The sequence below is a fragment of the Methylophaga thalassica genome (assembly GCF_030159795.1).
GTDB classification, from domain to species: domain Bacteria; phylum Pseudomonadota; class Gammaproteobacteria; order Nitrosococcales; family Methylophagaceae; genus Methylophaga; species Methylophaga thalassica.
In genome coordinates this window covers 402457-460127 of record NZ_BSND01000003.1, presented here as the reverse complement: position 1 = coordinate 460127, position 57671 = coordinate 402457, and the positions used below count along the sequence as shown (strand labels likewise).

At 43.2% G+C, this 57671-nt stretch carries 54 protein-coding genes and 1 pseudogene (1 of these 55 running past the window's edge); 8 read left to right on the top strand and 47 right to left on the bottom strand.

Features of this window, described 5'->3' with window-relative positions:
- Positions 1 to 189: 189 nt before the first annotated feature.
- From rlmD to lepA, 12 genes are all read right to left on the bottom strand, one after another.
- Complete coding sequence (gene rlmD, locus QQL60_RS02365; RefSeq protein ID WP_284722280.1) at positions 190 to 1524, bottom strand: 23S rRNA (uracil(1939)-C(5))-methyltransferase RlmD; 1335 nt, start codon at positions 1522 to 1524, stop codon at positions 190 to 192.
- An 85-nt stretch (positions 1525 to 1609) separates the two neighbouring features.
- The gene (locus tag QQL60_RS02360; RefSeq protein ID WP_007145679.1) at positions 1610 to 2218 is read right to left on the bottom strand and encodes a YdbL family probable chaperone protein; all 609 of its coding nucleotides are present in this window, start codon (positions 2216 to 2218) and stop codon (positions 1610 to 1612) included.
- A gap of 10 nt (positions 2219 to 2228) precedes the next feature.
- Positions 2229 to 4295 carry a translocation/assembly module TamB domain-containing protein gene (locus QQL60_RS02355; protein ID WP_284722279.1) on the bottom strand — a complete coding sequence of 689 codons (2067 nt, stop codon included), beginning with the start codon at positions 4293 to 4295 and terminating at the stop codon, positions 2229 to 2231.
- Positions 4296 to 4297: 2 nt separating this feature from the next.
- Positions 4298 to 5182, bottom strand: a complete 885-nt coding sequence (gene cysM, locus QQL60_RS02350; protein WP_284722278.1) for a cysteine synthase CysM — start codon at positions 5180 to 5182, stop codon at positions 4298 to 4300.
- The gene (gene acpS, locus QQL60_RS02345) at positions 5182 to 5565 is read right to left on the bottom strand and encodes a holo-ACP synthase (protein WP_273182161.1); all 384 of its coding nucleotides are present in this window, start codon (positions 5563 to 5565) and stop codon (positions 5182 to 5184) included. Before acpS ends, cysM begins: the two co-directional genes overlap by 1 nt.
- Positions 5562 to 6293, bottom strand: coding sequence for a pyridoxine 5'-phosphate synthase (gene pdxJ / locus QQL60_RS02340; protein ID WP_284722277.1), 732 nt, complete (start codon positions 6291 to 6293; stop codon positions 5562 to 5564). The genes acpS and pdxJ overlap by 4 nt, the downstream gene beginning before the upstream one ends.
- Positions 6294 to 6305: 12 nt before the next feature.
- Positions 6306 to 7019, bottom strand: coding sequence for a DNA repair protein RecO (gene recO, locus QQL60_RS02335; RefSeq protein ID WP_284722276.1), 714 nt, complete (start codon positions 7017 to 7019; stop codon positions 6306 to 6308).
- A 9-nt stretch (positions 7020 to 7028) separates the two neighbouring features.
- Positions 7029 to 7934, bottom strand: coding sequence for a GTPase Era (gene era / locus QQL60_RS02330; protein WP_284722275.1), 906 nt, complete (start codon positions 7932 to 7934; stop codon positions 7029 to 7031).
- Complete coding sequence (gene rnc, locus QQL60_RS02325) at positions 7931 to 8614, bottom strand: ribonuclease III (RefSeq protein ID WP_007145687.1); 684 nt, start codon at positions 8612 to 8614, stop codon at positions 7931 to 7933. The genes era and rnc overlap by 4 nt, the downstream gene beginning before the upstream one ends.
- Positions 8614 to 8991 (bottom strand): DUF4845 domain-containing protein, encoded by a 378-nt coding sequence (locus tag QQL60_RS02320; RefSeq protein ID WP_284722274.1) that lies wholly within the window; start codon positions 8989 to 8991, stop codon positions 8614 to 8616. The genes rnc and QQL60_RS02320 overlap by 1 nt, the downstream gene beginning before the upstream one ends.
- Before the next feature lie 10 nt (positions 8992 to 9001).
- Entirely contained in the window at positions 9002 to 9778 is a 777-nt protein-coding gene (gene lepB / locus QQL60_RS02315; RefSeq protein WP_007145689.1) for a signal peptidase I, read from the bottom strand.
- 20 nt (positions 9779 to 9798) lie between these two features.
- The gene (gene lepA / locus QQL60_RS02310; protein WP_007145690.1) at positions 9799 to 11595 is read right to left on the bottom strand and encodes a translation elongation factor 4; all 1797 of its coding nucleotides are present in this window, start codon (positions 11593 to 11595) and stop codon (positions 9799 to 9801) included.
- 292 nt (positions 11596 to 11887) lie between these two features.
- Between lepA and QQL60_RS02305 the strand changes: the two genes are divergently transcribed.
- Positions 11888 to 13216: an MATE family efflux transporter gene (locus QQL60_RS02305; RefSeq protein ID WP_284722273.1), complete on the top strand. Its 1329-nt coding sequence runs from the start codon at positions 11888 to 11890 to the stop codon at positions 13214 to 13216.
- Positions 13217 to 13503: 287 nt separating this feature from the next.
- On the opposite strand, the gene QQL60_RS02300 is transcribed toward QQL60_RS02305, so the two are convergent.
- The 8 genes from QQL60_RS02300 to rpoE form a co-directional block, all read right to left on the bottom strand.
- Positions 13504 to 15483, bottom strand: a complete 1980-nt coding sequence (locus QQL60_RS02300; protein WP_284722272.1) for a TonB-dependent receptor domain-containing protein — start codon at positions 15481 to 15483, stop codon at positions 13504 to 13506.
- Positions 15484 to 15584: 101 nt separating this feature from the next.
- The gene (locus QQL60_RS02295) at positions 15585 to 16925 is read right to left on the bottom strand and encodes a HAMP domain-containing sensor histidine kinase (protein ID WP_284722271.1); all 1341 of its coding nucleotides are present in this window, start codon (positions 16923 to 16925) and stop codon (positions 15585 to 15587) included.
- A complete protein-coding gene (locus QQL60_RS02290) occupies positions 16922 to 17623 on the bottom strand; it encodes a response regulator transcription factor (protein ID WP_007145695.1) in 702 nt (233 codons plus the stop codon). Before QQL60_RS02290 ends, QQL60_RS02295 begins: the two co-directional genes overlap by 4 nt.
- A 139-nt stretch (positions 17624 to 17762) precedes the next feature.
- Positions 17763 to 19181, bottom strand: coding sequence for a DegQ family serine endoprotease (locus QQL60_RS02285; protein WP_284722270.1), 1419 nt, complete (start codon positions 19179 to 19181; stop codon positions 17763 to 17765).
- Positions 19178 to 19603 (bottom strand): SoxR reducing system RseC family protein, encoded by a 426-nt coding sequence (locus tag QQL60_RS02280; RefSeq protein WP_007145697.1) that lies wholly within the window; start codon positions 19601 to 19603, stop codon positions 19178 to 19180. The genes QQL60_RS02285 and QQL60_RS02280 overlap by 4 nt, the downstream gene beginning before the upstream one ends.
- Positions 19600 to 20586 carry a MucB/RseB C-terminal domain-containing protein gene (locus tag QQL60_RS02275; protein WP_007145698.1) on the bottom strand — a complete coding sequence of 329 codons (987 nt, stop codon included), beginning with the start codon at positions 20584 to 20586 and terminating at the stop codon, positions 19600 to 19602. The genes QQL60_RS02280 and QQL60_RS02275 overlap by 4 nt, the downstream gene beginning before the upstream one ends.
- A gap of 6 nt (positions 20587 to 20592) precedes the next feature.
- Positions 20593 to 21153 (bottom strand): sigma-E factor negative regulatory protein, encoded by a 561-nt coding sequence (locus QQL60_RS02270; protein WP_273182181.1) that lies wholly within the window; start codon positions 21151 to 21153, stop codon positions 20593 to 20595.
- A complete protein-coding gene (rpoE, locus tag QQL60_RS02265) occupies positions 21150 to 21728 on the bottom strand; it encodes an RNA polymerase sigma factor RpoE (RefSeq protein ID WP_007145701.1) in 579 nt (192 codons plus the stop codon). The genes QQL60_RS02270 and rpoE overlap by 4 nt, the downstream gene beginning before the upstream one ends.
- 127 nt (positions 21729 to 21855) lie before the next feature.
- Here rpoE and nadB point away from each other — a divergent pair, with 127 nt between their 5' ends.
- Positions 21856 to 23475 (top strand): L-aspartate oxidase, encoded by a 1620-nt coding sequence (gene nadB / locus QQL60_RS02260; RefSeq protein ID WP_007145702.1) that lies wholly within the window; start codon positions 21856 to 21858, stop codon positions 23473 to 23475.
- Here the strand turns inward: nadB and QQL60_RS02255 are convergent.
- Entirely contained in the window at positions 23435 to 23863 is a 429-nt protein-coding gene (locus QQL60_RS02255) for a protein YgfX (RefSeq protein WP_284451724.1), read from the bottom strand. The genes nadB and QQL60_RS02255 overlap by 41 nt on opposite strands.
- Before the next feature lie 87 nt (positions 23864 to 23950).
- On the opposite strand from QQL60_RS02255, the gene ygfZ reads away from it, so the two are divergent.
- Complete coding sequence (gene ygfZ / locus QQL60_RS02250) at positions 23951 to 24892, top strand: CAF17-like 4Fe-4S cluster assembly/insertion protein YgfZ (RefSeq protein ID WP_284722269.1); 942 nt, start codon at positions 23951 to 23953, stop codon at positions 24890 to 24892.
- A gap of 2 nt (positions 24893 to 24894) precedes the next feature.
- Here the strand turns inward: ygfZ and QQL60_RS02245 are convergent, their stop codons facing one another.
- The 5 genes from QQL60_RS02245 to suhB form a co-directional block, all read right to left on the bottom strand.
- The gene (locus QQL60_RS02245; RefSeq protein ID WP_284722268.1) at positions 24895 to 26247 is read right to left on the bottom strand and encodes a sigma-54-dependent transcriptional regulator; all 1353 of its coding nucleotides are present in this window, start codon (positions 26245 to 26247) and stop codon (positions 24895 to 24897) included.
- The gene (locus QQL60_RS02240; protein ID WP_007145706.1) at positions 26244 to 27848 is read right to left on the bottom strand and encodes a sensor histidine kinase; all 1605 of its coding nucleotides are present in this window, start codon (positions 27846 to 27848) and stop codon (positions 26244 to 26246) included. Before QQL60_RS02240 ends, QQL60_RS02245 begins: the two co-directional genes overlap by 4 nt.
- Positions 27845 to 28063, bottom strand: coding sequence for a PP0621 family protein (locus tag QQL60_RS02235; RefSeq protein ID WP_007145707.1), 219 nt, complete (start codon positions 28061 to 28063; stop codon positions 27845 to 27847). Before QQL60_RS02235 ends, QQL60_RS02240 begins: the two co-directional genes overlap by 4 nt.
- 63 nt (positions 28064 to 28126) lie before the next feature.
- Positions 28127 to 29956 (bottom strand): translational GTPase TypA, encoded by a 1830-nt coding sequence (gene typA / locus QQL60_RS02230; RefSeq protein WP_007145708.1) that lies wholly within the window; start codon positions 29954 to 29956, stop codon positions 28127 to 28129.
- 48 nt (positions 29957 to 30004) lie between these two features.
- Complete coding sequence (suhB, locus tag QQL60_RS02225; RefSeq protein ID WP_284722267.1) at positions 30005 to 30805, bottom strand: inositol-1-monophosphatase; 801 nt, start codon at positions 30803 to 30805, stop codon at positions 30005 to 30007.
- 232 nt (positions 30806 to 31037) lie between these two features.
- On the opposite strand from suhB, the gene QQL60_RS02220 reads away from it, so the two are divergent.
- Positions 31038 to 31337, top strand: coding sequence for an Lpp/OprI family alanine-zipper lipoprotein (locus QQL60_RS02220; RefSeq protein ID WP_007145710.1), 300 nt, complete (start codon positions 31038 to 31040; stop codon positions 31335 to 31337).
- Positions 31338 to 31411: 74 nt separating this feature from the next.
- Here QQL60_RS02220 and QQL60_RS02215 read toward each other — a convergent pair whose 3' ends face one another.
- The gene (locus tag QQL60_RS02215; protein WP_284722266.1) at positions 31412 to 32575 is read right to left on the bottom strand and encodes a L,D-transpeptidase family protein; all 1164 of its coding nucleotides are present in this window, start codon (positions 32573 to 32575) and stop codon (positions 31412 to 31414) included.
- A 145-nt stretch (positions 32576 to 32720) separates the two neighbouring features.
- On the opposite strand from QQL60_RS02215, the gene QQL60_RS02210 reads away from it, so the two are divergent.
- On the top strand, positions 32721 to 33506 hold the full coding sequence (locus QQL60_RS02210; protein WP_007145712.1) for an outer membrane protein assembly factor BamD: 786 nt from the start codon (positions 32721 to 32723) through the stop codon (positions 33504 to 33506).
- Between the two features lie 65 nt (positions 33507 to 33571).
- On the opposite strand, the gene QQL60_RS02205 is transcribed toward QQL60_RS02210, so the two are convergent.
- From QQL60_RS02205 to sucC, 4 genes and pseudogenes are all read right to left on the bottom strand, one after another.
- Complete coding sequence (locus QQL60_RS02205) at positions 33572 to 33910, bottom strand: P-II family nitrogen regulator (RefSeq protein ID WP_284451728.1); 339 nt, start codon at positions 33908 to 33910, stop codon at positions 33572 to 33574.
- A gap of 9 nt (positions 33911 to 33919) precedes the next feature.
- Complete coding sequence (locus QQL60_RS02200; protein ID WP_284722265.1) at positions 33920 to 35560, bottom strand: NAD+ synthase; 1641 nt, start codon at positions 35558 to 35560, stop codon at positions 33920 to 33922.
- Positions 35561 to 36436, bottom strand: coding sequence for a succinate--CoA ligase subunit alpha (gene sucD, locus QQL60_RS02195; protein ID WP_273182203.1), 876 nt, complete (start codon positions 36434 to 36436; stop codon positions 35561 to 35563).
- Positions 36433 to 37611, bottom strand: a pseudogene (gene sucC, locus QQL60_RS02190) (ADP-forming succinate--CoA ligase subunit beta); the annotation flags it as partial. The gene sucD and the pseudogene sucC, both read right to left, overlap by 4 nt.
- 185 nt (positions 37612 to 37796) lie before the next feature.
- Here sucC and pip point away from each other — a divergent pair.
- From pip to QQL60_RS02175, 3 genes are read left to right on the top strand one after another with little or no spacing between them, the layout of a single operon-like run.
- Complete coding sequence (gene pip / locus QQL60_RS02185) at positions 37797 to 38762, top strand: prolyl aminopeptidase (RefSeq protein ID WP_284722264.1); 966 nt, start codon at positions 37797 to 37799, stop codon at positions 38760 to 38762.
- Positions 38759 to 39196, top strand: a complete 438-nt coding sequence (dtd, locus tag QQL60_RS02180) for a D-aminoacyl-tRNA deacylase (RefSeq protein ID WP_007145718.1) — start codon at positions 38759 to 38761, stop codon at positions 39194 to 39196. Before pip ends, dtd begins: the two co-directional genes overlap by 4 nt.
- A 22-nt stretch (positions 39197 to 39218) precedes the next feature.
- Entirely contained in the window at positions 39219 to 39848 is a 630-nt protein-coding gene (locus QQL60_RS02175; RefSeq protein ID WP_007145719.1) for a hypothetical protein, read from the top strand.
- On the opposite strand, the gene QQL60_RS02170 is transcribed toward QQL60_RS02175, so the two are convergent.
- From QQL60_RS02170 to hisC, 16 genes are all read right to left on the bottom strand, one after another.
- Positions 39841 to 43098 (bottom strand): EAL domain-containing protein, encoded by a 3258-nt coding sequence (locus QQL60_RS02170; protein ID WP_284722263.1) that lies wholly within the window; start codon positions 43096 to 43098, stop codon positions 39841 to 39843. The genes QQL60_RS02175 and QQL60_RS02170 overlap by 8 nt on opposite strands.
- Positions 43099 to 43143: 45 nt before the next feature.
- Positions 43144 to 43353, bottom strand: a complete 210-nt coding sequence (gene ccoS / locus QQL60_RS02165) for a cbb3-type cytochrome oxidase assembly protein CcoS (RefSeq protein ID WP_007145721.1) — start codon at positions 43351 to 43353, stop codon at positions 43144 to 43146.
- 85 nt (positions 43354 to 43438) lie between these two features.
- Entirely contained in the window at positions 43439 to 45874 is a 2436-nt protein-coding gene (locus QQL60_RS02160; protein ID WP_284722262.1) for a heavy metal translocating P-type ATPase, read from the bottom strand.
- Positions 45875 to 45912: 38 nt separating this feature from the next.
- Positions 45913 to 46416 (bottom strand): FixH family protein, encoded by a 504-nt coding sequence (locus QQL60_RS02155; protein ID WP_284722261.1) that lies wholly within the window; start codon positions 46414 to 46416, stop codon positions 45913 to 45915.
- A 15-nt stretch (positions 46417 to 46431) separates the two neighbouring features.
- Positions 46432 to 47856: a cytochrome c oxidase accessory protein CcoG gene (gene ccoG, locus QQL60_RS02150; RefSeq protein WP_284722260.1), complete on the bottom strand. Its 1425-nt coding sequence runs from the start codon at positions 47854 to 47856 to the stop codon at positions 46432 to 46434.
- Positions 47857 to 48175: 319 nt separating this feature from the next.
- On the bottom strand, positions 48176 to 49102 hold the full coding sequence (gene ccoP, locus QQL60_RS02145; RefSeq protein ID WP_284722259.1) for a cytochrome-c oxidase, cbb3-type subunit III: 927 nt from the start codon (positions 49100 to 49102) through the stop codon (positions 48176 to 48178).
- A 2-nt stretch (positions 49103 to 49104) separates the two neighbouring features.
- A complete protein-coding gene (locus QQL60_RS02140; RefSeq protein ID WP_007145726.1) occupies positions 49105 to 49263 on the bottom strand; it encodes a cbb3-type cytochrome c oxidase subunit 3 in 159 nt (52 codons plus the stop codon).
- A gap of 34 nt (positions 49264 to 49297) precedes the next feature.
- On the bottom strand, positions 49298 to 49978 hold the full coding sequence (gene ccoO / locus QQL60_RS02135; protein ID WP_007145727.1) for a cytochrome-c oxidase, cbb3-type subunit II: 681 nt from the start codon (positions 49976 to 49978) through the stop codon (positions 49298 to 49300).
- A 10-nt stretch (positions 49979 to 49988) separates the two neighbouring features.
- Positions 49989 to 51410: a cytochrome-c oxidase, cbb3-type subunit I gene (gene ccoN, locus QQL60_RS02130; RefSeq protein WP_284722258.1), complete on the bottom strand. Its 1422-nt coding sequence runs from the start codon at positions 51408 to 51410 to the stop codon at positions 49989 to 49991.
- 391 nt (positions 51411 to 51801) lie between these two features.
- Positions 51802 to 52188 carry an MTH938/NDUFAF3 family protein gene (locus tag QQL60_RS02125; protein WP_007145729.1) on the bottom strand — a complete coding sequence of 129 codons (387 nt, stop codon included), beginning with the start codon at positions 52186 to 52188 and terminating at the stop codon, positions 51802 to 51804.
- Between the two features lie 5 nt (positions 52189 to 52193).
- The gene (locus tag QQL60_RS02120; RefSeq protein WP_007145730.1) at positions 52194 to 52490 is read right to left on the bottom strand and encodes an integration host factor subunit beta; all 297 of its coding nucleotides are present in this window, start codon (positions 52488 to 52490) and stop codon (positions 52194 to 52196) included.
- A gap of 122 nt (positions 52491 to 52612) precedes the next feature.
- Complete coding sequence (gene rpsA / locus QQL60_RS02115; RefSeq protein WP_007145731.1) at positions 52613 to 54286, bottom strand: 30S ribosomal protein S1; 1674 nt, start codon at positions 54284 to 54286, stop codon at positions 52613 to 52615.
- A gap of 110 nt (positions 54287 to 54396) precedes the next feature.
- Entirely contained in the window at positions 54397 to 55062 is a 666-nt protein-coding gene (gene cmk, locus QQL60_RS02110; protein WP_007145732.1) for a (d)CMP kinase, read from the bottom strand.
- The gene (aroA, locus tag QQL60_RS02105; RefSeq protein WP_284722257.1) at positions 55055 to 56374 is read right to left on the bottom strand and encodes a 3-phosphoshikimate 1-carboxyvinyltransferase; all 1320 of its coding nucleotides are present in this window, start codon (positions 56372 to 56374) and stop codon (positions 55055 to 55057) included. Before aroA ends, cmk begins: the two co-directional genes overlap by 8 nt.
- A 17-nt stretch (positions 56375 to 56391) precedes the next feature.
- Positions 56392 to 57279 (bottom strand): prephenate dehydrogenase, encoded by an 888-nt coding sequence (locus QQL60_RS02100; RefSeq protein ID WP_284451740.1) that lies wholly within the window; start codon positions 57277 to 57279, stop codon positions 56392 to 56394.
- Positions 57279 to 57671, bottom strand: the 3' portion of a protein-coding gene (hisC, locus tag QQL60_RS02095) for a histidinol-phosphate transaminase (protein WP_284722256.1). It continues 702 nt past the right edge of the window; the window shows 393 of its 1095 coding nt (coding positions 703-1095); the start codon falls outside the window, past its right edge; the stop codon is at positions 57279 to 57281. The genes QQL60_RS02100 and hisC overlap by 1 nt, the downstream gene beginning before the upstream one ends.

The window sequence follows — 57671 nt, the reverse complement described above, 5'->3', positions numbered from 1 at the left end:
TGATTCGTCATTAGCTGAACAATTGTACTTTGGTACTAAAACGTAAAATTAATCAGCCATCTACAGACTTTTTTATCAAATACCACCCTTAATATTTGATAAAAACATGGGAATAACTCCCAGTGCGATGCATTGTATTACCTTAGTTTTGATCAGGACAATTGTACCTTGGTACTAGTTATAAAATTTTTAACGTTTTTTTGTAAAAACGGCTATCGACTCAACGTGTGTTGTGTGAGGAAACATATCCATAATGCCTGCTGATTCCATAATATAGCCATGCTGATTCACCAGCTCACCCGCATCACGTGCCAATGTCGCCGGATTACAAGACACATACACCAGGCGCTCAGCACCTAATGCAGCGAGTTGATGTAAAACTTCAAACGCCCCACTTCTGGGCGGATCGAGCAGAATTTTATTAAAGCCTTTTTCCGCCCAATGATAATCTTTGAGCTCGGTTTGTGTCAGATCGGCCAGTTCAAACTCAGCATTCTTTAAGCCATTTAGCTGTGCATTATTTTTAGCGTGCTGTACCAGAGCCGCATCACCTTCGACACCAACCACTTCATTAACACGTCTAGCCAACGGTAAAGTGAAATTACCTAAGCCACAAAATAGGTCAAGAATGCGATCATCAGCTTGTACGTCCAGTAAGTTCATGGCTCGCTGGATCATTTTTTCATTAATACCGGCATTCACCTGAGTAAAATCGCTCGGATCAAACTGTAAGTTCAACCCTGCTTCCGGCGCATAACTGAGCTGAGCTGACTCAGGCCATAATAAGGACACGGTATCCGGACCACCCGGTTGCTGATAAATCCATAAATTATTGCTTTGACCAAAGCTAATCAGTGCATTTTTATCCGTCTCAGATAATGCATCAAGATTGCGAAAAACTAACGCCACATGCTCATCATCCATCGCCACTTCAATCTGAGCGATACGATTATAGGCTTCAAGCCCAGCAATTAATGACGCTAAATCCGTTAAACGATGACCCACTCGAGGATCTAAGACCTCACATTGCTCTAGCATGGCAATATAAGGTGAAGACTTTTCTCTGAAACCGACCAGAACCTGTTCTTTTTTCGCGACATACTTCACGCCTAAACGTGCTTTACGACGATATCCCCATAATGGACCTGTTAAAGGTTCTAACCACTGTTCAGGGCTTAAGTTACCAAAGTGAGTGAAGTGTTCAGCCAATGTGGCTTGTTTATGAGCCAACTGTGCTTCAGGTGACATATGCATCAAACTGCAGCCACCACAAATACTAAAATGCTGACATTTTGCTGCTACGCGATCATCAGCGCCAGACAGCACCTCTACCGTACGTGCCTCATCATATTTTTTAAGAACCCGGCTATATTGAAAGTTCACTTTTTCTCCGGCTAAGGCGCCATCCACAAAAACGGTTTTACCTTCAATTCGAGCGATGCCTCTACCATCGTGTGATAACGACTCAATCTCTGCTGTAACGGGTTCTTGCGGTATTCTTTGTCTGCGGCTACGTCTTGCCATCTTTTATCTCTTATCTCTGAAAAATAAAAAGTCCAGTGACGCTTTCACGCCACTGGACGTCATTATTATAATCAATCTGCTGTATTTATTTTTGTTTCCAGCTACCACCCTGCTGATACCACCAGCCTTTTGCTGCATTACTAATCCAGCGCTGTGCGAAGGTTTGTTGGATATCATCCTGCCATTCCGGATGACCGTTTGCTCTGGCGATTTCAGCATAGAGCGCTTTACGATCATTATTTTCGGCGGCAATCAGACTATTTAACTGGTTACGGTCTTTTAACGGTACAGACTTGGCATCACGTAGAGTAATAAAACCATCATCAGTTAACCCTATCGCACCACTATTATAGAAAGGCTTCAAACTTTCATGGCGTGTTTTCATATTCGACTGTAATGCATTGATAGCAGGTGAATTGATATTAATATCCGCACCTGCCGCTTCAGCCTGCGGTACCATCCAGTTCAACACAGACATAGCCAGTGGCAGCCTGGAGTCTGATGTTGACGATTGTTTATCCTGCTTGTCAGGTTCAGCCGTATCTGCAGGTTGTGTTTCTGGGCCCCACACATCTTCAATAATTCTGTCTGCTGCTTTTTCAGCCGCTGCCGCTGGGAAATAGATATTAATGGTGACACATGAAACCAACATTAATCCCGACACCGTGCCCGTTAACCACTTCATTAAATGCATAAACCTCTCCTTACTCAATAATGGGTCCAGAACTATTTTGTACCGCTTTGATACGTTCTAATAAATCAGCCCAGTCCACTCTACGCGTATAGCCAATCACATCAATCCATGGTGGTAACCCGCCCCCACCTTTGACAATATAGTACCCCTGATCAGCATCTTCGATGCCAGCCATTTCACAAACATCATTCCGTAAATGACATGACAGTCCTAAACGTTTATAAGAAAAGTCATCAAAAAAACGTAAAAAACTTCTCGAAATCATCCCTGTCGCGCCACCACCGACCTGCGTTAAATTATCCACGGCACGCTGACTGATAATGCGTTTTCCCGGATTATCTTTAGAGGTCGCCAACTTGGCATCAAACTGCACAGGTTGCCAGTTAGACAAACGCAAGTTATAGATTTCTCCAGTAACACGTCCGGTAATCTTGCCGACATCAAAGGTCTTGGTTAACAAGGCTAAATCCAAATCGTTCATATCAATATTGGCATACAGTTGTGGTAATACACCTAAAGGATCGGTTAAACGTAAATCACGAATAACTGTTGTGCCATCAAAGACTTTGACCTGTAACGCACCATCAATGGTGAGTTTATGTGATTGATAACGCACATGAGGAATCACGCCAGATAACTTACCGTGCATTGTTGGCCAACCCAGCGCCTCGGTTAAACTTTCCATGGATATCGGTAACAATAAACCATCAAATGACCATGTTATCTGCTTATCTTCTTGCTGCTGCAAACTCAATTGGTTAATTTGCAGTTCACCATCCAAAACAGGAATGCTGGTTTCCTCGACTAATTTAAAGCCATTTTTAACGGTTTGTGCATGCAACTGACCCGCACCAATATCAATGGCATAAAGCTTGGCTTGCTGCCAGGATAAATGACCATCCAAAGGGGTTTGTTTATTGGTCCAGACCAGCTCGCCATTTAAATTCTCAGCATTGTAGCGTTGCTGGCTATCCGTAACATTTACCTTATCCAGTGTAGCTGTGAGCTGATACTGCTTATCAGACCAACTGAGCGATGATGAGACCTGACCTGATACCTGTAAATTGGCAGCCGCGGTACCCACCATAAAAGGTTTTACCCATGTTGGATAAAATGACGATAGCGTGCTTATGGTGACATCCGCTTCCACTTTCGTCGGCACGTTATCCGTGACCTCAGCGAGAGCCTCTAAGCTGAACTCTTCTGACTGACTTAACTTAATATCCGCCAAAGTCCAGTGATTTGTCTGGGTTTCAAATTTGCCTTGTACACTCAGTGTGATAGGAGAAACCGATAAATCAACAAACACGGGATCGCTGTAGGCCTGACCAGCAGTCAACGAAGATGAAACAACAAAGTCCCAAGTATCATCCGAATTATCTAAGGACACTTCTCCCTGCATCGCGATATTTTCAGCCACCTGGCTTGCTGTCGCATTACTAAAACCCAAGTCAGTGAATTGCCATTTTGCGATGCCAGACACTATTCCCAGTGTGTTTCCATCAAGACGAGCTTGAACAGATACTTGCCCTTGTGGCTGCCAGTCAATGACAGCATCAAGGTAATGTTTATCCATGAATTGGGGTAGCCATTTCTGTAATGCTAATAACGAGATATTCTGAGCATCAATATCCGCATTCCACTGCTGCTCAGCAAGGTTAACAGCAAGATTTATCGTACCGCCATCTAATTTCAGATTTTGTAGCTGCAGATCATAGTGTTCGTCTTCTGTATTAGCATCAATACTAAATTGAACGCGTTGCTGGCCTAACTCAGCTTGAAAAAACTGTAAGGTGCCTGACTGACAGGAAAAGCCCTCTGTTAGCCAGGCCGCGTTAGCACACTCAAATGTTACATTGTGTAATTGATTCAGCGGGGCCGGTAAAGTGATTTGGGCAGCCTGCCCTGAAAGTTTCAGGCCTTCAGAGGTAAACCGGACAGCGGTTTTCAGATCTTTTGCATCAAATTTTTCTGCCCAGCTATGATCAATATTAATTTGAATCGTATTAATGGCCAATACAGGCAATGACCATATACATAGCCACAGGAATACTGACTTTAGCGTCAGATATTTCATTATCAGGCAGGGAAAACGCCTGTTGAGATATAACGGTCGCCGCGATCACAGACAATACTGACAATCACCGCATTCTCTACCTGTTCAGAAACTTTCATGGCGGCGGCTAATGCCCCACCTGATGATACACCAGCAAAAATTCCCTCTTCAGCCGCCAGACGACGCATCATGGTTTCAGCTTCATCTTGCGTGACATCTAATGTCATATCAATACGTTCTGGTTCAAAAATCTCAGGTAAATAAGCCTGAGGCCAACGACGAATACCGGGAATATTAGCGCCTTCTGCGGGCTGAACGCCAACCACCTGAATCGCTGGATTTTGCTCTTTTAAATATCGCGATGTGCCCATGATGGTACCCGTGGTTCCCATTGAACTAACGAAGTGGGTAATTTCACCGTGTGTATCAGCCCAGATTTCTGGACCCGTTGTTTCATAATGGGCCAGCGGATTATCAAAGTTACCAAACTGATTTAGCACCTTGCCTTTGCCTTCTTTTTGCATCTGTAGCGCTAAATCTCTGGCGGATTCCATCCCATCGGTCAGAATCAGTTCAGCACCATAGGCTTTCATGGAAGCACGACGCTCAGCGCTACTGTTTTCCGGCATAATCAGAATCATCCGGTAACCCAAAATAGCCGTGACCATCGCTAATGCAATACCGGTATTACCGCTGGTTGCTTCAATTAAAGTATCACCCGGCGTGATATCACCACGGAGCTGAGCTTGCTGAATCATACTGACCACAGGTCGGTCTTTGACTGAACCAGCGGGATTATTGCCTTCCAGCTTAACCAGAATCGTATTAGTGCTATCACCAGGAATACGCTGTAATCTGACTAAAGGTGTGTGGCCGATAAAGGCTTCAATGGTCGGGTAAGATTTCATCAATTTGCTTCCATTAAAACGACATAAGCAATCGCGTATTCATGATCATCACTCAGGCTTAACATGGCCTTATCAATATGCATTTTCTGTTTCAGCTCAAGTCCTACTCTCTCAAACTGTAATTCTGGTTTGCCAAGGGGATCATTTTTGACACTGATATGGCGTAGACTCAAACCATCCCGAAAACCTGTTCCCATAGCTTTAGCTGCCGCTTCTTTTGCTGCAAAACGTTTTGCTAAAAAATTAGCCGGTTTGAGCTGTAATTTGAACTCACTGAACTCAGCATCACTGAGTATTCTCTCAGCAAATTTATCACCATGTTTATCGAGTAAGGCCTGCATTCGGGGAATATGAACCAGATCCGTACCAATGCCGATAATCATCTGCGGCGTGCATCCTGCATCAATTGTTTCATCTCACGCACGGCTGCCTGAAACCCAGTAAAAACCGAGCGAGCTACGATGGCATGACCGATGTTTAATTCCACCAGTTCAGGTATTGCCGCGATTTTCTGTGTGTTGTGGTAATGCAGACCATGTCCGGCATTCACCTGTAATCCTCTTTCATGAGCTTGTTTCGCCGCTTGTGCAATAATCGCCAGCTCATGCTCGGCTTCTGCATCCGTTTCTGCATCAGCATAACGGCCTGTATGTAATTCCACCACAGGCACACCACAGGCAATAGCGGCTTCGATTTGAGCCAGATCAGGATCAATAAATAACGAAACACGCACATTTGCCTCTGCTAGACGCTGACAAGCCTGCTGCATGCGAGATAATTGCCCCGCTACATCCAACCCACCCTCGGTAGTCAGTTCTTCACGTTTTTCGGGTACCAGACAGCAATCTGCCGGACGATATTTTTCGGCCATCGCCAGCATGTCTTCCGTTACCGCCATTTCCAGATTCATTTTTGTCTGCAGGATATCGCTTAACATCGCCACATCGCGTTCCTGAATATGTCGACGATCTTCACGTAAATGCAGAGTAATACTGTCAGCCCCTGCTTGTTCCGCTTCAATCGCCGCCTGAATAGGATCTGGATAGCGCGTACCACGGGCCTGACGTAATGTGGCGATATGATCGATGTTGACACCTAGATAAATAGACATGAATCTCCAAACTCAGTTTGTTTTTGTATTAAATTGATTAAGACCAGCAAATAACTGACGGCTATGTAAAGTCCGGCCGCCCAGATAATAATTTATCACTGACCGCATCATATGTTTGATTTCTTTCAGGCTAAGCTCATCAAACCCGGCTTCTTGTTCGAGATGACGCAGACTTCGTCCTGATACCGTATTTTGCAGACGCTGACCGAATACACGTCGAGGACCGCTGTCAGGGTAGTAGATATAAATACCATCCTCTTCAATCGCTTCTCCCGACTCGGCATCCACCGTTAAGGCCAAGCCATAACCAAGATGACTCAGTAAGGCTTTTTCAAATAAACGCAGTGTAATCTGCTCATTATTCTTTTGCTGGAGCGAAGAGAGAGCCTGGCGATAGGCATCAAAAATGTCTGGTTCAGCTTCATGAACAGGGAGTAATTTCACCAATAACTCATTCATATAAAGCCCGCACAAACTGGCATTTCCGAGCAAACGATAACCGGGCTCATCTTTTTCTATCTGACTTAAGGTCACTAAGTCACCACGGCCATACCAGCTTAACCATACTGGCTGGAATATCTGTATCAATGATGACCGTTTTTTTGTCTGCCTGAGCCCCCGGGCCACCAGACTTACACGACCATGATCACGGGTTAACACATCGACCAGTGAACTGGTTTCCCGATACGGTCTGTGATGTAGAATAAAGGCTGATGTCAGCTCCACAAGCGACCACTACAAATCGTCGTTATAACCCAGATTTCTTAACATACGTTCGTTGTCAGACCAGCCTTCACGCACCTTAACCCAGATTTGTAAAAAGACTTTACAGCCGAATAACTGTTCCATTTCCAGTCGTGCATCCTGGCCTATGAGTTTGAGCTGTTCACCCTTTTTACCAATCACGATGGATTTCTGACCGCTACGCTCAACATAAACAACAGCGCCGATCCGGTACATGCCTTCTTCTTCCTCAAACTGCTCAATTTCTACAGTGAGTGAGTAAGGCAGTTCCTGCCCAAGATAACGGAATAATTTTTCACGAACGATTTCACCGGCCAGAAATCGAGAACTGCGATCGGTTAACTGATCTTCATCAAAGATCATCTCGCCTTCCGGCATTAACTTGGCTATTTCCTGTTCCAGTACGTCGGTATTCATACCTTTGCGTGCAGAAATAGGCACAACAGCAGCAAAATCATACTGGGGTGCAAGCTCTTGTATTTGTGGTAATAAATCAGATTTATCTGATAATTTATCTGCTTTGTTTAACACTAAAATAACCGGCGAACGTGCATCTTGTTGAATGCGTTTTAATACGCGCTGATCATCTTCTGTCCACTTCAGACCTTCCACCACAAACAACACCACATCCACATCATCAATCGAGGCAGCCGCAGCACGATTCATATAACGGTTCATCGCTTTTTTGCCATCACTGTGCATACCGGGTGTATCCACATAGATGAATTGCCCCTTGTCAGTGGTTTTAATGCCCAGAATACGATGGCGAGTAGTTTGTGGCCGACGCGAAGTAATACACAGTTTTTGGCCAAGAATACGATTAATTAATGTCGATTTGCCGACATTAGGACGACCGATAATAGCGATATAACCGGAACGAAATGGTGTTGAGTTCATTGTTTACCTTCAATTAAAGTTAAGGCACGTTCAGCGGCTTTCTTTTCAGCTTTTCGGTGACTGCTACCTTGAGCAACCACGACCTTATCCAGCAAGGTAATCTGACAGGAAGCTTCAAATACCGGTTGTTTTTTATCGGTTTTTAATTCTTTCACGCTATACAAAGGCAGGGGCTGCTTACGACTCTGTAATAACTCTTGTAAGCGTGTTTTGGGATCTTTGACCGTTTCTGTGACGTCGATCGCATCTAATCTTTCAGCAAATAATCTTAAAATAAGATCTTTAACCGGGGTCAGGCCACTATCCAGATAAAGTGCGCCCAGGATAGCTTCGACAGCATCAGCCAGAATAGACTCCCGCCGAAAGCCACCACTCTTTAACTCGCCGGGCCCCAGTATCAACACATCACCTAACTTTAGCTCTCGGCCAAGTTCAGCGAGTGTTTCACCTTTCACTAAAGACGCTCTTAACCGGCTTAACTTTCCTTCCTTAACCTGAGGAAACCGGTTAAATAACTCTTCAGCTATCACAAAGCTCAGGATAGCATCACCCAAGTATTCCAGACGTTCGTTATTTTTTGGATCTGCGCTACGGTGCGTTAATGCCTGTTGTAAGAAGGCGATATCTTTAAATTCTACTTTTAACTGTTTGCACAGGGCTTTTTGCCGCTGGGTTATCATTATAGCTGTGGCTCTACATCAATTTCTTTGTGGAAATGCCCCACAAGATCAATCTGGGCAAAAAACGGTTTTCTGACTTCATAATCAATGACAATCTTGGTCACATATGCCTTATTCTTACCACGAAATACTTCAACATCATCACGCTTTACACTGCTGATATAGCCAATATTAAAACGCTTGGAAAGCAAGGTTTGCACTTCATTTTTGGATAAGTTGTTATTACGCAGTTCGGTTTTCATATCTTCCATAATCTGAACCACACCATAATATTCCTGATACATCGGCACCAAACGAATCGCTAATGTGACAAAGAAAGCGATCAAGGCCATGACAATGACCCAGCCAATTAATGTCATACCACGCTGGTGTTTCATCACAATCTCCTTATTCAATGGACTTACCTAAACGATTCCAGACAATTCCGCCTTCATTCCAGTCCCAACTCATCCAGACAAGGAACGCTTTACCAACAAGGTTTTCTTCAGGGACAGTGCCCCAGTAACGACTATCGTTGCTGTTATCACGGTTATCACCCATTACAAAATAGTGTCCTTCAGGTACTACCGTTTCGCCTTCCACCCGTTTAATGCCAGGTTCAACCAGTATTAAATGGTTATGTTCACCTAATTGCTCAGCGCGTAATTCTGAACCAGGCGCAGCAATATTGATCATGCTTTCCGGCTTTTCGCGCGGATCTTGTGCAACAGGTTTACCATTAATATAAATCGTTTTATTGAAATAACCGACTTTGTCGCCAGGCAGCCCTACAACACGTTTGATGTAATCAATATCCGGATCGTCTTTATGTTTTTTCACCGGATAACGAAACACCACGACATCTCCACGTTGTGGCTCACCTGTATCGAAAATTTTTGTATTAAGAACGGGTAAACGAATGCCATATGAGAATTTATTCACCAGAATGAAATCACCAATGTGCAAGGTTGGCACCATCGATGATGAGGGAATTCGGAAAGGTTCAGCAATAAATGAACGAATCACCAGCACCAGGAGAATAATCGGAAAAAATGAACGTGCGTATTCCACCACCACAGGTTCTTTTGCATCATTATCACGACGTGGGGCCCAGAACAGCTTGTCGATTAACCAAATCAAGCCAGTAATGGCTACCAGTAAAACCATGATTGCGGGAAAACTCACTGTTTAACGCTCCTACCTTTTTATGAATTCTTTGACAGTTGTAAAACGGCGAGGAAAGCTTCTTGTGGAACGTCCACCTTGCCGACTGATTTCATCCGTTTTTTACCTGCTTTTTGTTTTTCCAGCAATTTACGTTTACGAGAAACGTCACCACCGTAACATTTTGCTAATACATTCTTACGCATCGCTTTGACTGTCGAGCGCGCGATAATATGACCTCCAATCGCCGCCTGAATCGCAATATCAAACATTTGACGAGGAATAAGCTCTTTCATTTTTTCTACTAATAACCTACCGCGACTGACACTGGTGTCTTTATGCACAATCAACGACAACGCATCAACACGTTCACCATTAATCATGATATCCAGCTTAACCAGATTGGCGGGTTCAAATCTGACGAAGTGGTAATCAAGCGAGGCATAACCACGGCTGACAGATTTCACACGGTCGAAGAAATCAATGACCACTTCATTCATTGGAAGTTCATAGGTCAAGGCCACTTGTTTACCCATGTATTGCATATTCTTCTGTACACCGCGCTTTTCGACACACAAGGTAATGACCGCACCTAGATGATCTTGTGGTACCAGAATGTCAGCTCTGACGATTGGCTCACGAATTTCTTCGATCGTGCCAATATCCGGTAGTGATGATGGGTTTTCAACGCGAACGACTTCACCATTTTTCTTCAGCACTTCAAACACAACGGTTGGCGCTGTGGTAATCAAGTCAAGATCGTATTCCCGCTCCAGACGCTCCTGAATGATTTCCATATGCAAAAGGCCGAGGAAACCACAACGGAAGCCGAAGCCTAAGGCTTGTGAACTTTCTGGTTCGAAAAATAATGAGGCATCATTTAAACGCAGTTTAGATAAAGCTTCGCGGAAATTCTCATAGTCATCACTGCTGACAGGGAAAATACCGGCATAAACCTGTGGCGTTACCTCTTTGAAGCCTGGCAACATCTTATCGGCACCATGATGTGCATGGGTCAATGTGTCACCTACCGGCGCACCATCAATTTCTTTCACACCTGAAATAACGTAGCCTACGTCACCACAGTCCAGCACATCACAGGGTGTGCGCTTAGGTGTAAAGGTACCAACCTGATCCACCTGATATTCATGTCCGGTCGACATGACTTTGATTTTATCTTTGGTTTTCAGCGAGCCATCAACGATACGGACTAAGGAAATAACGCCTACATAACTATCAAACCAGGAATCAATAATCAGCGCTTTTAAAGGGCCATCAGGATTACCTTTAGGTGCAGGAACTTTAGCTACCAGTTCTTCCAACACATCTTCGATACCAATACCGGTTTTGGCACTGCAACGAACCGCATCCATGGCATCAACACCGATGATATCTTCAATTTCCTGAGCAACACGCTCTGGTTCAGCCGAAGGTAAATCGATTTTATTCAGTACGGGTAAGACTTCTAAGCCCAGTTCAATCGCCGTGTAACAGTTAGCCACACTTTGTGCTTCAACCCCTTGAGCGGCATCAACAACCAATAAGGCCCCTTCACAGGCCGCCAGAGAACGCGATACTTCATAAGAAAAGTCAACGTGTCCAGGGGTGTCGATAAAATTCAGTTGGTAGGTTTCACCATCACGGGCTTTATATTCCAGTGAGACGCTTTGTGCTTTAATGGTAATCCCACGCTCGCGCTCGATATCCATAGAGTCGAGTACTTGTTGTGACATTTCCCGCGCAGTCAGACCGCCACAAATTTGAATAAAGCGATCCGCAATAGTAGATTTACCGTGGTCAATATGGGCGATGATAGAAAAGTTACGTATATTCTTCATTTAGTTACATTTTCATTAGTGACGTCGGTGGCCATCCCGAACAGTTAACATAGATTTTGCATGACATGCATTGTTCCCGCTGGCAGATGATGTTGGCCTTTGAGTCACGCGCTCAGCAAATGACTGGATATTATACGCATTTCACTATCACAAAACGATAATCTAGCGAGTCTGTAGATAAAAACGTGACATACGACAAACTGTCTGACACTCTGTCACCGGTTTTATATAAGCATTAATTTGACCAAAACTTTCTGAATAGAAAAAAGCGTTTTTCTGGATAACAAATATCATGGATAAAGCCGTCCTGTCTGGCCCTATCATTCCCACCTTTTTACGGTTTGCCATTCCCTCCATTTTAGGCCTTTTAGCGATTACCACCGCCAGCATTGTCGATGGTATTTTTGTGGGTCAATTTGTTAGCGCTGAAGGTTTGGCAGGCATTAATTTAATGATCCCTTATCTGTCATTGATATTTGGTCTGGCCCTGATGTTATCGATAGGTGGAGCCGTTCGCGCCGGTTATTACCTTGGACAAAAACGATTTGCTGCTGCGTCAGATGTATTTAGCCAATGTCTTATCGCCATTGTTGTGATTGGTTTGAGCTTTATGCTGCTTTCCTGGTTCTTTGCAGACAGTATTTTAGGATTTCTCGGCACTCCAGAATCCTTACTGACTTTAATACGGCCTTACTATTACATCATCAATGCGGTGCTAGTCGTTCAAATATCCACCATGGTGATGTATTACTTTATTCGCCAGGATAATGCTCAAACCCTGGCTTCTTCAGCATTAATAAGCGGCGCGCTGATCAATATTGTTCTGGATGCACTGTTTATCATCGTATTTGATTGGGGGCTTAAAGGTGCAGCGGCAGCCACGGCTATTGCCCAAATTATCCAGTTAATAATGTTAAGTCGTTATTTTTTACGTGCTAAAAAAACACTTTCTTTTTCATTAACGCAACAGCATTGGTCTGAAATTAAACCGGCCATGTTTAATGGTGGATCCGAGTTTATTAACGAAATCTCTGGGGGTCTGGTTATTTTAGTGCTGAACTGGCTTTTAGTGAGTCGACTCAGTGTCGAAGGCATTGCCGCATTTGCGGTTATCAATTATCTGATTTTTATCAGTTTGATGCTGTATTACGGTATTTCAGATGCATTGCATCTGGTTGTCAGCCAAAATCATGGTGCTCAGAATGTGCAGCGTATCCGCCAGTTTCTATTAACTGCGTTGAGTTGTATTTTACTGATTAGTATCAGCCTGACGCTTTGTTTAGTCTTTTTCCCTGAACAAATCAGCAAACTGTTTTTAGATGAAACGGCAGAACAGACACTGCAGTTATCCCAACAATTTATTGCTTTGTTATGGCCATTATTTTTGATTAATGGCGTTAACGTCATTATGTCTATCTACCTGACAGCCATTCAAAAACCCATTCCATCCATGGTTATTGCATTATCAAGAGGTTTATTTTTGCCGGTTCTACTTTTGCTGCTTTTCTCATGGTTATTACCCGAACCCAAATTTCTGATCGCTTTACCACTTTCAGAGTGGCTGACCTTTATTATTGCCATTGTCCTGTTCAGCTGGTATCGACCCAGCAAACAGACTTAGGATGATGTTCGATAAAACACATGTTCTTTAAAATTATCGGAGTTGTCTGTAAAGCAGATTCTTTCTGGCACTTCATAACAACCTATTAAAGAACAGTCGTATAGCCCTTCTGTTATCAATGATTTTTATATTGGCATTTATCGATAACATTCTTGTTACTTACTCTGACAACCATGAAGCAAATATACAGTCTTTGAATAGAGGTATTATCCAGCACAAAAAATAAGCCAGATATAATTATCTGGCTCAATAAAAAGTCTGAGAGAGTATTCAGACACTTGGGGAAATTAAAATTGCCATGCGACGCTCAAGCGGACATCACGGCCCGGTTCAGGAAGACCTTTAATGCCTTCATAATCAGGCACACTCTCCCACGAAGCATTAGTGGCATGATCAAGATAATATTTGTCGAATATATTTCTTACTGTCAGCGTAACCTCAATGTCTCTGTAAGATGATGGATGCCATTGTGCATAGAGGTCATGTACGCCATAACCAGGTTTGTCAATTTTTGTGCCTTCAGCAATACCGGGAGCAACAGCATCAACGCTATCTCCCTTAACAAACTTGGCATTCCAGCCCAAACTCAATTCAGATGATAGCTCATAGTCGACTTGAGCAAGGAATAAATCACCAATACTGGTGGCAGCCCCATTATTACCGTACTGGCTAGCATCCTTACCATCAATTTCAGCATTGTTATGATGGTAACTCACTCGAGCCATAACTTTATCCCAGCGGTGTCCTATTTCAACAATGTACCCATCCGACTCCAAATCACCGACGTTAGTGTAATAAACGGGACCGAAAAGCTCATCAGCGATGAGATCATCAATTTTTGAACGATATATTTTTGCAGAACCGAACCAAGATTCGGACCCATATTCCAGACCAAACTCAATATTACTCGCATCTTCTGGTTTTAAATTAGGATCATTTGAGCCTGAATATAATTTATATGCATCAGGTGAAAGCGGGCCTTTAAACGCTTCTGCATAAGAAGCAAATGCACTCCAATTATCGGTGAAATGATAATTTAATCCTATATTAGGACTTACTTCACTCTCATCGAACTCAACATCATTTCTATCCTCAAGCTTGTATTTGTCATAACGCAAACCAGCGCTTAAGAGCAAGTCTTCTGTAAGCTGAATATCGTCTTGAATGTATAGCCCCTTTACTGTGGCATTTTCTTCATATCTTTGCTTATCTGAAGGTGGTCCAGCATAGGTTTCATCTCGACGATAGTCCATACCATAGGTGACTTTATGCATGCCTATCAGTGAGCTATTTCTCAAATCGAAACCTTTACTCTCACCTGCTCCAATAAAGGGATCTTCAGCGTCAGCACCACTTCTATCAAGCTCTGATTTGATATTGTATAGTGTTAAGCCTAAGTCAATATACTGATTATCTAGTGGATTAAGTTCATAATTAAAAGTGACCGTTTCTCTTTCCAGATCATATGGCTGAATACGATTAAAGCTACTGACAATCCATTGAGGTCGGTTCGCTCTATCCCCCTCATCCGTCCTTTTTTGATAACTCAACCGTACTTTTTGACTATCAGTTAATTGCCCTACAACTTTGGCAAACAGAAAGTCTTGATCAAACTTTGTGCCCTCAATTTCATCACCATTCCCATCTTCATACTCGCTTGGGTTATAGCTAGTCGCTGAGACCATTGCACTCCAGTCGTCATTTAATCGTCCGAAAAGACTTGTATTGGTCTTAAAGCTATCTGTATTGCTGGAAAACATGCCTTTTACTAATCCACCAAGTTTTTCACCCGGTTTCAGCATATCTTCTGGATCTTTGGTGACAAATTTGACAGAACCACCTAAGGCACCGGCACCAGACAGAGCATTACCTGCCCCAGCATTCACTTCTACTCTTTTTAGTAACTCTGGCTCCACACTGATTCTCCCAGCGTGATGATAAAGTCTTGTCGCCTGAACTGCGCCATCGATACTGATATTTAGCAGTTGATCTTCAATTCCCCTGACGTATAGCTTCTGAGCTAAATCAGTTCCCCCCCCGATACTAACCTCGGGAGACTGACTAAAAAGATCTTCAAGATCATTTGGCTGTAGCTTTTCAATTTGCTCTGCATTAACACTGTTCGTTTCTGGTGTCACGGTATTACTGACTACATTCAATGTGTCTAACTCAAGTGTTTCTGCTGATACAGGTTGTGTTGATAAACCTGCTAAAACAGCGAGTGTTAGCATCGTTGGTTGACTTATTTTATTTAAATAAATTCTCACATCCACCCCTAAATAATAATCATTATCAAATAACACGTAATCGCATTCTAATGATTGATGAAGGTAATGAATATGAAATTTACAATTGTTACATTCCGCTACTATCTTGTTGGTAGGGTGATAGTCATTCTTAAACCACCGTTGACTAAATTTTCTGCCACTAGCTGACCACCACACACTTCAATATGACGTTTGGCCAGGCTTAATCCCACCCCAAATCCTCGATGATTCTCTCGACTCGCCTGAGCTAACCTAAAAAACGGTTTGAAAATATCACTTAAGTATTGCTCTGCTACACCCGGTCCAACATCATCAACTTCGACCAGGTAGCTCTGCATAACTGTTTTCACGTTAATCTTAACGGGCTCTTGTTTCGGAGTATGGCTTAGAGCATTTCTGAGGATGTTTTCAAAGGCATGCCCTACTGCCCGGGCACTGCTATTTTCAATAATTGCCTGTTCAGGCATGGTGATAATGAGTTGCCGATCAGGAAACTCAAATCGTGCATCATCGAGAATGCTGTCTATCAAATCGATTAAGTCGAGCGTTTCCTGACGTAAATCCGGTCGTTCATTATCAAGCCATGCCAGAGTGAGAGTATCTTCAACCATGGCACGCATTTGCAGACATTCATAACGAATTCGTTCTATCAGTTGTGGATCGAGATTTTGGTTTTCAGCCCAACTCAAGGCTAACTCAACCCGTGCTAATGGCGTTCTCAACTCATGTGATAAATCAGAAATAAGATGGCGCTGTGTCTGAATCAGTTGACCAATACGCTCAGCCATACCATCAAATGTTTCGCCTAAGGCCGTGATTTCATCTTGACGTTTTGCCAGGCTTTTTCCAACACGAACACTAAAATTGCCATCACTAAATTGTCTGGTGGCTTTTTCTAACTGACTCAATGGTGACATAACATGGCGATAGATAATCACGCTAATTAATGTCATCAGCAATAAAGGCAGTGCGATTTGTAATAATAAACTGGTCTGAAACCAATAGGCACCGGGACGCATCCGATCCGGTAGGGTAATTAAAAAATGTGCTCTTCCATTTGCAATAGGCAAATCCATAATGGGATTTTCTTTGAAGTACAAATGTATTTTCCAGCTAATATCTCGCCCGAGACCAAAGCTTTCCTGAAACGCTTCTGATAAATAACTATTACCTATTGGAGTAACCTGGGAAGTCACCACCGCAGCCCAGGTATGTTCTTTTTCTTCGATCTGTTTTATCCACTGGTCTAATGACTGGATATCATCCGCCAAGTAATACTTCTCAGCTTTTTTTGCATACTCTTTTAATAAGCCCTGATCACGTTCAGCAATAAAACTCATATGCTGTTCTGTGTGTAACATCAATAGGTGTATCAGCCAAAACAGTAATACGGTTCCGATAACTATGGTCGCCACTAACTTCCATAGCAAACGACGCTTCATAATAAAATATATCCTGTCCCGTGAACGGTTTGCAGGTGATCTGCAGGCAGCCCCGCCATGACTAATTTACGTCTGACACGACTCATATGCATATCCAGACTTCTGTCATAACGACTGAATTCTTTTTCTAACACTAAGCGATAAAGTTGGGGCTTACTGAGTGTCTGGTTTGGGTTCTGCATCAAGGTCCAAAGCAGCTTGAACTGGATGGGCGTGAACGGAATAGGCTGGTCAGCAAAAAACACCGTCTGTTTAGATTTATCTAGCTTAATACCATGCCGTGTTAGCTGTTTCTGCTCATCATCAGGACTGGTCTGCGGCAATGATCGTCTCAGAATCGCTTCTATTCTTAATAATAATTCGGTGAAATTAAAAGGCTTAGATAAATAATCATCTGCGCCACTTTTTAATCCCAGAATACGTTCTTCTTCTGCACCATGTGCGGTTAGCATAATGACAGGCGTAACACGGGTTTGCCTCAATGTTCTTAAAACGCTGTAGCCGTCTTTTTCAGGCAGTGAGACATCCAATAAAATCAAATCCAATGGAAGGCTAATTGCCTTTGTCAGCCCCTCATTACCATCGTATGCAGTAATAGTAGAAAAGCCAGCATTTTCAAGTAATTGATTTAGTTGCTTGTTTAAGGTGGGGTCATCTTCAACAATAAGGACTTTTGCTGACATGGTGAGTTTGTTCATCCTTGCACATATTATAAATACTAATGATTCGCATTTATAATATTACCAGATAACAATATATAAAAATCAAATATCCTGATAAAAAAAGAGCCGTTGATTTTCATCAACGGCTCTTTTTAACTTCAGTTATGTGAGAATGTTACTCTTTAATTTCTATCGCCAGAAATTGAGCAGAGCCTCCACGCTGTACTAATACAGGGATAGGTTTATTGGCAGGAAGCTTTTTCGCCACCTCAATAAACTGATGAGGATCTTCAATCTCAGTATTGTTAAGGCTCAGAATAATATCTCCAGGTCTGATACCCGCCTTAATGGCTGGACCTTGCTCAACTTTCATGACCATAACACCACCTTTTTCAACTTCGAACTGCTTACGCTGTTCTGGAGTGATATCCGCCACTTCCATTGATAAACGGTCATCAACAAATCGGCCAGGTTTAGTGCTGTTGCTTGTCAATGCCTCATCTTTTGGTAACTCTTCAATCGTCACTTTAAGCGTTGTATGCTTGTTATTCCGCATGACTTCAACATCAACTTCTTTGCCTACTTTTGTTCTACCTACGATAGGAGGTAAATCAGAAGATGTTTCCACTTCTTTACCATCAAATTTCAAAATAACATCACCCGTTTTAAATCCTGCACGAACTGCCGGGCTGTCATCAACAACACGAGAAATCAGCGCACCACTTGGTTTTGATAAACCAAATGACTCGGCTAGTTCACGCGTCACATCTTGAATAACTACACCTAACCAGCCACGACTGACATAACCCTGTGATTTAATTTGTTCTACGACGTTCATGACAGTATCAATTGGGATTGCAAACGATACGCCCATAAATCCACCTGTACGGCTGTAAATCTGTGAATTTATGCCAATAACTTCACCATCAAGATTAAACAATGGGCCACCTGAGTTACCCGGATTGATCGCGACATCTGTTTGAATGAACGGCACATAACTGTCGCTTGGCAAACTTCTGCCCAGCGCACTGATAATGCCAGCAGTAGCAGAGTAATCAAAGCCAAAAGGTGAACCAATGGCTAATACCCATTCACCTACTTTGAGATTGTCTGAATCCCCAAGTTTGACTGTTTTCAGGTTCTTCGCATCCACTTTCAATAGCGCGACATCACTGCGTTCGTCACTACCCAATACTTTAGCTTCTAACTCAGTACGATCACTGAAACGAACGATAATTTCATCAGCATCTTTAATCACATGGTGATTAGTCAGAATGTAACCATCGGATGAGATAACAAAACCTGAGCCTAAAGACTCACTTTCACGGGGAATAGGAGCGCCACCACCTTGACCCTCAAAAAACTTTTTAAAAAAATCATCAATTCCCGAACCTTCCGGCAAATCCAGGCCACGAGGCAACATCGATGTTGGTGTTTCTTCCGTTTTATTGTGAGTTCGGATATTGACAACAGCATCACCATTATCGGCGACGAGTTCAGTAAAATCAGGTAATGAACGGGCTTGGACACTAAAACTCAGCATTAGCCAAGCAAACAGCATTGTTAAAGCCGCCCAATTTTTGTTTACTCTCATTTGAAGTCCTCATTTGGTTTGACATTGATACCAGCATCATGATGACTCATACGATGTTTGACCCACACAAAACCGGTAATCAGACCTAATAGACCAGACACAATTTGTAGCAGTTCCCCACCACCAGCTAAACGCACGATAATTGATGTAAAAAAAAGTAAAATAAGCGGCAGCATGTACATAAGAAAAGCACCTGAAAGTAATGCTTCTTCAGGAATAGACACGGTGACTTCCTGTCCAACTTCCAGTGTGCCTTCATCTTTTACAGCGATGCGTGAGAATTTTTTTCCTACATGTTTTGCAAGCAAGCCAGTGCCACAGCCTTTACGAGCCGCACATTGACCACAAGTGGACTGTCTTTCAGCTTCGACCCAGACTAAATGGTCGTGACGACTGATAACTGTCGCTTTCTGCTCAATCATTCCTGATCAACCGGCGTGAAAGCGATTGCACTGCCAATTTTCTCAACGGTGACTGCTGGTACTTCGCCAACCACTGTCACAAAGTGAGCATTCATAATCGTACCGAAAGCATTGATTCCACCCACATGAGAAGCACCATGCAAATGGTTATGTTTGGCCCGGATTTTTTCAATAAACACAGATACAGAGCTTAGACCATCGCTATAGACTCTCTGCTCGACATCGGCACCGTTATTGGCTCTCAAGCGAGTTTGTAATGCAACTAATGCAAAGCCATCTGGCAACCAATTAACTTGCCATTCGAATTCATGACTATGTTTATCTATATCAATGGGATTCTCTGGTTCTGTTTTGTGCCAGACCATATCATCGTCAGCCAGCAACGATTTAAACTTGTAGTCAGGAATCGGCTCGCCTGTACTCACCGATGAAAATGAAAATGTTTCCAATACATCGCCATCCTGACCGATAAGTTCAGACTTTAAAAGAAGGTATGTCTCAGCATCGACCCACAAGTGATAGCCATAGCGATAATTATCGATAGGCGTAATCAGTAATTGATAAGCTTCTTTGCCGGCGATACGACTTTTACCACCCATTTCAACTTCATAATAAGGTGCAGCTGAGCTGAATCGACGAGGCAAGTCACTTGGGAACCCTCTTCCTAAGGGACGTCGGCTAATATTGACCTGCTTACCATCAGGGTTAATACAGGTCACCATATCATTATTGCGAATGACTTCCCTGGCAGCACCATTTAGAGAAATCATTCTTTCCAGTTCACCATTCTCATCTGCGCGATGAAAAATGCGTATCGACTGTAAATTTCTACCAGACTGATAATTAAACACGCCTTCATAGGTTAATGTTTTTGCCGCTGAAGTCATTTTCTCAAGAATTTGCATTGCTTCAGGATCATCAGCATGTGCAGTTGCTGAGAATGATACAAATGTGACGACTAACAGGTGGAGCAAAAAACGCATTAGCGACTACTCCTCACCGTATGAAACAACTCTGGCGTAAGAGAATAAACCTGAAGCACCGGCATATTCGTTATGATCAACTAAATAATCATTCAGACGATCTTCAACTTCTGACTCACCCACTGTCCAGCGGTTTGAATCAGCAACCGTAGTTTGCTGCTGCATAGGTTCAGATTGCGCCATATTCGTCGTTGGCATAACCGTCTGTGGTTGTGACATCAAGCCGACTACAGCCAGTGCGCCAATAGAAGCAGCAGCAGCTAAACCAGCCGTTTGCTTCCAGAACCAGTCAGGTAATGCAAACACTTTTGCTGTGTGTCTGTCTTCTGTTGGTTTAACATCTAAACCCGGCTCGTTAGATAAGGCCTGCTGTATTCTGTCAGTTAAATCAATTTGTTTATGTTCGGTCACATAACCATGTAATAAATCACTTGAGAATTGATATCTCATATAATCTTGTTTGGCACTGTCGTCTGATTTCATCAATGCCAGTAACTCATCAAGCTCTTGCTCATTAAGTTCGCCATCAACAAACGCTGACAATAATTCTTGTTGCTTGATTGTCATAGTTCCTCTCCACCCATAACTGCTTTGACCTGTTTATCTATTGCCTCTCTGGCGCGAAATATACGCGACCTGACGGTCCCAATTGGACAATCCATTGCCTGTGCAATTTCCTCATAGCTCAGACCTTCAAACTCCCGCAGTTTGATTGCCGTTGCCGTATCTTCTGGCAATTCCTGAATAGCGTCATGAATTGCCTGCTGTAAGTCGTCGCTCATTAGACTACTTTCAGGTGTCTCAAATTCCTTCAATTCCGGCGCATCGTAATAAATTGTTGCATCCATAGCATCAACATCACTGACAGGTGGTCTTCTGGACGCCGCTGTCAGATAGTTTTTTGATGTATTAATCGCAATACGATACAGCCATGTATAGAAAGCACTATCACCCCTAAAGCCTGGCAAAGCGCGATAGGCTTTAATAAACGCTTCTTGCGCTACATCCATCGCTTCAACAGGATCATGAACAAACCCTGTAATGACGTGAATGATTCTTTGCTGATATTTCATAATCAGCAAATCAAACGCCTTTTTATCACCTGCTTGTACGCGCCGTACTAGCTCTTGATCCACATTCATCCTATCATCCGGCTTGAGTCGACACGTCTATCACTTCTTTAAATTTAGCTTGATTGACCATGTCGATTTAACTTTGTTCCACATTAAGTGCAAAATAAACATTCCTATTGTACCTGTATAGAGCCTTATGACCACAACGCATCATTACGATATTTTAATTATTGGCAGTGGCACCGCCGGACTCACTCTCGCTTTACACATGGCCGATGATGTCAAAGTCGCTGTAATTTCCAAGGGTCAACTTGAAGAAGGCGCATCTTTATACGCTCAGGGAGGCATCTCCGTAGTCCTTGATAAAACAGACTCCATTCAGTCCCATATCGACGATACTCTCAGGGCCGGTGCGGGATTATGTAGCGAAAAAGCTGTTCGATTTACCGTCGAACACGCCCGGGAAAATATTGAATGGTTAATCAAACAGGGTGTGACATTTACGCGGGACGGAATAACATCAGAAACCTATCATTTAACGCAAGAAGGCGGTCACAGTCACCGACGAATTATTCACTCTGCAGATGCCACAGGTAGAGAAGTAGAAACTACGTTGCTCGATAAAGCCAAAGCACACCCAAATATAGAACTACTTCCCTATCATATTGGTATTGACCTCATCAGCAGTAGCAAACAGCTAGGTGAAAAAGAAAACCGTATCCTGGGTTGTTATGTACTCGATATCAAAAAAGATGAAGCCAAAACACTGTTAGCCCCCATAACAGTTCTGGCCACTGGTGGTGCAGGAAAAGTCTATCTTTACACCAGTAATCCAGACGTATCGACAGGTGATGGTATTGCCATGGGATGGCGCGCAGGTTGTCGCATTGCGAATATGGAATTTATTCAATTCCATCCCACTTGCCTGTTTCACCCACAGGCGAAATCATTTCTAATCAGTGAAGCACTGCGCGGAGAAGGGGCCAAACTGGTGTTAGCCAATGGTGAACGTTTTATGGAACGTTTTCATCCCCAGGCTGAATTAGCACCAAGAGATGTCGTCGCGCGCGCGATTGACCATGAAATGAAACGTACCGGACATGACTGTGTCTATCTTGATATTTCACACAAACCCGCGGCGTTTATAAAAGAACACTTCCCCACCATTTATCGACGCTGTTTACAGTTTGGTATTGATATCACCAAACAAGCTATCCCTGTCGTTCCTGCAGCGCACTATACCTGTGGTGGCATCATGACTGATTTAAATGGTAAAACCGATGTACCAGGTTTGTATGCCATTGGTGAGACAGCCCATACTGGACTGCACGGCGCCAACCGCATGGCCAGTAATTCATTATTGGAATGTCTGGTGTTTGCCAAATCAGCAGCGGACGATATCAAAAAACAATTACCACTAACGACTTCGGCAATAGTCCCGCAGTGGGATGCCAGCCAGGTTTATCCTGCCAAAGAAGCCGTAGCAATCAGTCACAACTGGGATGAGTTACGGCGTGTTATGTGGAACTATGTCGGTATCGTTCGGAAAACAGATCGTCTGCTCCGAGCCCGACAACGGTTGCAAGTACTCCAGGCTGAAATTCGTGACTATTACAGCAAACATCATATTAGTGCTGACTTGCTTGAGTTACGAAATCTGGCGGATGTGGCCGAACTGATTATTGAATCTGCATTAAGACGGAAAGAAAGTCGCGGACTGCACTATATTCTGGATTATCCTGAAACAGATAATAGTCAGCCAGCCACTGAAACGATCATTCTGCCCAAACATCAGGATCACGAAGCTGTGCCCTGAGCCTTCGCCAGTCTTGTTTATCAACGGCATCTATCGGGATCATTAAACTGTGACTTTGCCACCAATGTCGTGTTCTGAAATAGATGAACATGACATACGGGAATTGGATGCTTGATTTCAATTTAAAAGGGCCGGATACAGCCCCTGTTTCGTCTCTTAAGAACCAATTTTTTTCCCGATTCATACTGACTTCTATTAATGAATTCTTGGCATCACTGGCAGTATATCGGCGATACCACTGTATAAATCCTGCACAAACCAAAACAGTCAAGAACAGTACCAGCAGCCTATTGTTGTCCATGCTCCATAACAACAAAATGATAGCTAAGATATGCAGCGAAACCATATACACAAATAAACCACGTGACTTAGTGATCGTGACTTTCATTCTTGAATGTCCTTTGTTTTCATCCCTGTTTTAGCACCGCTTATACAGTTAGAATAAAACCTGTTAATAATAAATCGCAATACAACTATGAATGTTCAAACGCTTTTACAAAGCCCCCCTACAGTAAACTATCTTAATGAGATAAATGACACGACCTCCCCTGTGGCTATCGCTCTGCCCAGTTTCAGCGTGATTGAGGTTGCAGGCGAGGAAGCAGAAAGTTTTTTACAAAACTTACTCACTAATGATATCCGCACCTTGAAGGCTAATACTGCTCAGCTAAGTGGTTTTTGTAACCCTAAAGGACGTTTATTAAGTCTGTTTTATGTCATCAAACGAGAACAGGACTTTTTATTAGTGCTTGCTGCAGATTTAGCTGAAAGCATTACTCAACGTTTAAATATGTTCAAACTACGAAGCAAAGTCGATATTACTGTTAGCCCTGAACTCAAGGTCATGGGGTATCTTAGCCAAGCGCCGTTGACCAATCAGGCGACAGATTTCTGGTCAGGTGTTTCACTGAATCGCGAATTAACGATTTATCTGCCAGGTCATCTACATCGTTATTTAGTTATTAGCGCTGGCGAAACAACTATCAAGGAAGAAAGCCAGGTTGGTGCAGAAAATCTCTGGGCCAGTGCGGATATAGAGGCCGGATTGCCCATGGTTTATTTGCAAAGCAAAGAGCAGTTCACACCACAGCAGTTAAATCTCGATATCGTGGGTGGCGTTAGTTTCAAAAAAGGCTGCTATCCAGGACAGGAAGTGGTCGCCAGGCTGCATTATCTTGGCAAACCGAGTCGTCGTTTATTCCTTGCTCAGTTGAAAACGGTAGACATACCTGAGCCGAACCTTGAAGTAGCTGATGAATCAGGTGAAGTGGCCGGCCATGTCGTACGGGCAGCCATGCTCGACTCAGGCACGCTTATTTGCCAATTAAGTTTAAAATTAACTGCCAAGGATAAAAAATTATTTATTAATAATAACGAAGTATCTGGACTAACCGCTTTAGTTGAAGACGAGGAATAAATCTAATCCAATGCCAGTTTTTTTAGTTTATAGCGTAAAGAACGGAAACTAATGCCAAGCTTTTTTGCAGCGGCCGTCTTATTCCAACGCGTTGACTCCAGCGCATCAACAATAAGCTGCCGCTCCTGATCTTCCAGTTGTGATTCTAGGTCAACTTTATCTGCTGTTAGACTAAAGCCGGACTCATCCGCTGATAGACTATTTAGAGGTGCTTCAGGCAACATTAAATCTGCTTCGTGAATAACCGAGCCATCAGACCATGTCATCGCCCTTTCCAGGATATTTTCAAGTTCGCGTACATTGCCAGGGAAGGCATATTCACGTAAGGCACTAATGGCATCCTCACCAATCACTGGTTTTAGCTCACCACTTTTAGCCGCAAGCTGCACAAGAATATGCTCGACTAACAGAGGAATATCCGCTTTACGTTGTCTGAGCGGTGGCACTGAAAGTTCAATAACGTTCAAACGGTAAAACAAGTCTTCACGGAAACTACCTTGTTTTACACATTCCGCCAGATTTTTATGGGTTGCCGACAATATTCGAACGTCAACGCTAATTTCTTCATTGCCACCAACAGGTCTAATGGCTTTTTCCTGAATCGCTCTTAGTAACTTCACCTGCATCATTAATGGCAAATCCGCGACTTCATCCAGAAACAACGTACCGCCGTTAGCCGCCTGAAATAAACCCTGTTTATCAGCAACAGCGCCCGTAAAAGCGCCTTTTTTATGTCCAAAAAACTCACTTTCCACTAATTCTGCCGGTATAGCACCGCAATTAATCGGCACAAAAGCCTCATCAGAACGACTGCCTAACTCATGAATTAAACGTGCGACAAGCTCTTTGCCTGTACCAGACTCCCCCGTGATATAAACAGGTGCCTGACTGCGAGCTAATTTACTGATTTTATTTCTCAAAGAGCGAATAACATCGGTATCGCCGAGTAATTTATCCCTCGAACGTCGCTCTTTTACATCTGACTTTAATGGAGATAAATTTAATGCTGAGTTCACTAAATCACGTAAGACTTTAAGCTTAAGTGGTTTTGATACAAAATCGAAGGCGCCTGATTTAAGGGCTTCAACAGCCAGATCAATATTACCGTGCGCAGTGATAACCGCCACGGGACAATTTGGATAAGTTTTTTGAATAGTGCGGACAATATCCAAACCGTTACCATCAGGTAATCGCATATCAGTAAAACAAAGATCAAAAGATTGTTGTTTTAATGCCTGATTGGCTTGGGCAACACTCTCGGCCGTTACACAATCAATCGACATACCTGACAATGTCATTGTTAACAGTTCAAGGATATCGGGTTCATCATCTATGACTAACGCTTGTCTGTTCATTGCTTAACTATTTCCTGCCATTCGCTTGGAAAGCTTATACGGAAAAACCCCTTATTCAACTCATCGCGAATATAATTCAAACGCGCTCCGTTTGCTTGACACAATTCTCGAGCCAGATACAAGCCCAGTCCAGTGCCTCCCTGTCTGGCTGAATGGAATGGCTCAAATAAATGTGTCTGCACATCCTCAGGCACACCTGGACCATTATCTACAATATCCAGGCAGACCTGTTTATTTTGCTGCTCAACGACGACCTTAATACACGGTTTTATCTTCTGGTTTGCATGAAACCAGGCATTATCCATCAGATTCCAGATAACTTGATGTAATTGCTCAGGATCCATTGCGATATGGATATCAGAAGTACTTATCTGCAATGAAATATCTTCCTCATCCGCTTGTTTTATATCAGAAAACTCACGAATAAACTTCGACAACCATACATTTAAAACCAGCATCGATGGTTCCGCTGTTTTTCTACGACTCATTTGCAAGATGGTCTCAATAATATTATTCACCCGCTGTGTGTGCTTCAAAATAATTGAAGTCAGCTTTGTCATCATGTGATCTGCGGCATATTGCTCTGCAAGCAGCTCACCTGCATGACTGATCGCCCCCAGAGGATTGCGGATTTCGTGTGCAATGCTTGCGGTTAAACGCCCCAGTGAAGCTAATTTAAGTTGTTGCGCCTGTTGTGCCAAAGCAGATGTATTTTCAATGTAAATAAGGATTTCACCACTATCAAGCTGAGTCGCGGATGATTGAACTTCTGGCAGGTCAGCGCGCGCCTGAAAAGGTAGGAAGGCATTTGGACTATGCTGTTGCCATAACCACACCTGCTCTCCCAACTCAGGGACGTTTTCACGTAAATTAAATCCTGAATTATTATCTGGAATACCCAATAATTGCCTGGCAGAAGCATTAAGCATCGTCACATTACCCTGACTATCTAAAGCCAATACACCAGTATGCATTTGGCTAATAATGTGCTGATTTAAGACCGCCAGGTTTTCTACATCTCTGGCTCGCTCTTCCGCAAGCACCTGTGATGTTTGTAATTTTTTGGATAACCACTGTGCCAGCCAGGCTGTCACAAAAAAGGTCGCCCCCAATATCCCAGCCTGACTGTATTTTGTCACCCCATCGCCAGCTATTTGTGAATAACTGACTTCCAGCAGCACCGCTAAAGTTGCCAGAGCAGCAATAAAGGCAGCCAGGCGACCTGGCATCAGCGCACCACCAGCCACTACCACAACTAACATCAGTGAGCCTAATCCCGTATGCAAACCGCCACTGGCATGAATAATAACGATGAGGGCAATGATATCTATCACTGCCTGCAGCCTTATCTGCGTCTGAACCTCTCTCCAGTGCCTTAACGTTAAAATGAGCAATACAAATGCAGACAGAAAATAAGCAAGGCTAACAAAGCTATATAAGCGAGGATCCGCTTCCCCCAAAAACTCGGGTGGAAGCCTCAAATAAAAAACCAGGAAGAGAACGGTAGCGAGAAATAAACGGTAGCTGGCAAAAACGGTTAACGCGCGCCAGGTAGCAGGATCCTGATAATACGACTTATAAGAATCGGGCACTGAACTCATTTCGACTCGTTAAAAGCCTCTAGATGTTGCGTAGAACAAAAATAATGGTGGTTTTGTTGTATTGCTTCATGCTCAGAGACATGTAAACCACACTGTTCACAACGTACCATTTTTTCCATTCTGGCTTGTTCATCTTCTATTTTTGCCTTGCGCAGCAAATGAGTGATGATGATATAAAGCAATAAACCAATGGCAATTAAAATAAGAATTCGCATTTTTCACCTCAAAAAAAAGGGTATCGACATAGGATACCCTTTTTCTTTTATTTTTAGTGACGTCTAGCCACGAGAAGCACGTTTACGCTCATGCTCCAGCAAGAATTTCTTACGAACACGGATAGCTTTTGGCGTGACTTCAAGTAACTCATCATCGCCAATAAACTCTAGCGCCTGTTCCAGACTCATTCGGATAGGTGGTACTAAAGTGACCGCTTCATCAGAGCCTGATGCACGCATATTGGTTAATTGTTTACCTTTAAGCGGGTTAACAACCAAGTCATTATCACGTGAATGAATACCGATGACCATACCTTCGTAGACTTCGTCACCATGGCCGATAAACATACGTCCACGGTCTTGTAAGTTGAAGATAGCAAATGCCACTGCTTTACCCACACCGTTTGCTATCAACACACCATTAATACGCTTACCAAAGCTACCGGCTTTCATTGGAGCATAATGATCAAAGACACTGTAAATCAAGCCAGTACCCTGTGTAGCTGTCAGGAACTCGGTACGGAAGCCAATCAAGCCACGTGAAGGAATAATAAAATCAAGGCGAACACGGCCTTTACCATCTGGCACCATGTTTTTCAGGTCAGCACCACGCTCACCCATTTTTTCCATCACTGTACCCTGATGCTCTTCTTCGATATCAATGGTTACAGATTCGAACGGTTCTTCTTTCACACCATCGACTTCGCGGATAATCACTTCCGGACGTGATACACCCAGTTCGAAACCTTCACGACGCATGTTTTCAATCAGAACTGACAGATGTAACTCACCACGGCCAGAAACTTTGAACTTATCTGGATCAGTAGGTACTTGTTCCACACGTAATGCCACGTTATGAATCAATTCACGATCAAGACGTTCTTTGATTTGACGAGTGGTAATAAACTTACCGTCTTTACCGGCAAACGGCGAGTTATTGACCTGGAAGGTCATCGTCACTGTTGGTTCGTCAACAGAAAGTGGTGGCAAAGCTTCTACAGCACTTGGATCACATAATGTGTCAGAAATATTTAATGGGTCTAGACCGGTAAAGGCAATAATATCGCCCGCTTGCGCTTCAGCAACTTCTTCACGTTGTAGGCCTAAAAAGCCCATGACCTGTTGTACACGACCGTTACGTTTTTTACCTTCACGATCAACAACCGTGACAGGTGTATTGGTTTTAACGCGACCACGTTCGATACGGCCAACACCGATAACACCGACGTAGCTGTTATAGTCCAGTGACGACACCTGCATACGGAAAGGACCATCTGCGTCCACATCCGGATGACTCACTCTATCCACGATCAATTCGAAAAGTGGTGTCATATCACCACCACGAACGGTATCTTCCATACCAGCAAAACCATTTAAGCCTGACGCATAAATGACATCAAAATCGAGCTGTGCATCTGTGGCATCCAGATTAACGAACAAATCAAAGGTTTGATCCAAGACCCAATCCGGACGAGCAGAAGGTTTATCAATTTTGTTGATAACCACAATCGGTTTTAAGCCTAGCGCTAATGCTTTTTGTGTAACGAAACGCGTTTGTGGCATCGGACCTTCTGAAGAGTCAACCAGCAGCAATACTGAGTCAACCATCGAAAGAACACGTTCCACTTCACCACCGAAGTCAGCATGGCCTGGGGTATCGACGATATTGATATGATAGTCGTTCCAGCGAATCGCCGTGTTTTTCGACAGGATAGTAATACCGCGCTCACGTTCCAGATCATTAGAGTCCATCACGCGCTCGGTTAATTCTTCGTGTTCACCGAAAGTGCCAGACTGACGAAGAAGTTGATCCACCAAGGTTGTTTTACCGTGGTCAACGTGGGCAATAATGGCTATATTGCGGAGCTTAGAAATATCTCGTTTGTTTGTCATTGTTTGAATTCTGTAAAAGCATGCTAGGCATGCGGAAAAAATATGCCCTTAGGCGCTTATTTGGTTTTTCGATAGATGTGGTTGCAGTGTCGTTAACATCAGCTTGTGCATACCAAGCCCGGCTGCAATGACATTACCTTTGTTGAACAAATTATCGGTACCATCAAAGTCGGTGACATTTCCCCCAGCCTCTTCGACCAGAAGTAATCCAGCCGCCATATCCCAGTTTTCTAATCCCATTTCCCAGTAGCCGTCAACACGACCTGCTGCAACATAAGCAAGATCAAGTGCTGCTGAGCCCGTACGGCGAATATCAGCTACCTGAGGAAATAGAGCTTTAAAACTATTGAAATAGGCATCATGAAATGATGGATATTTGAAAGGGAAACCCGTCGCAATCAATGCACCATTAAGTTCTCTGCGTTTGGTAACACGCAGTCGACGGTCATTTAATTTGGCGCCTTCGCCCCGGCTAGCTGTGAATAATTCATCGCGTTGCGGATCATAAACAACAGCGTGCTCAACACGACCTTTGACTCTAACGGCAATGGATACGCAGTAATGCGGGAAACCATGCAGAAAATTTGTTGTACCATCCAGTGGGTCAATAATCCACACTGTTTCATTATCACCTGAGCGACCAGACTCTTCAGCCATAATAGCGTGGTCAGGATACGCTTTTTTTATTACATTGATGACTTCTTGCTCTGCCAGGCGGTCGACATCTGACACGTAATCATTTCGACCTTTTGTAGTCACTTCAAGATGCTGAACATGCTGTAGTGAGCGCATGATCAGAGAGCCAGCATTACGCGCAGCCCTGATTGCTATATTGAGCATTGGATGCATAAACAAATTTTTCCAGAACGATAGGTACTTCAAGAGTACATTGAAGATCAATGACTCATATAAAGGACGCTATTATACCAACTATTTCTTTATGAATCTGTTGTAATATTAAAAACGGTTTTTTATTAATGTGAATGGACAGCAAAAATATTTCTTGCTAGCGTATGTTTTATGTTGCGAATTAGCAATATAATATCCACGCCAATTTAACTGGTACTTTAAGGAGATAAAAATGAAATCATTAGCAAAACTGAGTGCTGTAATCCTGCCTTTAGCTATGTTGACTGCATGTGCCAACACTGCCGAAATGGAAGCGCTGAAAGCCTCTGTAGAATCAGCTCAATCAACAGCTGATTCAGCTCTGGTCGCAGCCCGCAATGCTCAAAGCACTGCCGACACAGCGCAACGTACTGCAACTGACGCAGAACTGGCTGCTATGAACGCCCAGAAAGCTGCTGATGAAGCTCAATCAACTGTCGAAGAATGCTGTGCAAAAATCGATCGTATGTTTGAAAAAGCGATGAGCAAATAATCTAAAATTTAGATTACCTCATACAAAAAAGCCGGAACAAATGTTCCGGCTTTTTTTTATCTTCAATATTTATCCTAAAGCGCGTCACTGGAAACTTGCGCAACCCACACAGATATTCCCGCAGCTTCACTAATTTTATTCGCCATATCTGCCGCTTCTTGTTGAGAATTGAAGGGACCAATCATCATTTCACCAACCGCGCCAGATTTGGCCGGCCAGAACAGATCATTCAACTGTAATGAGTTAATAGCCTGACGCGTTTTTTGTATCGCTTTCTGGCTCAGACCTGCATGAACAAACCAGACATCGTCAACAATATCGAGAGGCTCCTCACCGACTCGCTTTACAATACTGTCTTGCGCTTCAACTAATTTTTCTGTGAATGCCCAGTCATTGTCCGCAGGTAATTTATCTTGCGCATCTAAAATGGCTGCTACCATCGGTGTCATATTTAAACCCTGACGTTTATCAATGTCACTATGCGGTTTATTCACTTCAAGATATAACTTACCGTCACGCACGCCGGCTTTATCAGGCTGATAAATAATTTCTACCGATGTATTAACAGCGGCAATATTAAACAAATGTTGGATATCCTCCGGGAACAGTCGGATACAACCATGACTCACTCGCATTCCTACACCGTAGGGTTTATTTGTGCCATGCAGCAAATAGCCCGGCATAGACAAACGCATTGCATAAGCACCTAGTGGATTATTGGGACCAGCTGCCACCACTTTTGGCAGGGGATCGCCTTTTTCCAGATGTTCTTTTCTGATGGATTCTGGTGGTGTCCAGGTTGGATCTTTTCGCTTCTGAGTAATTTTCGCTTTGCCCAGTGGTGTGCCCCAGCCTTCACGCCCAATCCCGATAGGATGGGTAATGACTGTTTTCGTTTGTCCCGCTTTGGTTTCCGGATAATAATAAAGACGTAACTCGGCAATATTGATGACAATGCCTTTCTGACCGGCCTTGGGCAGAATAAAACGGCTTGGGATAATCACCCGGGTATTTTCGCCGGGAAGCCATGGATCAACATTTGGATTGGCTTCAACGATATCGTTATAACCTAAGTCAAATTGACGGCCAATATCCAGTAATGTGTCTTTTGCTCTGCTATAGACCACCATGTTGTGACCCACAACGGTTGAGTCAGCAGAATTAAGCGCAAAAGTAGTTGCCATAGAAGGTGCTGATACCGCAAGCCCTACAGCAAGAGCCAACAACCGTTTCAACATTGATGATTCCTGTTTATCAAAGAATAAAGCTGCATATTGTACTTGATTAAATATAATCTTCACATTCGGTAAAACGTGCTTTGAATCAGAAAAAGGGCTAAGATCAGCCTTTACCTTAAACAGCAAGCTAGCGTACTCTACTTCAATGAAAAAATATTATTTGCCATTACTTATCGGTTTGACCTGTTTGTCACTGTCTGGTTGCTCTTTTTTTAAAAAAGAAGAAGTTAAAGCGGATGAAAGCTGGAGTGTAGATCGTATATACAGCGAGGCAAAAGCCGCACTCGACATCGCAGACTACAGCAAAGCGATTACCTACTACGAACAACTCGAAGCTCGTTTTCCTTTTGGTGAATATGCTCAACAAGCGCTGCTTGAGTCCGCATATGCTCACTACAAATCAGATGATCCTGAAACAGCTATCGCTACCATTGACCGCTTTATGCGTGTTTATCCACTTAATCCAAATATTGATTACGCTATTTATTTACGTGGCCTGGTCAATTTTCATCGTGATATTGGTTTATTAGAAAAATATATCCCCCGTGATGAATCTCAACGTGACCCGGGCGCTGCTGAGGATGCCTTGCGTGATTTCAACACATTAATTAATCGCTTCCCGACCAGTCGTTATGCCGAAGATGCTGCGCAGCGTATTGTTTATCTTCGTAACCGACTGGCACAGCATGAGGTGAATGTCGCTAATTACTATATGCGTAGAGGATCATTCCTGGCTGCATTAAACCGTGGTAAGTATGTGATAGAAAACTACGACCGTACACCGGCTATGCCTGATGCATTAGTCGTTATGGCAAAAGCATACAAAATTCTTGGCATGACCGATCTTTCAGATGATGCTTTACGAGTATTGAAAATCAATTACCCTGGTCACCCGGGTATTGCTGAAGTTGCTCAGACTGAAGTGCAATAATTAAGCAATAAAAAAAGCCCGCCTCTGAATATTCAGAGGCGGGCTTTTTTTATGCCTAGAACAGCTTAAATAGCGTCTTGGTTCTGCTCACCAGTACGAATTCTAATCGCTTGCTCCAGCGGTGTAACAAAAATCTTACCATCGCCGATACGGCCTGTATTGGCCGCTTTAATCACTGCTTCGATAACACTATCGACTTTATCATCTGTTACGGCAATTTCTAATTTCACTTTGGGTAAAAAGTCGACCACATATTCAGCACCGCGATAGAACTCGGTATGTCCTTTCTGACGACCAAATCCTTTGACTTCAGTGACAGTCATCCCGGTCACACCAATATCAGAAAGTGACTGGCGAACATCATCCAGCTTAAAAGGTTTAATTATCGCTTCAATTTTTTTCATCGTAGTTCCTTACTCTATAGTTGAAGTGACGGTGTAGCCTGACGTAATAGGATACCGGCGGTCTCGGCCAAACGCCCGGCTACTGATACGGATACCTGGAGGCGCCTGCCGCCTTTTGTATTCATTACGATCTACCATTTTAATAACTCTTGCAACCATTTCGGCGTCGTAGCCCTCGTCGACTAGCTCTTCAAAGCAACACTGATCAGCTATATAACGTTGTAGAATTTTATCTAGGACAGCATAGTCAGGGAGACTATCCTGATCCAACTGTCCTTCTGCCAGTTCAGCGGATGGAGGTCGTGTGATGATACGCTCTGGAATCACATTAGATTGCTGATTGCGATAATGGCTCAACTGATAGACCAACGTTTTATAAACATCTTTTAATGGTGAGTAACCACCAGCCATATCGCCATATAAAGTTGAGTAGCCGACAGCCATTTCGCTTTTATTACCGGTTGATAACACCATTGAACCCGTTTTATTGGATAAGGCCATCAAAATAATGCCGCGGCAACGGGCTTGAATATTTTCTTCCGTGGTATCGGCCGGCAAACCTTTAAACTCATCAGCTAATGAGTCAATAAAGGCATTAAATGTCGGTTCTATCGAAATAATACTGTACTTAACACCCAAGCCTTCAGCCATTAACTTTGCATCATCCAGACTCATTTGAGATGTGTAGCGCGACGGCATCATCACCGCATGCACTTTGTCTGCGCCGATAGCATCAACAGCGAGTGCCATTGTTAATGCGGAATCAATGCCGCCTGACAGTCCAAGTACAACACCTGGAAAGTGATTTTTCTCAATATAATCTTTCAGTCCAAGGGTTAACGCTTTGTATATGATAGATAAGTCGTCCTGCGACTCACAACTGGCACCCGATAAAGCTAGGCCACCAGACGACTGCCTTTCAATCGTCACCGGAAATAAACCAAACTCAAATGCAGGTGCTTGGACCACTTTTTCGCCATTGGCATTCATCACAAAAGAATGACCATCAAAAACTAGTTCATCCTGACCACCGTATTGATTGACATAGACAATAGGTAAGCCCGTTTCACTGATACGTTTTTTTACTTCAGCCTCACGCAGTGGCCATTTGCCCATATGGTAAGGAGAAGCATTCAAGTTGACGATAAGGTCAGCTCCGGCAGCTTTTGCTTTAGCACTCGGCTGTGTAAACCAGATATCTTCACAGATAGTAATGCCGATTTTCAGACCTCGAAAATCAAACACAGTGGCATTTTCGCCTTCGATAAAATAGCGTTTTTCGTCGAATACACCGTAATTGGGTAACTGCTGTTTGTGATAGGTACAAACAATCTTGCCCCCATCAATTAACGATGCAGAGTTGTATAAACCCGACTCGACATCACCATCGGGATGGCCGATTAACACGGCTACATTATCCAGCTTGCTTGCCAGTGTCGTTAATGCTTTACGAACGCGCTTCAACAAACCAGGACGAAGCAATAAATCTTCTGGCGGATATCCGGTTAGGGTCAATTCAGGAAAAACAATTAAATCTGCATTGAGTTGTTTTTTTGCCTGCTGTGCCGTCTCGATAATTTTATTAACATTACCTGCAACATCCCCAACTACAGGATTAATTTGCCCCATCACCAGCGTGACTGTCTGCATTTATTTTTTATCCATCATTGCCAGCATAATGTCGCCAATTTCTGCGGGCGATCGCGCAATGCCACAGCCTGCCGCTTCAAGCGCTTTTAATTTCGCTTCAGCCGTGCCACTGCCACCACTGATAATCGCTCCTGCATGTCCCATGCGTTTGCCAGCCGGTGCCGTTAGACCGGCGATATAGGTCACCACCGGTTTAGTAACATGCGCTTTGATAAACTCGGCCGCATCCTCTTCAGCATGACCGCCAATCTCACCAACCATCACAATACCTTCGGTCTGCGGATCATTCTCAAACAACTCAAGACATTCAATAAAGTTCATACCATGAATTGGATCACCGCCAATACCAACACAGGTACTTTGTCCAAGTCCGTTCTGCGTTGTCTGATGAACAGCTTCATAAGTCAGGGTGCCTGAACGCGATACTATGCCGATTTTACCCGGTTGATGAATGTTACCGGGCATGATGCCAATCTTACATTCACCTGGAGTAATCAGGCCCGGACAGTTCGGCCCTATCAAGTGTGCATCGTAGCTATTTAAAGCATGTTTGACGCGTAACATATCCAGTACAGGGATGCCTTCTGTAATACAGGCAATTATTTTGATACCCGCATCAGCCGCTTCCAGAATCGCATCTGCAGCAAAGGCGGCAGGCACATAAATCATGGTGGCATCAGCACCGGTCTGTTCAACCGCTTCATGAACCGTGTTGAATACCGGTTTATCCAGATGCGTTTGCTCACCTTTTCCTGGGGTAACACCACCGACAAATTGGGTGCCATATGCAATGGCTTGCTCTGAGTGAAATGTACCTTGTTTACCAGTAAAGCCCTGACAAATCACTTTGGTTTCACGATTGATTAAAATACTCATGCCTGCGACTCCTGAGCTGCCGCTACAGCTTGACGCGCAGCATCGGTTAAATCATCGGCAGCATATATACTCATTTCACTGTTTTTCAATAATTCACGACCTCGTTGCGCATTGGTACCCTCGAGTCTGACGACAACAGGTAACGATAAGCCGACCTCTTTTGCTGCCTGAATAATGCCTTCGGCAATCAGATCACAGCGGACAATACCACCAAAGATATTGACCAGGATCGACTTCACTTTTTTATCAGACAGGATCAGCTTAAATGCTTCAGCCACGCGAGCAGCCGTAGTGCCACCGCCTACATCCAGGAAGTTAGCAGGCTGTCCACCTTCTTTCTGAATCAAGTCCATCGTCGCCATAGCGAGACCAGCTCCATTGACCATACAAGCCACATTCCCATCTAAAGAAATATAGTTAAGGCCAAATTCACGGGCGATAACTTCTGCATCATCTTCCTGACTCGGATCAAACATCTCTGCCAAATCGGCATGACGGAATAAGCCGTTATCATCTAAATTAATTTTTGCATCAACGGCAAGTAAGTCACCGTCATCAGTCACCACAAGTGGATTCACCTCCACTAGACTGGCATCGTTTTCTGTAAAGAGCTGATACAAATTTTGCATGACGGACTGTAGCTGCTTAAAGCTATTTCCAGTCAAGCCCAGGAAAAATGCGGCGCGACGACACTGATAGCCCTGTAAACCAACAACAGGATCAACATATAAATTCAGTATGGCTTCAGGCTGCTGCTCAGCGACGGCTTCGATATCCATGCCGCCTTCTGCTGACACCATAAACACAATACGTTGAGAGCTGCGATCAACCAGTACGGCCAGATAGATTTCACGGCTGATATTGGTCGGTTTTTCCACCAATACCTGCTGTACGGGTAAACCTTCAGCAGTGGTCTGATGCGTGACAATATTTTTTCCCAGCATACCAGCAGCGGCTGACTCAACGTCATCCAGCGAACTCACCACTTTAACGCCACCCGCTTTGCCGCGGCCACCGGCATGAACCTGTGCTTTAACCACCCAGCGCTCGCCCGCTAATAACTCAGCCGCTTGCCGCGCCTGAGCAGCTTCAGCGACAGCTTGCCCTTGTGGTGTAGGCACACCATATCGATTAAATAATTGTTTGGCCTGAAATTCATGCAGATTCATTGTATGTTCTTGCCTTGCTTAGTTGTCTTTTCAATCATAAGCACAACTATCTTTGAAAGAATGTGTGATTTGTTGATAAAAACAAGATCTTAATTCAACGTCGAAAACGTTATATTTTCTCGCAATAGCTCAATAATTACCATCACTACACATGATATAGTTCATGCCGAATGTCATAAACGAGTTTTTACATGTTAACGCTATACCCAGAAATAGAACCCTATCAAACCCATTTACTTGCAAGAGAAACCTTATCTTCTGGTAAAAAACACGAAATTTATGTAGAGGAATGTGGCAATCCTTCAGGGATTCCGGTGGTTTTCCTACATGGTGGCCCGGGTTCTGGTTGTCGGCCTCAACATCGACAATATTTCAATCCTGAAAAATACCGCATTGTATTATTTGACCAACGAGGTTGCGGACGCTCAGTTCCCAGTGGTGAACTTGAAAACAATACCACTGCGCATCTGGTCAGCGATATGGAATATATTCGTACCCGTCTGGGTATAGATAAATGGGTCATTTTTGGTGGTTCCTGGGGAGCTACCTTGGCACTTTGTTATGCCAGAGATCATGCCGAAAAAGTGATAAGCATGATATTACGCGGCACTTTTCTTGGGCGTCAGCAGGATATTGACTGGGTTTATGCCGCAGGCGGTGCCTCAAAATTATTTCCCGAAGCATGGCATCGCCTAACACATATGCTTGATCAGTCAGAACAACAAACACCGCTCAAAGCTTACTATACTCGCCTCACCGATCCTGATGAGTCACTGCAAATCTCAGCTGCCACTATTTTGAATAGCTGGGAAGCCACCATCGTCACATTACGGGATCATGAATACGAACCGGATTTAACGGAAGCTCCTGGCCCATTGGCGCACTCCCGCATTCAATTACATTTTGCGTTAAATCAATGCTTTATCGAAAACCGTCCCATTTTGAGTGAAATAGAAACCATACGTCACATTCCTACTCAGATTATTCATGGTCGATACGATATTGTTTGCCCACTTCAGCAATCCTGGGAACTACATCAGGCATGGCCAGAAACAAGCTTAACCGTATTGCCGCTGGCTGGTCATGCTGCTGGCGAACCCGCTGTGATTGATGCCTTAGTGAGAGCCACCGATACCTTAGCGGGTGAACTGCAGTGATCACCTTATTACAACGCGTTAAGCAGGCATCGGTTGAAGTAAATGAACAATGCATCGCAGAGATTGATCAGGGTGTGCTGGTTTTTGTGGGTATTGAGAAAGGTGACTCCTCTGAATTGGTAGCTCGTCTGGTAGAAAGGGTCATCAATTATCGTCTGTTTGCGGATGCTGAGGAAAAGATGAATCTATCCGTCAAAGATATTAATGGCGGTTTACTTCTTGTCCCACAATTTACCTTGGCCGCTAACACACAAAAAGGATTACGTCCGAGCTTTGCTTCTGCAGCCCCCCCTGACATAGGATATCAACTGTTTAATGAGTTTGTTGATGCCGCTAAACAGCAGCATCCCAAGGTCTGTACCGGTCAGTTTGGTGCCGATATGCAGGTTAAACTCATCAACGATGGGCCAGTCACTTTCTGGCTTCATAGCTAATCACCGTTACAGGATTTTTTGAATGCGCATTATCAGAAACTTTATTGTTGGTCTTTTATTGGTGTTTGTCGGAATTGCCGCGATCATGCTAATCCCCTCACCACAACCGCCAGCCAGTAAACCATGGGAAGTGACCGTGATGCCTGACAACAATATCAGCGTCTTTGGTATTCACTTGGGTAATACCGACTACAAAACAGCACAAGAAGAACTGCGAATATTTGGTAAAACGGCTATCTTCACCGACCCCGATAATAAGGCCACGGTCGAAGCCTATTTTGATAGTGTTAACTTAGGAGGACTATCCGCCAAGATGGTGCTTAATCTTGATGTACCAGAGGATAAAGTCGCCGCTATGCTGCAAAGGGCCTCTGTAGGCAAACTTCAACCAAGTGGTGCGCATCAGCATGAATTGGTGGAAGAAGACAAACAGTTTTTACTATCCTCACCTGTCGCTGCCATTACCTACATTCCTAGTGTCCGCTTGAGCAGGGAGATGATTCAGGAACGCTTTGGTGAACCTGATAGCATTGATGTGGGCTTACCTGATGATAAAGGTAATACGAGTGAAAGCTGGTCTTATCAGGCACTAAATTTAACCGTTATCTTTGGTAGCACTGGTAAGACGATACTAATTTATCAAACTAAATAAGTGTGTCTTTTTGCGCCAGCTCGTAAAACTGGACTTCACTCACAGGTTTACTAAATAAATACCCCTGAGCGCCCTGACAAGTATGCTGTTTGAGGTAATTTAATTGTTCCATTGTCTCCACACCCTCGGCGATAACCATCAAGCCCAGGCTTTCGCTCATTGCCATGATCGCGTTGACGATGGCGGCATCGTCCTTATCTGTGGTGACATCCCGAATGAAACTGCTATCAATTTTCAGAACATTCAAAGGGAACTGCTTCAGATAGGACAATGAGGAATAACCTGTACCAAAATCATCAATTGCCAGACTAATGCCCATCTGGCTAAGCTCCGATAAAGTGAGCGTTGCCAACTCAGGATCTTCCATCAGCATAGTTTCTGTAATTTCTAACTCCAGGTTCTTTGTTGGCATACCCGTTTCCGCCAGAATATAACGGATGCGACTAGCTAAATTACCACCTTTAAATTGTCTGCCTGATAAATTGACGGCAAGCTTAAAATCATCCGCCAATTTGTCTTTCACCTTTAAGAAGCTATTACATGCTTGTGTCAGCACCCACTCACCGACAGATTCAATCAAGCCAGTATCTTCAAGAATAGGAATAAATTCAGCGGGTGAGACGAGCCCCCATTGGGTACTATTCCAACGTAATAACACTTCGGCTCCGTTCATTTTTCCAGTTTCAATCTCAACCTGTGGTTGCAGATGAATAAAGAATTCTTCTTGCTCAACGGCACGTCTTAAAGCTGTCTCCATGGCAAGACGCAATGATGCCTGAGCATTCATATCGACGGAGTAAAACTGAAAATTATTCCGTCCTGTTTTTTTAGCGTGATACATGGCTGCATCCGCATTTCTAATTAGCATATCGACATCCCGACCATCGGCAGGATAGAGGCTGATACCAATACTGGGACTGATGCTGATTTCAACGTTATCAATAATATAAGGCTGACTCATCGCATCGATAATTTTTTCAGCGACTTTACCCACGTATTGTGCAGAACGAATATCTTCCAAAATAACGGTGAACTCATCTCCTCCAAGTCTGGCAACCGTATCACCCTCCCTGATAGTCTTCTTAATGCGTATTGCCACTTCACGCAGCAGACTATCACCCGCTTTATGTCCTAATGAATCGTTAATATGTTTGAAATGATCCAAATCTAAAAAACAAACCGCAAGTCGACCTGAGTCACGATGCGCTTTATGGATAGCATGCTCAAGACGATCATTAAACACGTTCCGGTTTGGTAAGCCTGTCAGACTATCAACGCTTGCCAGGTTAGTCAGCCTTTCCTCATTCTGTCGTTGAGTTGTAATATCCTCAAATAACCAGATAGATCCATTTTGTGGTGCTTCAGCTTCAATTGATTTTCCCGCCATAGCGCACCAGAATTTCTCACCATTTTTACGGACTAATTCAAGCTGAGCTTCATAGCTCTCCCCTACAGAAAGATAATGAGCAGCATGTTCTCCAAACTGCTCATAAGCTACCTGACTTGGATAAATAAACTGTGTTTTTTGTCCTTCAATCTCTTCACGACTGTATTGAAATAACTCTTCAAACTTTTGGTTAACACGCACCACTTTACGATCACGAATGAAAGCAATACCCACCATCGCATTTTCCAGAATTGTGTTTAATTCTGACGTCATTTGATGCAATTGCTGGTTAGTTTGTTTCCATTTAGTAATGTCAGCGATAACACACACCCAAACAAACTCATCATTACCACTTAATATACGACTGACAGAAATCCATAATGAGAATGCGGATCCATCTATACGAATGCCCTCATATTCACCATTCGACTCATCATCGTGCTCTAAATCATCAATTGACTCGGGTTTATGTTTTTCAGCAAAAAAATGAAATAAATGTTTCCCGACAATCTCTTTAATGGTGCCGCCAAACATCGTGGCACCAGCAGGATTAATATCAATGATATAACCCTCTTCACTCAGTGACAGAATCGCTTCAGGTACACCATTAAGAATTGCTCTTAACTGTTGTTGTTTATGTTGCATGGTGACTTTTGCTTTGCTGTAATCAGCAATCAGATTTTGTGTCACCTCGGCGAAATGATTCAAGTCACGAGCCAGCATAGAGACTTCATTTTGCGTTGATGTCACCGACATTCTTGTCTCAAACCGACCTTCAGAGAGTGCTCGAATAGAGTCCTTGATCAACACTAATGGTTCATTGATTCTTTTTATAAGAATATAAGCAAATACCATGACTGCACTCATAATGAGAATGCTGACTAATATAATTTGCCACCATGAATAATCGGCCGATGAGGCATCACTTGCGATCTCTTCATAGTTAAACAGATTGATTTGTTCCGTTAACTGGTTCAAGTCCACTGTTAATGTCGACATCATAGCAAGGGATGATTGCAGCTCTTTAGCCAACGTTCTTTGGGTGAAAGTATTTTCTTTTTCTATCGCTATTAAGCCGTTCTCTCCTCCCATTAAAACCCTGAGTGAATCCACCTGTTTCTCTATCGCCTGTAATGTATCCGTTACATACAACAATTGAAAAGATTGGCTGGAAAAAGCATCAATATCCTGCTCTATCTGAGTAAAAATGGTCTCAAATTGTTTTTCTGATTGAGTAAAACTTGATGGATCTTCAGTCTGAAGAAACAACTTGTAGTTTAATAAACGAAGTTGATGAATATGAGTTTTTAACGGGTTAACCAGACCCAGTATAGAAACCAGATTATCGTTGCGTAATCGTTTTTCAAGATTATCCACTAACAACAATAATGCAGCCGAAACCCGTTCATTCCCCTCTTGCTTGGCTTTTATATCGTTGGTTAATTCAAGATGATGTTTTTTTAATTGATAAAGCTTGGCGTCGATCTGTAAATAATCATGGTAGGTCGTCAAAAGCGACTTTAACAGGCCTTGAACTTGTTGCTTATCATCTAATGTCTGAGTGAGTAATTCTGCATTTTCCTGAAACAAATTTTCAAGCGGCGCTCTGTCAGCAAATTGAGATAAGACAGATACCGTAGCTGAACTGAGGAATTGTTGCTGGCGTTGGGCGAGAAGTAATGAAACTTGACTAAGTTTGCGGCTGCTCGACTCCAATGGCAAAAGATGGTCGACAAAAATTGAATGTGTCTCGGACATCAGGTTATTGGCGTAATTTGCCATCACGCCCATCACAAGGACAGCAATCAATGTGATTGCAGCCCATAGCTGGAGCAAATGTTTGATACTCCAGTTTTTAAACATCTGATTGTTCACCGTTTTGAAGTAACATTTTAGCCATCCATTGCTTTAATGTTGGTTCTTACTTTTATCTTCTGATTTGCTCTGTTTGCCTGACTCATCAGATTCAGGTGTTACTTCATCATCATCCATAAGTACCCGATTAGCTGCACCATCCATATCATCGTATTGACCATTACGAACGGCCCAGAAAAAAACCGCTACACCAATAATGCCAAGTAACAACATACCTGGCAGTAACCCGTAAATGACTTCCATCACATACTCCAAACTATTTGCCTTTCGTTAAGCGATGAAATCAGAATGAAACAAACACTGACTTATAACATATAGCGTCAGCTAGCTATTCTTTCTTCATAAACCTTCCGATTCGAGCAGAATTTCCAATAACTAATAGGGAACTGATCGGCATTGTTATCGCAGCAACTAGAGGATTCACCCATGCACACATCGCTAGAGGCACCATGATAACGTTATAACCAATAGAAAGCATTATGTTCTGACGAATGATACGTAAAGTTGTTGTCGCCAAAAGCTTTGCTTCAGCAACTTTAGCCAGCTCTTGATGTGATAATACAACGTCTGCACTTTCTACTGAGACATCAGTGCCAGACGCCAAGGCCATACCCACATCTGCTTGAATTAAAGCCGGCGCATCGTTTATACCGTCCCCTATCATGGCCACGATATCACCTTGCGCTTGCAATGATTTTACAACAGCAGATTTATCTTGAGGCAGCACTTCCGCAAATCGCTGTATATTTGAAAATGACTTTGTAACCGCATTCACTACATCCAGTCGGTCTCCACTCAATACAGTGATTTTGGCGCCCGTCGCCTGTAATAATTCAATCGTTGAGATGGCATCTTTCCGAAGTGTATCGGTCAGGCCAATAATACCTTGTAGCTCATCATCCACTGCAACAGACACACAACTAATACCTTGCTTCTCATTCTGCAGAATAGTGTTGTTAAGCGTTTCAGGAAAATAAATACCCTGTGAGCTCAACCACTGACGAGTCCCGACAAGTATATGTTTATCGTCAATAAACGCTGTCACACCTCGTCCAGGTGTCGTAGTAAACTTTGTGATGGATAGCAGTTTGAGTCCCGCTGATATCGCAGCATCACATATGGCAGTCGCAATGGTGTGTTCTGAATGTTGCTCAACAGAAGCCGCCAATCTGAGTAACTCAGATTCTGTTAATTCTGCACAAGGCTCAATCACATGAACATTTAATTGCCCGGTTGTTAACGTACCTGTTTTATCAAATACAAAATGATTCACTGATGACAGGCGTTCGAGTGTTTCGCCCTGCTTGACCAAGACCCCTCTCTGCGCCCCAACTCCAGTTGCAACAGCAACTGACATTGGTGTGGCTAAACCAAAAGCGCATGGACAAGTAACCACTAATACTGAAATAGCCGCGAGTAAAGCGATTTCGAAGTCAAACTGTATCCAATATACGAATGTTAAGGTAGCAAGCGTTAGCGTTATCAACACAAACCAGGGAACAATTTTATCGGCTAACGTTTGGATAGGTGCTTTTGAAGCCTGCGCTTCGTCCATCAATGCAATAATTTTGGCCAAAGCGGTATTACGTAATACCTGCTCAACCTTAACCTGAAATGCCCCTTCACCATTAATACTGCCGGCAACGACAGAATCCCCGACTTGCTTGACTACAGGTACAGATTCCCCTGTCAACATAGACTCATCTACCGCACTATCACCTGACACAATAACCCCGTCTACAGGGATACTTTCACCAGGTCTAACTAAAATGGTTTGTCCGATTTTCACTGCACGTATTGGCACAACTTCAGTGATATCATCAACGATGACTGTGGCAAATTTAGGCTGTAATTCCAGCATCCTCCTGGTGGCAGAAAGTGCTTTCTTTTTTGAAATCGCTTCGAGATAGCGTCCCACTAAAATCACAAACAAAAAATTGACCACGGTATCGAAATAAACATGACCCGTATCAAGTGCTTTTATCGTAGCGTAAGTCGAATATAAGTAGGTTGAAGTTGCTCCAATCGCTATCGGTAAGTCCATTGTTAAATAACGCTGTCGTAAGCCACTGATGGCACTACGAATAAATGGATAGCCCGAATAGAGTAAAGTCGGCGTTGCAATCAGAAAACCTATCCAGTGAAACCATTGGCGAAACTCTCCATCACTTGCCCCACTGTATAGAGCGATGGATATCCACATCATATTCATCATCGCAAAGCCAGCAAATGCCATACGATAAAGTAATCCACGATGTCGTTTCGCTAGTGCCCCTTCCGCTGTTTCAGGATCAAAAGGCACTGCCGCATAGCCTATCTCTGCTAAGCGGTTCAGAACGCTGGATAAAGAGATTCTTGAATTGTCCCAGCTTAGCTTTAGCCTTTTTGCCGTTAAATTAACCTCAGCATTAATAACACCTGTCAGTTGATTAAGCGCATTTTCAATCAACCAGATGCAAGCCGCGCAGTGAATTCCTTCTACTAATAAATGAATAGTACGTTCATTTTGATCAATATCGGTATAGTCGGATTGAACTTCATCCAGATCATAAGCCGACAAATCCCCTAACCTGTCTGGCGGAGGAGCAAGAGCCTCGGACTGAGGGGTTTTGGCATAAAAACTTTGTAAACCTGCGCCGTAGATAGTCTGACACACAGCTTTACAGCCGTGACAGCAAAATACCCGTTCCGCCCCATCAATCTCGGCTTTAAACTCGTTTTTGTCTTCGACGGGTAAAGCACAATGATAACAAGGTGTAGTCAAAACTAATCCTACATTTCAGATGATCAATATTTTTAATTTTAAGGATTAATTTGTATGCGACGCGTTAAGACGTACTTATCGTCTCCACGGCGAGCTTCGATGATAATGTCCCAACTACCAGGCAAATTAAAACTCACATCAGTGATAAAGCTACCATGCCCAGAAGGCTGCATATCAGCAGAAAAGTCCTGACGTTTATCAGAGGGTCGGTAGGCGAAGAACTTCACCGAATCTAACATTAAACCAGCAGAGTTTTGTCCCGTAATCAACGCTTCATAGGTTTGCGTTTGATTCACTCTGGTTGCCGATGGTGTCAGCAAAATACCTGACCAACCAAGGTTCTTTTCCTTAGCAATCTCTTCTTCTGTTTTAGCGTAGGCCTGACCTTTTTCATAAAAATCTTCAAGCACCAAGTTGGGTGGTGATTTAAATGCTAAATAAATAAATAGTGCATTAGCACTTAGAAATACTAGTAAAAATACCAGCATACCCAATACCCATGGGTTTTTCAGTGCTTGACTATTTTCTTGTGAAATATTCATTCTTTTCCTCTTCCACTACTCAGGCGCCATAAACATGCTTTCGTATGAAGTCGATATGGCTGAATTATTTAACACGACAGCTTTAAACTCTATCGGCACCAGACCTTTTTGAACTTTATCATCGGGCACTCTCACCAACGCCGTCACAGGTACAACTTTACCTGGCTGAACAGTAATTTTATCGCTCATACCATGTATGGTTGCACCATCTAATCCTATGACATCATAACGGACGTCGATTGGCTGTTTCGTTTTGTTTAATAACTTCAACGTGTATTTATTCTGGATCCCACCATCACTAAGTCGTACATACAATGGCTGTCGATCATGAATAACTTGGAACTCAGTTGGCGACAGCGTAAAGAAACCATAAATAATGCCTGACAATGCTGTCAGCAAAATCAAACTATATATAATGACACGCGGCCTTTTATACATGGCTAAGACGTTTTTATCGTGATGCAGTTCCTTATAAGAAGCATAACGAATTAAGCCCCTTGGCTGATTAGTCTTATCCATGATACTGTCACAGGCATCAATACAGAGGCCGCAAGTGATACAGCCTTCTTGCTGTCCCTTTCTTATATCAATTCCAGTTGGGCAGACGGCAACACAGACTTTACAGTCAATACAGCTACCTTTGGTTTCATCCTCTTGCTGACCTTTTTTTAGTTTACCTCTCGGTTCACCACGTTCAGCATCATAAGCTGGCAACACAGTATCCTGATCATACATCACACCTTGCAAACGAGCGTAAGGGCATAACCAGAAACAAACTTGTTCACGCATAAAACCAGCAAAAACATAGGTAAACACACCAAATACAGCCATTGATATCCAAACGGGTAATGGTGCCTGTAATGTAAAAATCTCAGGCCATAACTGATAGGCATCCGTGAACCATGCTGCAAAGGAAATACCTGTAATCAGCGCAATTGCAATCCATAAGGCATGTTTTGTCAGCACTCGTGCTGTTTTATCAAGTGACCAAGGCGCTTGTTTAAATTTCATCGCTTTCTGAGGGCTGTCACCTTCGAGCTTGGTTTCGATAAAAGTATAAATATCAGTCCAAACAGTCTGAAAACAGAAATAACCGCAAAACACACGTCCGGCAACACTGGTCACTGCAGCGAGTAAAATAGCAAAGAATAATAATGTTAACGATAACATCCAGATATCCTGCGGGTAAATCGTTAACTGAAAGAAATTAAATTGTCGATTTGGAATATCAAACAAAACCGCCTGGTGCCCATTCCAGCGAATGTATGGGCCTAAAAAGAATATTAACCAAACTGACATTCCTAGCCACTTCCGGAGTCGAAATCGGCCCTTGATTCGTTTGGCAACCACTTTTTGGTCACCAGTATTCACGTGCCAATCGGAGACTTCTTCATAAATTTGGCTGACATCATCATTAACGCTTGTTTGGGGTTGACTCATATCATCTCCAGAAAAAGAATTGGCTCATGTATTTTTATTTTAACATGGCTCATTCTAATATTAGAACTTACTGATATTAATTAGTTATAAAAAAGCCGACTTTAGTCGGCTTTTCCATTTATCTGAGTAAATGGACGATAAATATTATTTATCGTCTAAATTTTTCATGATTCTATAACCAATCACACCTATTACGACAATGCTGAGTACAACGGATACGATCGCTCCAATAGCAACTGCGTCAATATGCATATCTTCTCTCCTTAAATTAGGATATCAATCCTCCGAGCAGTGAAACTGAGAGGATTGATATTGATTACTACTGACCACCACCTAACTGATGGACATACACAGCTAACTTCTTAATTTCAGTTACAGATAAACGTTGAGTTTCGTCGCCTTCGTATTCAGGCTCTTCATCCCATTTCTCGGCCTCAAGTTTAACGGCGAGTTTTTCATTCCATGCAGGCATAATTGCAACACGAGTTAATGGATCTGATGGATCATTAACACCATGTAAAATGGTGTAGCGAACCTCTTCAGGCTCCCCTGAAAAACGCCATATTTTATCTGTTAAATTTGCTGAACCCAGTTCATGGATCCCCTTAGCATCGGCTCCATGACAACCCACACAACCTTTTTCGTTAAACAACTTCCATCCGGCCTCTGTGGCTTTGCCATTTGATAAGTTTTCAACAAATTTAACCAAACCATCCACTTCCTCAGGTTTTAAGGTTTTCTCATGTGCCATCATCATGCCATGACGACCAGCAGCAAGAGAGGTGACAATAGTGTTGATATCACCGCCATACAACCAATCATCATCGGCCAGAATAGGATAGCCAGAGTTTTTAGCTGGAACACCACCAGTGCCATGACATGCAGCGCAGTTATCACCAAATAACACCTTGCTCGAACCAACTGCGTAGTTTCTCATTTCGGTGTCAGCAAGGATTTCTTCAGCCGTCATTGAAGCTAATTTTTCTTCATATGGGGCTCTGACATCCTGAACTTTAGCCAGATCTTCTTTGTACTCTTTGATCTGAGTCCAGCCTAATAATCCTTTTGTACTGTCATTAATCAATGGCAGTGATGGATAAAGGATAAAGTAGACCAACACTAACAAGCCACTCAAGTAAAGGGCATTTGTCCACCAACGTGGAGGTGGATTTTCTAACTCTCTGATACCATCCCATTCATGCCCTGTATCTGGCACTTCATTAGGATTCTTTTTATTATCAGCCATCATCATTTCTCCGAATTTGTATCGTCATCGTCCTGCAGCATAGTGCGGTGAGACTCTATTTTGTCTTTATTTTTAGGGTTAAGAACCCAAAAATAGAGCACCACCATCAGTACAAAAATTACTACTGTAAACACCAAGCCAAACCAGTCGGTTGCAGTCATTTCACTCCAATTAGTATGAAAATACTCTTGAAGTTTACTCACGATATGCCCTGCCGGGTTCAAAGTTGACCATTGTTCCCAACACTTGTAGATAAGCAACTAACGCCTGCATTTCTGTTTTACCTTCAACTTCAGCAGCAGCATTATTAATTTGCTCATCCGTGTAAGGAACACCCAAGACTTTCATTGCTCTTAAGCGCTTTTCTATTCCGATACCATCTATAGTGGCCTCTTCTAACCATGGATAACTTGGCATAACAGACTCAGGCACAACTGAACGTGGGTTATGTAAATGCTGAATATGCCATGCATCAGAATATTTTCCACCTACACGAGCTAAGTCTGGCCCAGTACGTTTTGAACCCCATTGAAATGGGTGATCGTACTTTGACTCAACAGCCAAGGAATAATGACCATAACGATCTTTTTCATCGCGGAAAGGACGAATCATTTGTGAGTGACATAAAAAACAGCCTTCACGTTGATAGATATCACGACCGGCTAATTCAAGTGCTGTATATGGACGAACAGTTTTTAACTCTTCATAGTCCGGGTGCACTTGATCCTCAAATGTGGTTTTGAGGTAGAACAAAGGTACGATTTCTACGATACCACCTACTGAAACTACCAGTGCTGTTGCTAACACAAGTGCCCAGATATTTTTTTCCAGTTTCTCTTGAAAGGTAACTGGTTTATTAGAATTATGATCAGACATTCCAGTCTCCTTAAATATTAGCAGCTGTTGCCATTGCAGCCGATGGCTTAGCAATCGCACGACGGATAGTCACCGTGACGTTAAATAACATCACACACGCGCCTGAGAAGAAAATCAGACCACCTACAGCACGCATGGCATAGTAAGGATGCATTTGAGCCACTGATTCAACAAAGGTATACGCCAAGTTACCGTAGTCGTCATATGCACGCCACATTAAACCTTGCATGATGCCTGACACCCACATAGCAGTAATATAAACCGCTGTACCAATTGTAGCCATCCAGAAATGGAGGTTAACCAAACGGACTGAGTACATCGTTGTTCCCCACATACGCTCAACCATATGATAAAGCGCACCGATAGACACCATGGCTACCCAACCTAAGGCACCAGAATGAACGTGACCAATAGTCCAGTCAGTGTAGTGTGATAATGCGTTTACTGTTTTTGAAGACATTACTGGACCTTCAAATGTCGACATCGCATAGAATGCTAGAGAGACAATCAGGAAGCGTAAGATATAGTCAGTACGCAGTTTGTCCCAAGCACCACTTAATGTGAACATACCGTTGATTGCTCCGCCCCAAGAAGGAATAATCATCGCTAATGATATAGCGGCACCTAATGAGCCAGTCCAGTCAGGTAACGCAGTATATTGAAGATGGTGAGCACCTAACCATACATAACCGAAAACTAATGCCCAGAAGTGAATAACAGATAAACGATATGAATAAACAGGGCGATTAGCTTGCTTGGGTACGAAATAGTACATAATTCCAAGAAAGCCGGCTGTCAGGAAGAAACCAACGGCATTATGCCCCCACCACCACTGAATCATCGCATCTTGTACACCAGCAAATAGTGAGTACGATTTAAACAGATCGACTGGGATAGCCAGACTATTTACAACGTGTAAATAAGTAATCATGATCATCATCGCAATAAAGAACCAGTTTGCTACATAGATATGTGAAACTTTACGAATGGAGATGGTCATGATGAAGTTGAACGTGTAAGCCAACCATACTGCAGCAATAAGGATATCAATCGGCCATTCTAATTCAGCATATTCTTTTGATTGGGTATAACCAAGTGGCAAAGTAATGATTGCCCCCAAAATAACAAGATTCCAGCCCCAAAATGTGAACCAGGCTAACTTATCACTCCACACCCGTGTGCGGCATGTACGTTGAACAATGTAATAAGCTGTAGCCATTAGTGTTGAACCACCAAAAGCAAAAATAACCGCATTGGTATGTAAAGGACGTAAACGACCAAAACTGATATATGGATTATCAAAATTCAGAACTGGCCAAGCCAACTCTGAGGCGATATAAACACCGATACCGGTGCCAACGACCAAGTAGACACATGCCATATAGGCAAACCACTTGACCACTTGATAGTTATATTGTTGTTCCGCTTGCATAGCGACCACACCTTCTCTCTTTGGAAAACTCTCTCTCAATTTTGCTGAAAACCACACAACAAAATCAGGACCCTTTTCTATACGTGCTTCAATAAATATTAAAAGCAGTTAGAATTTTACATCAATCAATTGATTCGCTTCACATCAAAACATTGATCTAGATCAATCGTAGTGTGATAAAGCACATTGTGCTGTGAAATGCCCCACCTCGCACGTAACAGGGAATTTTCCTAAGAACAAAATGTCTGGTCAAGTTGACTACTATTCACACGATATATAAAAAATATATTTGTATTAAAAAAACAAATAGTTACAAAATTTCTCTAAAAAAAAAGAAATATCAACAGTGTCAAGATAATGGATGATTGCGGCTTATTAAATTTGCTCGTCTTTACGGACTGATAAGCAATACCACTGAACGTTCTTCTGCTAACAGTAAATTGTATGTATGGCAGGCAGATGACAAAGTCATAAATTCGGTTCCGATGCCCTGCTCGTTGAAATACTTGGCCATGTTTATCAGGGGAAAAGAAAGGCCGGCTTCAGTCGCAAAAATAATTACTTCTGGAGCCAGCGCTTTTAAAGCAGACAGCGTATCTGCTGATAGATTTTGGATATTAGTGACGTCAATATTTTCTATTATTTGATTTGGCGTCAAAACAAATCCAAGGTCATAAGACTTAAGAATTTGTGTATTTTTCTGGCGAACAGTGACTGACTGTTCATCATATGAGTGGATTTGGTTAAATTCGAAAACCGCTTCCTCACTCAGTTTCATCTGTTCTACTGCTGATAACCTGCCGCATCGTTGACGCGGTCACGCAACTCTTTACCAGGCTTGAAATGCGGTACATATTTTTCATCTAACTGAACAGATTCACCACTTTTTGGGTTACGCCCAACACGTGGTGGTCGATGATGTAAGGTAAAACTACCAAACCCGCGAATTTCAATTCTATCTCCTTGTGAAAGGCTATCGCTCATCTGTTCTAAAATGAGTTTAACGGCAAGCTCAACATCACGATAATTTAATAGAGATTGTTTTTCAGATAAAACTTCAATCAAATCTGATTTGGTCATGTCTTTAAAATTCCTGGAATAATGCGCTAAACACCGATATTGAATATCGGCTTTAATCTTCTGAATCTATTAGAGAAAAACCCCTGACAAAGTCAGGGGTTTATCTTTAATTTGAAAAACGATTAATTGTCTTTCTGATCCATTTGTTCTTTAAGCAAATCACCCAGAGTAGTGTTGCCTGCAGAAACATTACTGTACTCTTTCACAGCTTCTGATTCTTCTTGATCATCTTTCGCTTTGATAGAAAGAGTTAGCGTACGATCTTTACGTGACATGCCAGTAAATTTAGCTTCAACATCGTCGCCAACAGCCAGAATTTTACTTGCATCTTCAACACGTTCACGAGCAATATCTGCAGCACGAACATAACCTTCAACGCCTTCAGCTAATTCAATTGTTGCACCACGAGCGTCAACAGCAATGACTTTACCGTTAACAATACTTCCACGTGGATGCTCAGCTAAGTAAGCAGAGAACGGATCGTCTTGTAATTGTTTAATACCTAAAGAGATGCGTTCACGTTCAGGATCAATCGCTAAAACAACCGCTTCAACGTCATCACCTTTCTTGAAGTCACGAATTAATTCTTCGTTGTCTTCTTCCCAAGAGATATCAGACAAGTGAATCAGACCATCAATACCGCCGTCTAAGCCGATGAAGATACCAAAATCAGTGATTGACTTGATAGCACCACTCACTTTGTCGCCTTTGTTGTGGGTCATCGCAAACTCTTCCCATGGGTTCGTTTGGCATTGTTTGATACCCAGAGAAATACGGCGACGTTCTGCATCGATATCCAGAACCATAACTTCAACTTCATCACCCAGTTGAACCAGTTTAGATGGGTGAACGTTTTTGTTAGTCCAGTCCATTTCAGACATATGAACTAAACCTTCAACACCATCTTCGATTTCAACAAAGCAACCGTAGTCAGCAATGTTTGTGACTTTACCGTGGATGCGTGTGCTGTTTGGATAACGACGAGCGATATCTTTCCAAGGATCATCACCCATTTGTTTCAGACCCAGTGAAACACGTTCACGGTCTTTATCAAATTTCAGTACTTGAACTTCAATTTCGTCACCGATAGCAACAACTTCAGATGGATGTTTAACACGTTTCCACGCCATATCAGTGATATGTAACAGACCATCGATGCCGCCCAGATCAACGAACGCACCGTAGTCAGTCAGGTTCTTAACAATACCTTTAACTACTTTGCCTTCTTCCAGCGTTTCTAATAACGCTTCGCGTTCTGCACTGTTTTCTTCTTCCATAATCGCACGACGTGAAACAACGATGTTGTTACGTGGACGATCAAGTTTAATCAGTTTGAATTCGAGTTCTTTATTTTCCAGGTGAGTAGTATCACGGATTGGACGAACATCGACCAAAGAACCAGGAAGGAATGCACGGATATTTTCCAGATCCACGGTGAAACCACCTTTGACCTTACCAGAAATGATACCCATAACGGTTTCACCCGCTTCAAACGCGTGTTCCAATTTAGTCCATGCTTCGGCAGCTTTCGCTTTATCACGTGACAATTGTGTCGCACCAAAACCATCTTCTAATGATTCCAGAGATACATCGACTAAGTCACCAACAGAAACCGTTACTTCACCATTTTCGTTCAAAAATTCTGAAACTGGGATAGCGCCTTCTGATTTCAGACCGGCATTGACCATAACAACATCAGGACCGACATTGACTACCGTACCGGTAACAATTTTGCCTGGTTGCATTGGAGTTGAATTTAGACTCTCTTCGAAGAGATCAGCAAAGCTTTCGCTCATTGTTAAATATCCTTGACCCTGTTGAGGAAACAAGATCACCTAATTAATCACTCGCTCATGCGAGATCGTTAAACATCCCATTCGACAAGTATCGAACAGGCACCAAAAAATTAAATTGCACAATAGCTGCGCACTTTTTCATATACTGCAGTGATACCTAATTCGGTAGAATCCAGTATCAATGCATCCGTAGCGGGCAATAACGGCGCGACTTTACGTTCACTGTCACGCTTGTCCCGCTCTGAGATTTCTGCAATGAGATCGGAAAGGTTACTCTCAATTCCTTTCTCTTTCAACTGCTTATAACGTCTCAATGCTCTTTCTTCCGCACTCGCGGTTAAAAACACTTTAAATGGAGCATCAGGGAAGACAACCGTACCCATATCACGCCCATCGGTGACTAAACCGGGTAATTGGCAAAAGTCACGCTGACGCTGTAATAATGCTGCTCTCACAGCAGGAATCGCTGCCACTTTTGACGCTGCATTACCTGCTTTTTCTGTACGAATTTGCTGGCTAACCTCTTCGCCTTCTAACAGCACACTAAGCCCGTCATCATCTAAATGAAATTGAAGATCTAAGGTTTGTGCTAGTTGAACAAGGGACTTCTCATCCGAGGCTGGAATCTGGTGTTTAAGACTAGCAAATGCCAATACCCGATATATCGCACCACTATCTAAATAGTGCCACCCCAATTCTCTGGCAATCATTTGTGCAATGGTGCCTTTGCCAGAGCCGCTGGGGCCATCGATCGTTAATACAGGAATATCAGCCATCAATTTCTTCAATCTGTAAGCCGACTTTATTGGCTAAATCAACAAAGCCCGGGAATGAGGTAGCGACATTTGCACAGTCATTAATCTGAATGGAGCCACCAGCTTGCAGACCCGCAATGGCAAACGACATAGCAATGCGATGATCACTATGACTGTCAACCTCACCACTGCCGATCACACCACCATTAATAACAATGCCATCTTCTGTTGGCTTGGCATCGATCCCCAATGTGGTTAAACCATCGGCCATAACTTGGATACGATCACTTTCTTTCACTCGTAACTCTTCAGCCCCGGTCAGCACTGTCTGACCTTCAGCGCAGGCTGCCGCAATGAATAATGCAGGAAATTCATCAATGGCTAGAGGTACTTGATCTTCTGGAATTCGAATCCCTTTTAATGGTGCATATTGGATACGAATATCAGCCACAGGCTCACCACCCGTGACTTTTTCGTTGGTCAGCGTAATGTTTGCACCCATTTCCTGAAGAATATTGATAACACCAATACGGGTCGGATTCACACCAACATGTTCAAGAGTAATATCTGAACCGGGTGCAATCGCCGCAGCGACCATGAAGAACGTGGCTGAGGAAATATCGGCGGGTACATCTATGTTTGTTGCTGTCAGCTTACCGCCACCTACTAGAGAAACGGTACTGCCCTCTTTTTCTACCTGATAACCCATCCCCTCAAGCATGCGCTCGGTATGATCTCGCGTTGGCGCAGGTTCTGTAACAGACGTTTTACCTTCTGCATACAAACCGGCCAATAATAGACAGGATTTAACCTGTGCACTGGCCATTGGCAAATCATAATGAATCGCTTTCAGGCTGCTTGTTTTATGTAAGGTAAGCGGTGGTTTGCCATCGGTGGTATCGATCTTCGCGCCCATCAATGCTAACGGATCGGTCACACGTTTCATCGGTCTGGATGATAATGACTTATCCCCCGTCATGGTGACATCAAAACCCTGGCCTGCCAGCAGTCCAGATAACAGACGCATGGATGTACCGCTATTACCCAGGTTTAGAGAGCTTGTTGGTGCTTTAAGGCCATGCATACCTACACCATAAATCGTGACCTTACCTTTATCAGGGCCAATGATGTCGACCCCCATACCACGAAAAACAGCGAGTGTTGCTAAAGCATCTTCACCCTCTAAAAATCCGGTAACTTCTGTCGTTCCCTCTGCAAGTGAGCCGAGCATGATTGAGCGATGTGAAATTGATTTATCGCCCGGCACACGTACTTTCCCGGTTACCTTACCACCAGGATGAACAATATATTTTTTACTCGCTTCACTAGACACGTCTGTTGACTCCACTTTTATACTTCACTGTTATCTATCAAATCAGGATCGGCAAAACGGGTATCCCGGGCTTTTTTAGCACGAGCAAACACCTCAATTAAATACTCCCCATCTTCTTCCTTGATGGCCTGTTCGATTTTATTAATGCCTTGATGGTATTCATCAAGTAAATCCAGAATGGCTTGTTTATTACCCAAACAGATATCTCGCCACATCACAGCATCACTAGAGGCAATTCGCGAAAAATCACGAAAGCCACCGGCGGCATAGCGTAATACCTCATCGCAATCATCACGTTGCGCTAACATGCCTACCAAGTTAAATGCCAGCACATGAGGTAAATGACTTGTCGCAGCGAGGACGGTATCGTGATGTTCGACATCCATCTCAAACACTTCTGCCCCGGTTAACTGCCACATCGCTTTAATTTTTGCCGTGGCTGCAGTGTCTGTGTCACTCACCGGCGTCAGAACAACCCGATGGTCCTCATACAAAGTAGCGAATGCAGCGGAAGGGCCGCTTTTTTCTGTACCAGCAATCGGATGTCCCGGCACGAACTGCTTGAAGTTATTCCCTAATGCCTCGCGAGCCGCCAGGACCACTTGTGCTTTAGCACTACCACCATCAGTGATAATAGCTTCTGGTCTTATATGCTCACTCATATCAGCAAAAACCGCTGCCATTGCCCCCATCGGCACGGCAACAAAGATAACGTCGGCTTCAGCAACCGCTTCAGCAATGGAATCAGCAGCCTTATCAATAACCCCTAAAGCCAATGCTTCTTGTCGGGCATTTTCACTGCGTGAATAGCCTATGACTTCGTTGACAGCCCCTTTGGATTTAAGTGATAAGGCAAGTGAACCACCAATCAGTCCAACACCAATTACAGCCAGCCGATTAATCATTAACCGCGTCCCAAAATACCAGATAAGGCATCGAGAAAGCGCTGATTTTCTTCAGCTAAGCCAATACTGACCCGAAGGTGCTGAGGTAATCCATAATTAGCCACTGGGCGAACAATAACGCCTTCGTATAGCAGTTCATCGTAAACTTCAAAAGCATTGGTGTGCACATTGACGGTGATGAAGTTGGCTCTGGAAGGAATATACTGCAAACCCATTTTTTCAAAGCCAGCAACAAGTTGTTTCATGCCAGCCTGATTGACGTCTCGCGTTTGCTGTAAATAAGCTTCATCACCCAAAGCAGCAACTGCAGCAGATTGAGCCAGATTACTGACGTTAAACGGTTGTCTGACTCGATTCATCAGGTCAGCGACTTCAGGATGTGACAGGGAATA

What these genes read in the sequence shown, in the direction of transcription:
- rlmD (WP_284722280.1), bottom strand. Translation starts at nt 1,524, where the DNA reads ATGGCAAGACGTAGCCGCAGACAAAGAATACCGCAAGAACCCGTTACA.
- QQL60_RS02360 (WP_007145679.1), bottom strand. Translation starts at nt 2,218, where the DNA reads ATGCATTTAATGAAGTGGTTAACGGGCACGGTGTCGGGATTAATGTTG.
- QQL60_RS02355 (WP_284722279.1), bottom strand. Translation starts at nt 4,295, where the DNA reads ATGAAATATCTGACGCTAAAGTCAGTATTCCTGTGGCTATGTATATGG.
- cysM (WP_284722278.1), bottom strand. Translation starts at nt 5,182, where the DNA reads ATGAAATCTTACCCGACCATTGAAGCCTTTATCGGCCACACACCTTTA.
- acpS (WP_273182161.1), bottom strand. Translation starts at nt 5,565, where the DNA reads ATGATTATCGGCATTGGTACGGATCTGGTTCATATTCCCCGAATGCAG.
- pdxJ (WP_284722277.1), bottom strand. Translation starts at nt 6,293, where the DNA reads ATGTCTATTTATCTAGGTGTCAACATCGATCATATCGCCACATTACGT.
- era (WP_284722275.1), bottom strand. Translation starts at nt 7,934, where the DNA reads ATGAACTCAACACCATTTCGTTCCGGTTATATCGCTATTATCGGTCGT.
- rnc (WP_007145687.1), bottom strand. Translation starts at nt 8,614, where the DNA reads ATGATAACCCAGCGGCAAAAAGCCCTGTGCAAACAGTTAAAAGTAGAA.
- QQL60_RS02320 (WP_284722274.1), bottom strand. Translation starts at nt 8,991, where the DNA reads ATGAAACACCAGCGTGGTATGACATTAATTGGCTGGGTCATTGTCATG.
- lepA (WP_007145690.1), bottom strand. Translation starts at nt 11,595, where the DNA reads ATGAAGAATATACGTAACTTTTCTATCATCGCCCATATTGACCACGGT.
- QQL60_RS02305 (WP_284722273.1), top strand. Translation starts at nt 11,888, where the DNA reads ATGGATAAAGCCGTCCTGTCTGGCCCTATCATTCCCACCTTTTTACGG.
- QQL60_RS02295 (WP_284722271.1), bottom strand. Translation starts at nt 16,925, where the DNA reads ATGAAGCGTCGTTTGCTATGGAAGTTAGTGGCGACCATAGTTATCGGA.
- QQL60_RS02290 (WP_007145695.1), bottom strand. Translation starts at nt 17,623, where the DNA reads ATGAACAAACTCACCATGTCAGCAAAAGTCCTTATTGTTGAAGATGAC.
- QQL60_RS02285 (WP_284722270.1), bottom strand. Translation starts at nt 19,181, where the DNA reads ATGAGAGTAAACAAAAATTGGGCGGCTTTAACAATGCTGTTTGCTTGG.
- QQL60_RS02280 (WP_007145697.1), bottom strand. Translation starts at nt 19,603, where the DNA reads ATGATTGAGCAGAAAGCGACAGTTATCAGTCGTCACGACCATTTAGTC.
- QQL60_RS02275 (WP_007145698.1), bottom strand. Translation starts at nt 20,586, where the DNA reads ATGCGTTTTTTGCTCCACCTGTTAGTCGTCACATTTGTATCATTCTCA.
- QQL60_RS02270 (WP_273182181.1), bottom strand. Translation starts at nt 21,153, where the DNA reads ATGACAATCAAGCAACAAGAATTATTGTCAGCGTTTGTTGATGGCGAA.
- rpoE (WP_007145701.1), bottom strand. Translation starts at nt 21,728, where the DNA reads ATGAATGTGGATCAAGAGCTAGTACGGCGCGTACAAGCAGGTGATAAA.
- nadB (WP_007145702.1), top strand. Translation starts at nt 21,856, where the DNA reads ATGACCACAACGCATCATTACGATATTTTAATTATTGGCAGTGGCACC.
- QQL60_RS02255 (WP_284451724.1), bottom strand. Translation starts at nt 23,863, where the DNA reads ATGAAAGTCACGATCACTAAGTCACGTGGTTTATTTGTGTATATGGTT.
- ygfZ (WP_284722269.1), top strand. Translation starts at nt 23,951, where the DNA reads ATGAATGTTCAAACGCTTTTACAAAGCCCCCCTACAGTAAACTATCTT.
- QQL60_RS02245 (WP_284722268.1), bottom strand. Translation starts at nt 26,247, where the DNA reads ATGAACAGACAAGCGTTAGTCATAGATGATGAACCCGATATCCTTGAA.
- QQL60_RS02240 (WP_007145706.1), bottom strand. Translation starts at nt 27,848, where the DNA reads ATGAGTTCAGTGCCCGATTCTTATAAGTCGTATTATCAGGATCCTGCT.
- QQL60_RS02235 (WP_007145707.1), bottom strand. Translation starts at nt 28,063, where the DNA reads ATGCGAATTCTTATTTTAATTGCCATTGGTTTATTGCTTTATATCATC.
- typA (WP_007145708.1), bottom strand. Translation starts at nt 29,956, where the DNA reads ATGACAAACAAACGAGATATTTCTAAGCTCCGCAATATAGCCATTATT.
- suhB (WP_284722267.1), bottom strand. Translation starts at nt 30,805, where the DNA reads ATGCATCCAATGCTCAATATAGCAATCAGGGCTGCGCGTAATGCTGGC.
- QQL60_RS02220 (WP_007145710.1), top strand. Translation starts at nt 31,038, where the DNA reads ATGAAATCATTAGCAAAACTGAGTGCTGTAATCCTGCCTTTAGCTATG.
- QQL60_RS02215 (WP_284722266.1), bottom strand. Translation starts at nt 32,575, where the DNA reads ATGTTGAAACGGTTGTTGGCTCTTGCTGTAGGGCTTGCGGTATCAGCA.
- QQL60_RS02210 (WP_007145712.1), top strand. Translation starts at nt 32,721, where the DNA reads ATGAAAAAATATTATTTGCCATTACTTATCGGTTTGACCTGTTTGTCA.
- QQL60_RS02205 (WP_284451728.1), bottom strand. Translation starts at nt 33,910, where the DNA reads ATGAAAAAAATTGAAGCGATAATTAAACCTTTTAAGCTGGATGATGTT.
- QQL60_RS02200 (WP_284722265.1), bottom strand. Translation starts at nt 35,560, where the DNA reads ATGCAGACAGTCACGCTGGTGATGGGGCAAATTAATCCTGTAGTTGGG.
- sucD (WP_273182203.1), bottom strand. Translation starts at nt 36,436, where the DNA reads ATGAGTATTTTAATCAATCGTGAAACCAAAGTGATTTGTCAGGGCTTT.
- pip (WP_284722264.1), top strand. Translation starts at nt 37,797, where the DNA reads ATGTTAACGCTATACCCAGAAATAGAACCCTATCAAACCCATTTACTT.
- QQL60_RS02175 (WP_007145719.1), top strand. Translation starts at nt 39,219, where the DNA reads ATGCGCATTATCAGAAACTTTATTGTTGGTCTTTTATTGGTGTTTGTC.
- QQL60_RS02170 (WP_284722263.1), bottom strand. Translation starts at nt 43,098, where the DNA reads ATGTTTAAAAACTGGAGTATCAAACATTTGCTCCAGCTATGGGCTGCA.
- ccoS (WP_007145721.1), bottom strand. Translation starts at nt 43,353, where the DNA reads ATGGAAGTCATTTACGGGTTACTGCCAGGTATGTTGTTACTTGGCATT.
- QQL60_RS02155 (WP_284722261.1), bottom strand. Translation starts at nt 46,416, where the DNA reads ATGAATATTTCACAAGAAAATAGTCAAGCACTGAAAAACCCATGGGTA.
- ccoG (WP_284722260.1), bottom strand. Translation starts at nt 47,856, where the DNA reads ATGAGTCAACCCCAAACAAGCGTTAATGATGATGTCAGCCAAATTTAT.
- ccoP (WP_284722259.1), bottom strand. Translation starts at nt 49,102, where the DNA reads ATGGCTGATAATAAAAAGAATCCTAATGAAGTGCCAGATACAGGGCAT.
- QQL60_RS02140 (WP_007145726.1), bottom strand. Translation starts at nt 49,263, where the DNA reads ATGACTGCAACCGACTGGTTTGGCTTGGTGTTTACAGTAGTAATTTTT.
- ccoO (WP_007145727.1), bottom strand. Translation starts at nt 49,978, where the DNA reads ATGTCTGATCATAATTCTAATAAACCAGTTACCTTTCAAGAGAAACTG.
- ccoN (WP_284722258.1), bottom strand. Translation starts at nt 51,410, where the DNA reads ATGCAAGCGGAACAACAATATAACTATCAAGTGGTCAAGTGGTTTGCC.
- QQL60_RS02125 (WP_007145729.1), bottom strand. Translation starts at nt 52,188, where the DNA reads ATGAAACTGAGTGAGGAAGCGGTTTTCGAATTTAACCAAATCCACTCA.
- QQL60_RS02120 (WP_007145730.1), bottom strand. Translation starts at nt 52,490, where the DNA reads ATGACCAAATCAGATTTGATTGAAGTTTTATCTGAAAAACAATCTCTA.
- rpsA (WP_007145731.1), bottom strand. Translation starts at nt 54,286, where the DNA reads ATGAGCGAAAGCTTTGCTGATCTCTTCGAAGAGAGTCTAAATTCAACT.
- cmk (WP_007145732.1), bottom strand. Translation starts at nt 55,062, where the DNA reads ATGGCTGATATTCCTGTATTAACGATCGATGGCCCCAGCGGCTCTGGC.
- QQL60_RS02100 (WP_284451740.1), bottom strand. Translation starts at nt 57,279, where the DNA reads ATGATTAATCGGCTGGCTGTAATTGGTGTTGGACTGATTGGTGGTTCA.